This window comes from Nocardia sp. GP40, from assembly GCF_050434125.1.
Lineage (GTDB): Bacteria > Actinomycetota > Actinomycetes > Mycobacteriales > Mycobacteriaceae > Nocardia > Nocardia albiluteola.
In genome coordinates, this window is the sequence record NZ_JBNPVW010000013.1 from 229416 (window position 1) to 285666 (window position 56251).

The window sequence follows — 56251 nt, forward strand, 5'->3', positions numbered from 1 at the left end:
CAGTTCGACCAGCAGACCTTCGGCCGCCCGGACCGCGTCACGCACACGGTGCTGCCCGACGGCGGCGGCGTGCGCACCACCGGCCCGGACGGCTCGACGACCACCGTGAAGCCGGACGGCACAACGGAATTCAAGTCCCCGTCCGGCCACACCACCACGCACGACCCGGAGGGCGGGAAGGTCGATTTCGGGCCGGGCGAGCCCACGAAGGTAACCCATCCGGACGGCTCGAGCCACGAGGTGCCCTCGGACAAGGGTTCGTGGGACAAGGATTCCGGCGGCGACATCCGCACCAGCTCGCCCGACGGCACGACGCACCTGATCAAGTCCGACGGCGGCCCGATCGCGGTGGGCCGCGGCGCCGACGACCCGCACCGGTTCATCGTGCACCGGCCCAGCGAGTCCGAGGGGTCCGGGCATTCGCCCGGGACGATCGGATCGATCAAGGGCAAGTTCTCGGACACGTTCGGCTCCGGCAACTTCAGCGAGCACGCCGTCGAGTTCTTCGGCCCCGACGGCAAATCCGTCAAGGTGCAGGTGAGCTCCAACGGGTCGGTCAAGGCCACCGGTTCGGACGGCTCCACCATCACGGTGAAGAAGAACGGCTCCGCGGAGTTCGTCTCCGGCGACGGCGAGAAGACCGGATTCGGCTCGGGCGGAAAGGAATCCGGCTCCAAGGAGAACTGGGTCGGCAACGACGCCACGTGGAGCAAGCAGGGCGACGACGTGCACATGACCGCGCCCGACGGCACCAAGATCACCGTCGACGGCGAGGGCAACATCCACTTCTCGCATCCCGGCGACGCGGACCACATGGTCACGGTCACCAAGGATCACGAGATCACGTTCGGCAGGCCGGACGGCACCGGCCACACCGTGCACCCCGACGGTTCCGTGCGCACCAAGAGCCCCGACGGCACCGAAACCACCGTCAAGCACGACGGCACAACGACATTCGAGGAAAACAACGGCAACACCACGCTGGCGAAGCCGAACGGCACCGTCGTGCAGCACAGCCCCGACGGCCCAACGGTGGTGTCCGGCCACGACGGCACCGAGCAGACCATGGAGCCGCACGGCGCGGTGACCGTGAAGGAGCCCGACGGCACCGTCCACACCATCAACGATGCGGCAAATCCACTGGGCGGGCGCACGACCAAGTACCCGGACGGCTCCACCACGACGGTGGAGAAGGGCCCGGAGACCCCGGGCCTGAAGGACCAGCTCTTCGGCGACCACAAGCCTCCCTCCGTCGGCCTCAACCGCCCCGACGGCACCGAGCTCTCGGTGAACGACAAGGGCACGGTCAAGGTCACCGACCCGAACGGCACCACCTATGAGAAGGATTCGAAGGGCAACGTCACCGTCACCCGGCCCGGCGAGGAGGGCGGCACGGGTGGCGAGGACAAGCTGCCGATCGAGACCAAGGGCGGCACGGTCAAACTCTCCAACGGCTCGACGCTGGAGAACACCTCCGACGGTTTCAAGGTCTTCCACGACGACTCGGTCTCCGAGGTCGGCAAGGGCGGGGTGAAATTCACCGACCAGCAAGGCAATACGCGCACCACCCGCCCGGACGGCATGATCAGCTCCACGAAACCCGATGGCAGCAGCCGGGATACGCGCTCGGATGGCGCGGTCCGCGACACCCATCCGGACGGCACCGAGGAGGGCAGCCGCCCCGACGGCACCACCTGGACGGTCGACGAGAACGGCAAGGTGCACGTCAACGAGCCCGACGGCACCCAGCGCCCACCCGTCGACCGCCTCAGCGAACACCTGACCGGCGGCCAGATCGTCCCGGTCAAGTCCAACTGGTCGCGCTACGAGGCGCCCGCGCAGACGCCCGATCCCTTCGCATACCAGGCGCCCGAGGCGCCGATCGCCGAGGAGTGGCTCGCGCAGGACCCGCAGTTCCAGAACGGCCCGCCGAACATCAACATGCCGCCCCCGCCGAATTGGCCCGGCGGCAACTGGCCGGGCGGCAACTGGCCCGGTGGTAACTGGCCGGGTGGTAACTGGCCGGGCGGCAACTGGCCCCCGCCCTGGTCCCACAACTGGGATCACTTCCCCGGGGTGCACACGGCCGGGGGCGGCGGCTCGCACCACATGCCCGACCTGTCGGCGCTGCACAACATGGCCAACCAGGCGGCCGCGGGCCTGCACGGCGGCCCGCCGGGCATGTCGATGCCGAATCTGTCGCCCTCACAGCTGTCCGGTCTGTCGAACATGGCGAATATGCCGGGCCTGTCGAGCCTTCGTGGACTGAACGGGCTTTCGCCCCAGGCGCTCTCGGGTCTGTCGAATGTGCCCGGGCTGTCGGGCCTGTCGCCGTCGCAGCTGGGCGGGCTCTCGCAGTTCTCGCCGCAGCAGCTCTCGGCGCTCTCGCCCGCGCAGCAGCAGACGCTGGCGGGCCTGTCGCCCGGCCGGCAGCAGGCGCTGGCGGGGCTGTCCCCGCAGCAGCTCGCCGGTATGTCGCCGGCGCAGCTGGCGGGCCTGACCGGTCTGACTCCGGCGCAGCAGTCGGCGCTGTCGCCGTCGCAACTCGGTGCGCTCTCGGGACTTTCGCCGCAGCAGCAGTCGGCGTTGTCGGGCATGCCTGCCTCGGAGCTGGCGGGGTTGTCGCCCTCGCAACTGTCCGAACTGCGGAACATGACCCCGCAGCAGTTGGCGCAGCTCTCGCATCTGTCCCCGCAGCAATTGGCGAACGCGCTGAATGCCGCTCAGGCGCAACAGGGTCCGCCCGGACTCGGCAACCTGGCGGGCCTGCAGCAGGGCCTCAACGGACTGACCGGGACGAACGGCCTGTCGGGCCTGAACGACCTGTCCAGCCTGGCGAATTCGGCCAACCCGGCGCTGACCAACGCACTCTCGGGACAGAATTCGATGCCCTCGCTCGGCGCGCAGGACCTGGTGAATTCGCTGGGGCACGACGGATCCGGAACGGCCGGCGGCCACGGTGGCGGCGGATCCGCCGATTCGGCCGGCGGACAACAGGACCCGGCCGCGGAGTACGGCCCCGACGCGGCCAAGGACATGGCCGCGGTCACGAGCGGCGGCGGTGGCACGTCCGCCGCGGGCGGCCCCGGGGCCGGACATGCCGCCCCGGATGCGTTGCAGCACAACCCGGCAGCCCAGGACCAGACCCCGGCCGCCCCGTCCCAGGGCGGTGGCGGATCACCAGGATCCGCGGGCGGCGCCCAGAAGCCCGAGGGCGAGGGCGAGGGCGGCGGAAAGCCGGCCCGCAAGGGCGCCAAGAAGAAGACGCCCCCGAAGAAGCGTGCGATACCCAAGTCGGTGCTGATGATGTCGCCGGACGAGGAGATCGCGCCGGAGGAGCCGGAGGAGCCGGAGGCCGACGTGGACGTCAAGTTCACGATGGGCGGTTCCGCAGGCGCACAGGCACGTTCGGGGAACAAGGTGACTCCGGAGGTGGTCACCGGGGGGCCCACCACAGGTGATCCACCCGCGGACTGAGCGTGGCGGCAGGCCGAGCGGACGTTAATGAACTTTATGAGGGAGATGGCAGAGCATGGTTGCGGCAAGCGGTAGCGGCGGTAGTAACGGAGGGAGTTTCGGCACATCCACCGGCGGTCCCAACGACACGTCCGGCTTCGACCTGACCGACTGGAAAAACCTCGACAACGGCGCCAAGAACGGTTCCCTGGGTATCAACACCCAGATCAAGGCCGCCGACGAGGTGTTCAAGAAGAGCGCGCAGGCCGTCAATGAGCTGATCCAGCAGATGGGTGTGTACTCCAAGTACATCACCGACAACCAGATGAACGCCATCCCGCCCATCACGAACGAGCTGGGTGGCACCGAGCTCACGAACATCTACAACCAAAAGGGCGGCACCATTCTCGACGGGATCTCGGGCCTGACCCAGATCCTGACGAACATGGAGAACACGTTCCTCGACGCGCTCAAGGCCTACCGCAAGGCGGAGGGCCAGTCCACGGACGATCTCAACGGCATCGCCGGGGCGGCCCTGAACAACAATCCGAACAACCGGAACCCGCCGGGCGCTTCGGATTTCAGCGTGAGCGAGGACAACAACACGCCCACGACCCCGCAGAATCACGACACCAATCAGACGGTGTCGATCTCGGATGCGAGCTCGTGGACGTTCGACGACTTCTACAACTTCGGTCGCAAGATGATCGGCAGCGACTGGAACACGGACATCGCGGGCACCCGATACGCCTGGATGGCCAACCAGATGGCCCAGGACATCAACACGCTGACAACACAATTGGCGAACATCAAGGCCGATATGTGGACCGGTATCGGCGCGGACGACGCTATGAAGGCCATCGGGCGGTTCGAAAAGGGCGCGCATGCCTTCAGCGACAGCATCAATGAGCTCTCCACGGTCCTGAAGTACACCTCGGGCTGGCTGAAGTCCACGTTCGACAACATGCCCGACAACACCTGGGAGGCCTGGCACAAATGGCGAGCCAGCTGCACCCTCAAGAAGTGGCGTGACGGGTACCTGAACACTTACAACAACACCTATGTGCCCGGCATCAAGGGCGCGCTCGGCGGCCTACCGCTGATTACCGTCCTCGGTCAGGGCACCGGTAACGCCAGCTCGAGCGGGTCCAACAGCGGCAGCGGCACGGGCAGCGGCAGCGGTACCGGCAGTGGCACCGGAAGCGGCACCGGCTCGGGCAGTGGCACCGGTTCCGGCAGTGGCACCGGTTCGGGCAGCGGGACCGGTTCGGGCAGCGGTACCGGTGGCGGCAACGGCTCCGGCGGCGGCAACGGCTCCGGCAACAGCAGCATGGGCGGGTACAGCGCCGGTTACTCGGCCGGTTACTCCGCGGGCTTCCAGGCCGGTGAGAACGCCGCGCACAACGGCGGAGGCGGCGGCAACCAGGGCGGCGGCGGTGGCGGCTCGTACGGCGGCGGCAGCGGCAGCGGCCAGGGCGGTGGCGGCCAGGGCGGCGGCGGCAGCCAGGGCGGTGGCGGCACCGGCGGTGGCACCGGCACCGGCGGCGGTGGCGGTGGCAGCTACGGCGGTGGCAGCTCGGGCAGCACCTACGGCGCGGGCGGCGGCCCTGGCACCGGCGGCGGTACGGGCGGCGGCACCGGCGGCGGCGCCGGAACCTTCGGCGGCCAAGCGGGTTACAACTCGAGCTCGGCCGGGTCGACCAACGGCAGCCAGACCTCCGCGCTCAACCCCGCCTCGGCCTACGCCGCGGCGTACTCCGCGGCAATGGCCTCGCTGGCGAGCCAATACGGCGGATCCTACGGCGGCGGTAGCGGTTCCGGCTTCGGCCTGCTGTCGGGTTCCGGCTTCGGTCTGCTGTCCGGTTCCGGGTTCGGTCTGCTGTCCGGTTCCGGTTACGCCTTCGGCAGCGGTTCCGGTTACGCCTTCGGCAGCGGCTCCGGAGCCTACGGCAGTGGCTCGTTCGGCTTCGGCAGCGGTTCCGGATACGGCAGCTACGGCGCATCCGGTTATGCCGCAGGCTATTCGGCCGGGTTCCTGGCCGGAGAACAGGCCGCGGGCATGTCGGGCGCGGGCCTGGGCAGCCTGTTCGGCGGCGGTTCCGGACTGGGCAGCCTGGGCAGCGACCTGGGCGGCCTGCTGTCCGGCATCCTGCCCGGGATCATCAACGCGGTCGCCTCGGGCGCGGGCCAGCTGCCCGGCATGCTCGGAAATGCGTTGAGCAGCATCGGCGCCGGGCTCGCCGATGCCGGTCACCAGCTGCAGGACGTCGGGAACCAGATCGATGCGGCCGGTCAGCACGTCGCCGCGACCCTCGATGCCCCTGCCGATGTGTCGAAGCTGTTCCCGCGGGCCCAGATCGGGGATGTGCAGAGTCCGGTCGATCCCGGCCAGCAGGGCAACCAGCAGATGGGCGGCGGGATGCCGCCGATGGGCGGCATGGGCGCCGGCGGCGGCCAGCAGGGCGGCGGGTCCAAGGAACACAAGAGAGCCAAATATCTGGACGGCGCATCGAATCTCGACGATGTGCTCGATCCGGTTGACAAGGTGAGGCCGGTGATCGAACCGTGAGTGAGCAGTGGAATTTCACCGGACTCGAATTCCAGGTGATCTGCGACAGGTATCGCAGCGGGTCGATGCCCGACCCGTTGTACTACACCCTCGACGAGCCGATGACGATCGACGAGGCCGGTCGCCTGAAGGAGAAGACCTGGGAGGAGTTGCAGGCCAGGTGGGATCCGATCTGGGACTCGATGGTCGATGTGCTGTGCGCACCCGAGCTGTACATTCGGGTGCACGGCTGGGACGAGATCGACCAGGACAACGGCGCGAAGAACATGTACATGCACTTCGCCCGCAGTGGCGCGCAGGCGTTCAGCTTCGTGCAGAAGCCCGGTAAATCCATGTGGCACACAGACGGTTTCCTCGTGACCGAATGTGACCCGAATGCCCTGGCCAACGAGGTCGTCAACGCGCTGCCGATGGTTTCGGCGGGCCGGCTGCCCAACACCCCGATGATCATCGATCCCGCCGAGCATGTGGGCAACCGCGGGTCGAGCTTCTTCCGCGACGATGACGACGACGAGCCGCCCGCCCAGATCTCGGCGCGGTTCTGGCAGACCCGCGCCAGGCTGACCGGCACGGTCGTGATCGTGCAGGGCCGCTCGATGTACGGGCCGCGCGGCATCCGCGAGGAAAAGATCATGTGGCGTGACGTGATCGGGGACGGCCGCTACGTCATGACGATGGACGACCATCCCATCGCGGTGGGCGCCGGCCCGGAGGCCTTCGTCCGCCGCATCCAGCGGGACATCGACAATCTCATGGATCGCGTCGAAACCCAGTGGGAGGCAGGCTATGAGGATCGCTACTGACACGAAATCACGGCCGAGGTAAGGAGATCGAGATGGCTGGCGAGAAGAAGGTCAGGGTCAACACCCACGAGCTGCGCGTGGCCGCCGGCACGATGAACGATGCCGGGGGCCGGGTGAAGAACGTGTTCGACACGCTCCGGAACCACCTGCACTCCAAGGGCAACCCGTTCGGCAACGACGACTACGGTCACAAGTTCACCGAGGGCGAAAAGGGGTACGACACCTCGAGTAAGAACCTGCTCTCTGGCGGCGACAATATGACCGACTCGCTCGACAAGTTCGGCAGCGGAATGACCGACGCTGCAAAGAAAATGGACGATATGGATCACTAGGATCGGCCTGCCTGCAGGAGCCCGGAGCGATAGGCCGGGCTCCATGCGAGCCGGTCGTTGATGTCGGTGTCCATCGCGGCCAGCGATGCGGCATCGGTGGTGATGATCCGTGCCGAGTCGAGTGCTGTTCCGATGAGCGCGATTTCGTCGTGGCCACGACCGTCCGCCCAGCAGCCGCCCCACTCGCGCGAGCTGGTCGTCTTCGGTGGTGGGGGCGAATTCGGTGGCCATCGCACCGACCCGGCGGCGGGCGGCGGCCGGCGCCGGTTCCGCCATCGGAGCAGCACTACGGCCCGAGGTTACGTCGAGGCCGCAGCACTGCTGCTACGCATGCCGATTCTCGGAGGAAGCGTCGCCCGCGGTGAGATCGACTATGCCAACCTTCGCATGACCACCACCGTATTCGGCGACGATGCGAGCCCGCGCACCCTCAGTCTATTGGAAGAGCAAGTTGCATGTGCCGCAGCGGAATTCACGCCGTCGGCCTTGCGTGCGCAACTGTGGAAACTATGGTTGGCGGCAGATCCGGACGAGGCCGCCGAGGCGCGCCGTCGCCGGGCGAGCACCGACCGGCGAGCGTACATTCGCCGGGGCGGGCACGGATTATCCTGGCTCATCGCCTGTGTGACCGATGCCGAGGGTAGTCAGGCCGACGCGCTACTGTGCGAGATCACCGCCACCGTGTGCTCGAACGATCCCCGCAGCAAAAGCGCGCTGCGCGCCGACGGGTTGATGGCACTGCTGCATGGCGAGGCGGCCCTGGTCTGCGGTTGTGGACAAGCCGACTGCCCGAAGGGGACCCAGCCCGCGCCCTCGCGGCGCAAGCCGCTGGTCGAGGTCGTTGTCGATGCGGAAACCCTACTCGGCCTGGCTGACAACCCCGCCACCCTGCCCGACGGTACACCCGTCGACGCGGAGGTTGCCCGCGTTCTCGCGCAGGATGCCACGTGGCGGGCGATCATCACCGACACCCGTGATGCCTTGGCGCGCAGCACTATCGCGGGCCAGGGCGTAGACGAAACTGCGAGCAATGCGGCATCTTCCGGCGTCGGCAATGCAGATCCCAAACGGGTCTCCTGCCCTGCCCGCAATGGTCGCCATGGAGCTTGCGGCGGCTCAGGGATCGGAAATCTGCTGTGCAACAACTGGAATTGACGCACGATCAGCCGCGCCTGTGGAGCGAGAGGCCACTGGCGATTCCGTCGACCGGGAGCCGTTACCGTCGCCGCCCAGTCGGAATATTCTCGCCCGGGGAAGCGTACGCCGGTCCGGTGCGATACCGGCGCGCGCGTGCGGGCGGGCGCGGAGTAGGGCGGTACGAGCTCGATCATGTCGTCGCCTTCGACCATGATGATCCTGTTCGCGGCGGCTGGACTATTCCCGCGAACCTGCAGCCGCTCTGTAAACGGCATCATGACATTAAATCTCACCGATACTGGACCTGCTCCACGCTTCGGGGCGGCGCCCATCACTGGCGGCACCATAGCGGACTCGAGCGTATTACTGTGCCCTGCAATGGATTTGCCGTAGGTGCAACCCAGCAGCCGCAATCGGCCCTGGCCCTGGCCCCGTCGTACAGCGATGTACTCACCCCGGCGGAGTCACTCGACCTGCTGTACGAACCGACTTGGTGGGAGCGGAATATGGGCAGCTGCGAACATCCGGGCAACGATCGTTACCTGGTCGCCCACTATCGCGAGCACCAGGCCATTGTGCATCGCCGCATGGCCCTGCAACCTGCGCCGTTCTGAGCGATTATCACGGTCGACATGGGGTTCGCTGCGGTCGTTACGGGCTCGGATCCAGCTGCGTCGCTAGTGCCCCGGTCAGTCGTGCCGGTCTTGGGCGCCTTGGCTCGACGAGGCGCCGGATGCGCGGGCTCGTGAGTGCTCCGACTCCCGAGCAGCGCACTGCTCCCGGTCAGTCCAGCTTCTTTTCGAACCAGTGATCTGCCAGCGGGTCGTCGCCGTATGGCGGAATCTCCGCGTATCCGTGCTTCGCGTAGAGGGCGCGGGCCTCCACGAGATCGTTGCGCGTAGTGAGGCGGATCGCGTGTGCGCCAAGTTCGCGGGCGGCGAGCTCCGCCGACGCCAGCAGTTCGGCGGCGCCGCCGTCGCCCCGTGCATCGGGGCGGATGAACATGCGTTTCAGCTCGAGTGTCCGCGCATCGAGGCGGCGCAGGCCGACGCAGCCGACGGCCGTGCCGGTTCGGCGCGCGAGCAACAGCAGGCCGGTCGGCGGGGTCAGGTCGTCGCTATCGTAACCATCGGCGAGGTGCCGGTCGATCTCCGCGTCATCGGTGGGACGGCCGTAGTAGCGGCTGATCATCTCGGCCAGATAGAGCCGGAGGATGGCGGCCGCCTCGGGCGAACGCGGTTCGGCGGGCTCGACCGTCCATGGGGCAGAACCGTTCCCTGTCACGGGATCATTCTCTCCCGCTCGTCAATGCCGGATTTTGGAGTCGACGGCGAAGTCGCGCTTGGGTTCAGCGTGCTGATCCCATACTGGTCCAACGTCATTCAGCGGGACCCGATGATGATTCCCCGCGAGTAGTGGCCCTGCTCAGGCGGCGGTGTTGACCGCGGCGAGCGAGCGGTCGCTCAGATCAGCCGGCACTGGGCCGCAGCGCCGTCCGGCACGTTCCCGTCCCGATCTTCGGGGATCTGGCCGCTGACGAACAGCAGACGCCGTGCCCCGATCACCTCCAGCCCGTTGGTATAACCACCGACCGCCGCCGGAACCGAATCAGCATCGTGCGCAACCATCTCCATGATCCGCCAGCCTAAGCGAGGGGGGTCCGCAGTCCTATGGTGCTCGGGCCGACGGGAATTCGGGATGGCACAGTGGGAAGATGGCCGTCACTTCGTGTCGCCGGCCGCGCTGGTCCACGCTTCCGGACTGCGATAGTGGTTGCGGTGTCCGGCTCGAAGGACCGCGCACAGCGTGTCGAAGTGTTCGACGTCGGGTGGAAGGCGTGCCAGCAGGCGCAGAGCGGGTTCGGGCTCGAGGTTTCCGTACACGTCGTGGTAGCTGGTGAGCAGCCCCTTGAAGAGGGCACGCTGGAGTTCGGGCACCTCGACTGCCGTCAGGTAGACGGGCTCCTTCAGTCTCCACGGCACCGGGCCGGAGATCTCGAGCACCCGACGGGCTCGACGGAGCAGCGCGGCGTCGCCGGAGTGCAATTTCCCGGTATCGTCGCCGAGCACCTGAGCGAATGCTGTTGCGACCGTGGTGCGATCCTCGAACCAGTCGACCCAGAGCGAATAGGTGATCGCCTCGGCGTCCCCCGGCGCCTTGAGTCGCGAGCGGTACTCTCGCCAGAGTGCTTGGTGGACAAGCTGATCCGTGGTGCCAGCGATCATGACGCCGATCTCCCAGGTAACCTGGTAGTCGCCGAGCAGGTCCAGCAGACCGAAACCCAGTCGCAGCCGACCGGACTCGTCGAGGTCGGGATCATTCACCATATCTGCGGCCCACTCGTGAGCCACGTCGTTGGTTGACACTTGTCGACCTTCGGAGAGCCATAGGTCGTCGCCGACCCGGAGGACGCCCTCCGCGGCAAGCCAGCGGCGCGCCTCTTCCATGGCGATCATCGTTCGGCTCCTTGATGATTGGTTCCCAGGGGTTGGTGCGTGGCCGGTTTCACCGCGGTGGCGCAGTCGGAGTTTACGATCTGCGGGGAGTGGGGCGGTTGGGTAGGGTTGGGCTTGCCTGGGTCGGACAGACTGCTTCGGCGTACGCGACCAAGGGGGTGAGACCGCACTAACTTCATGTCATGGAACCCCATCTTTGTCGGGGGTAGGCATGAGACCATGCCTACTCGTACCACCCCCTTTCGCGCGCCGTCCCGTTGTCGTGTCGCACAATGACTTCAGTAGACCGTGGGCCACTCGTGTGGGGTTGCCACGCCTGAGGAAGCTTGCCGCGCCGCCTCGCGATGGAATGACGAGGTGGAGTCGATGCGAAAGTCAGCCTCCTCCGAACCGACTCGGGCAGAATAGAATTCGGACGGGGCGGTTCGGGGGACGCTGTTCGGTTTCGGAGTGTAGGGTCTCGAAAGTCGTGGCGGGCAGCCAGTTGACTGGTCTGGCCGTTTCTGGTTTGTCTCACGCCGTGGCGGGTGTTGCCCCGTCTCGAGTCGATGGCATTTCCTCACATATCGCCCATCACTACAACCGTCGGGGGCTACGACCGACCGATTCCCTTGTGGACGGCTGGTTCCGGCGGCCGAGAATTGCGTGCGCTGAGACCTGCCGTCCGTTCGACCAACTGGATAAGCGGCAGTTCTGGATATTTCACATGATGGGCCGGGCTAGGTTTCCGACGGCGGGGCAGTTCCCGAAACAAGGGCGCCTCGGGGCCTCGAGCTATCGGCAAGGCTTGCTGGGTCGATGCGGAATACCGGGCAGCGGTGTGCCGCGTCGCCGAAGCTGTCCGGCGAGGCGGAGCCGACCAAGCGGTTTCTGATGAAAGCTTTTGTTCCCCTGGGATTCTGGATGGGGAACTCACGCAGAATGGGGCGGCGCTGCTCCTCGGGAATCTCGATCAGATTCACGGCCTGGACGTTCCGACCGCGGATCAGTATGCCGCGCCCGGCCGCACGAGCGTTCTTGACCCAGTCGGAGTTCGGGTAGGCCTGCACGAGGTAGCGGGTGCCGTCGACGAGTACCGGCGCCACTGGTGTGGTCCGGGGTCGTCCGCTTGAGCGTCCAGGGACGGTGAGCAGATACATGGGACCGAACGGAAGGCCGATCCGGTGGAGGAACATGACCACCCGGTTACGGATCTTGTGCTTCGTGGACAGCGTCGTCACCGGGTCCCCCCGCGGTGTGCTGCGGGGACGTCGCCCGCGGGTTCGTTGTCGGCAGAACGGGATCGCGGAGAGTCGTCGGTCGGGGTGGATCCGACGACCACGGCAATCACCAGGATGAATGCGACAAGCGCGCAACCGGTCCGGGTGAAATGAAACAGTTCCCAGCGCCGCAGGATGTCTGCATAATCGCTGGGCGGCGTCCCCACGGCCCAGCGCTTGATCTGCTGATTGATCGGCACGTTCCCGAAGCGGGTCACCAGGAACGAGAGAAATGTCAGCGCCGAGGCGCCCGCCGCGACCCACTGTGGCCATGCCTTCGACCGCACCGCCAGGACCAGCGTGCTCAGCACGGCCAAACCCATCAGCGACTGCATCACCGGGCCGTTGACCCGCATCAGTGCCGTATGAAAGGTGAATCGAACATCAAGGGGCACTTCGCGAAACGCGTACAGCACGTTCACCGCGCCGTATCCGAATGCCCCGGCCAGCAGGCCGGGGAACAACAGCGCCGCGGCTCGGACGGATTTCGACAACATCGGGAACTCCCATCTCAGCATCGCAACACCAAGTTGCGATAGAGTAAGCATGCCCGCCTCTCGTCGATATCGCAACAAGGAGTTGCAATGGGTTCAGCCACACCCCTCGGGCGAGGACCGAAAGTCCGCGCCGCTGTGCTCGCTGCGGCCGTCGACGAGCTGAGCGAACACGGATATGCGGCGTTCACAGTCGACAACGTCGCCCAGCGCGCCGGAGTACACAAGACCACCATCTATCGGCGGTGGCCCGACCGTGACGCCCTGATCGCCGATGCGCTGACCGACAGCGTTGCCGCAGAAATCCCCATTCCCGATACCGGTTCGATCGAGGGCGATCTGAATGTGCTGGCGCGCAGTCTGGTCACGTGGATCAGCAACCCATCCGGCCGGGCAGTCCTCGCGGTCATGCTGGCCAACGCCGCCGGACAGCCATCGCCACCCGCCCCCACTCGCCATGCCTTCCGCGACCGCATCCGCAGAGCGCTGCCGGTGGTGACGCGCGCGGTCGAACGCGGCGAACTGCCCTCGGGCACGGATCCCGCCGAGCTGATCAAAACGCTTGTGGCGCCGATCTATTTACGGGTGCTGATCACCGGCGAGGCGGTGGACGATCAAACCGCCGACGCGGCCGCAACTGTGGCTGTGACAGCGGCCCGCGCCGGTCTGTTCGGCTGAGCTTGGCCATCAAGCGACGACCTCATCGCCTGGAGAGACGAAGCTGACTGCAGCCTGCACCAGTCGGCACCGGGTTGCCTCGATCAGCGCACGAACTGAGCGCTCGAGGATGCGGTTTGCGCCGCTTCGCCGAATCTTCCTGCCCTGGAACGTAACTGGCGATGATCATCCGACAACCAGCCGGCAGAAGAAGCGGAATCTCAAAATCGCGGCGGATCCGCCACGTCACCGTCAAACATTCCGAGACTCCGCCACGACTTTTGAGACCCGACACGGAGGTATTTCGGCTATGCGGGGCGGTCGAAGGTGCCGGAGGTGAGGACGGCGGTGAAGGCGTCCCATTCGGCGGGGGTGAAGGTGAGGGCGGGGGCGGTGGGGTTTTTCGAGTCGCGGACGCCGATGGTGTTGGGGGTGAGGAAGGCGACTTCGACGCATTCGCCGCCCGTTTGGCTGTAGCTGCTCTTGAACCAGTTGTGGTGGGAGATGCTCACTGGGGGAGCTCCTTTGCGACCTTGGACAGATAGGTGCGGGTCTTCGTCTCGCTCAGTGCGGACTTTTCGATGTCGGCCCACGAACGACGATACCGGGCAACCTGTTCCGGCTTCTGCAGATACAGATTGCCGCTGCTTGCTCCAGTTTCGATGAACACGACCGGGGGCTCAGAGGTGGGATCGTCCGGTCTGCCGAAGTCGAGTACGAGGAAGGGGGTCATGTCGGTGCCTCGATAGATTCCCGCATCGAGTGGAACGATACGGATGCTGACGCTGGAAAGGGTCGAGAGCTCCATGATGTGAGCCAGGTGCCTCATGGCAAGCGGCTTGTGACTGAGCGTTCGATGGATCACACATTCGTCTACGATCGCGTTCAGTTGGAGGCCGGGCTTGGACAAGATGGCTTGTCGGCGCATCCGAACCTGAGCATGTCGTTCGATCTCCTCGGGCGAAAGTTCGTGGTTGGTTTCGAGCAGTGCCCGGGCATAGTCCTCGGTCTGCAACAAACCTGGGAGGCGTTCGTTCTGGTAGATGGTAAGCGTGGTGGCAAGACGTTCGAGGTTGATGTAGACGTCCAGCTTGTGGGGAGACAGTACATCGTTGAAGTCGTACCACCAGTCTGTAGCTGACTCTGACTCTGCAGCAAGAGCTTTCAGGCTTGCTCTGGTCTGGGCGTCTACCCGGTAGACGTCACAGATCTTGTCGACGTAGATCGGTTTCAGGTTGCAAGGTTGCCCCTTGAGCATCTTCGCCACCGTGGTGTGGTGGACGTTGATCTGCTCCGCAACGTCCTTGATGTAGAGCCCGGAGTCCTTGTGGAGCATCATCAGGATGCGGGCGAGCTGGCTTCGGGGGATCGAGAAGGTCTTCGGCTGAGCTGGCATCGAGCTTCCTCCTTGTCGTTACCTGCGGGATTGCCTCTCCATGGCCGCAGCTGCGTTATTTCGAAGCCGACCATTTTCTTGAAAAACTTGCCTGCACACCGAATTAGGTGTGACATGGGTGCTGCGCTCGGACGGTGGCCCTCGAACCCCACCGATGACGAGCAATCGAAGGTGAAATGTTGACCGGCACACCCGAATAGTTCCGGGGGACTCCATGATTACCACCCAAATCGCCGACACGCCAGAGAAGATCGTATTCGATCTACCGAAAGCCGTTGGCGTCGTTCGGTATGACCTCTCCGAGTCGAATGCCGACAGGCACACTGTCGCCATTCGACGACACGCGGAAACGCTCGGCTACGCGTATCTGTACACGGTCCATCCGCCCGCCGATGCGGTCGACCCTGTCGCGTATGCGCTGGTACTGGCCGCGACACTGGGTGCGGATGCCATCGTCGTCTACGACCTCGGGCACGTGAACAATCAGCCGGCGCTGGTCTGCGACGAGGGATTCGACCTGGAAACGGTGTGTCCGCAGTGGGCCTGGTTGCGGTGCGGATCGACGAATGCCGGCCGTTGGAGGGGTGCGGCTTGATGAGATTCATGCAACTCCCGTCCAGGTTCCTGCTGGCGCAGGCGTGTGCCGGGACGGTCCGACAGAAACATCCATTGTTGATTGCCGGATCTGAATTAGCCGGTCTGCACGAGTCGAAATTGGAACGTTCCATCTCGGATATTCCAGAAATTGATTGCGCCCGGGCGCGAGTGGTACACAAGGTCGACCGCTGGGTGTCCGCGCACGCACCCGAACCGGCGGGCGCGGCATTTCTTCACACCGAGACGATGGGAATGGTGATCGATCGCATGGCGGAATACTCCGTGGCGGCACGCGTCGCGCTGGAACGGGGAGCGGGCGAGCCACGCAGCCACTATCTGTGGCAGCGGGTCTCGGAGATCGCGCTTGGCTACGCCGACCTCGTGTTCGAGGTCAGCATCGGCCGCCGCCGCCTGCCCGATCTCGCCGATCCATGGACGGCACGGGAAGATCCGTCCCGGGCAGAAGCGCGATGAGCGAGCAAGCCGAGAAACTGCCGAACGGCCTCCCTGCCGATCCCTGCTCAGCACAGCAAGATTCGCGCTGGGCGGGTGCGAGGTGAGCGAGCAGGCTGAGACGCTCCGGGGCCTATTTTCGCGTCGATCTGTGGTCAGCGCAGCAAGGTTCGCGCTGGGTGGTTGCGAAGTGAGCGAGCAGGCCGAGACACTGCGGGCCTATTTTCGCGGCGATCTCTGGTCGGCACAGCAAGGTTCGCGCCGGGTGGTTGCACGATGAGCAGCAGACACTCCGGAGCCTATTTTCGCGCCGATCTCTGGACAGCACAGCAAGATTCATGGCGGGTGGGTGCGCGATGAGCGAGCAGACCGAGAAGCTGCGGGACGATCTACGCACTCGTCTCCGGGTGGCGCAGGACGAGTCGTGCTGGGCGGGTGCGCGATGAGCGATCAAGTCGAGACACTGAGGGAGGATCTGTGTGCCGATCTCTAGGCGGTAAGGGAAGATTTGCGTTGGGTGGTCGCGCGCTGAGGGAGCAAGCCGCGACACTGCGGGACGATCTCCGTACTGATCTCTGGGTAGCGCGGGAAGAGTCGTGCTGGGCGGTTGCACGATGAGCGAGCAAGCCGAGACAGTGCGAGATGATCTTCGTCGTGTGGCCTGGTGTGAGTTCGCGGCCATCGATGCGGCGGCGAAGCTGCTGGATGACCGCGAAATCGTCATCCTCGCAGGAAGATTGGATGCGATCGCAACGCACCTGTCCTCTCGTGCGGGTGACGGGCATCCGGTCCCGCCGCAGGGAGCCGTGCCCGGTACCGGGCCCGACCGGATCGATCTGACCGTGCAGTGGGATTCGGTGACGGTCGCGGGCTGGTTCGTCCGCAACACACTCACCCGCTGGCTGTGGGCCGATGTGCTGTTCAACGCCGAACTGGTCACTTACGAGTTGACCAAGGCCTTCGTCGGCACGGTCCAAGACTGCGAGCCCGCCGACCCGACCGCGATGACGATCCGCCTGCGGGCGATCTCGGCGAACCGGCTCGTGGTCGAGGTCCACGATTCCCCCGGCAATGCCGCTGTCCTCGGCGAGGCCGAGGAACTGATCAGCGAGTGCGTCCAGGATGTTAGTGTCCGGTCCGGCGTATTTCGCCGCCACGGTCGCACGACCGTGTGGTGCGAGCTCGCGCGCCCCGAGGGCGACCGCTGGATCTGACCAGCGGCAAGAGTTGCGCTTGCAGCGGAAAAACGGGGCCTGTAGGTTCGATTGGAGCCGTTGAGGGGGCGGAATATTCCGATCCGGCCTCCTCGATATCGCGGCACCGGCGCTGAGAGGACGAGATGACTGTCTGGGGACGTGGAATCCGTTGTGCAGCAGCGGTTGCCGGAGCGACCGCGCTACTGGCCGGGTGCGGGCCCAGCGGGGGAGGCACGGCGGCCTCGTCGTCGGCGGCGCCCTCAACCTCGGCAGTCGCTCAGACCGTGCCGACCGCGATCAACGGTTGCGACCTGCCGCAGTCGTTCATCACAGCGGAGCATCTGGATTCGAACCCTGATAAGTCTGACACTCAGAGCGGTAATGCTATCTGGCGTGGATGTGTCTGGAGCACGTACGACGGGGACGGGTACGGTCTCGACGTCAGCACGACCAACCTGACTATTCCGATGTTGCAGGCCAACGCCAAGTACAAGGTCGCTGAGCAGTTGACGATTGGCGGCCGCCAAGCCATCACATACCACCTGGCCAGCGATATTGACCTGCGTGCCGCCTGTCTTATCCATGTCGAGATGAAGGGGGGAGGACTCGAATTCTCGATCACCAACCCCGCATCGCACAAGGCTACCGGGACCCAGGATTCCTGCGAGATTGCCAAGAAACTGGCCGAGGACATCGTTCCCTCGATCCCAGCATCTGCATAAACTCGAAGTTCGCCGTCCGTTGATCTCGGTCGGATCCAGTAGGGGGAGGAGACCCACACCATGGCCGATGGAAGTAGCCCCGCACCGACAGGGCCGCTCGCGAGCCTGATCACCGAGGCTCAGAACGGTGCCTTGAGCGTCAGCTTCGGCAACGGACTGAAGAAGGATTTCGCCCTCAACGCCGATGAGTTCGCCTACATCGAGCGTGACTGTAAGGCATTCAAGGCGGAGATCAACAAACTTCAGGCGACTGCGAGAGATATCGCCGCTCGAACAGACTGGGGTCTTGGCGAATCGAATCCCAGCTTGCCCTCCGCTGCAGTCGTGGTGTCGCGGTTCCGCAGTAAAGCCGGGAAGGCGGGCCTGTCCACGGACTCGGACGACAATCTCGTGGACATTCTCGACCAGCACTACCAAATCGTCGACGACATCCAAACCCTCCACCACACTATCGCCCAGCAGTTCTGCCAGCAGGACGCCGATTTCGCCGCCGAGTACAACAAGAAGATGGCGAACCTCGAACCCAGCCCGATCGGCACCCCCATGCAGGTCGGCGTAACCACCAATCCCGGACTGGGGCAGTCGAAGTAATGGCCGTCTCGAACGAACCCCCGAAGATCACCAGTGGTGGCGAAAACCCGGACAACATGTCGCACTGGGATATCTACAACGCCTTCGATCCGCTGAGCCCCGGGACGGCGCAAACCCCGGAACAGCAGTACGGCGATATCGCTTCCAAATGGTCCGAGGCCGCCTCCTTCTTCGCCTCACGTATTCGCCAGTCGAGTTCGGCCGCATGGGACGGCAAGGCTGCCGAGGCCTCCCGGACCGCGATCTCCAACTATGCCAGCCGCTCCGAGGAGCTGACCGACGCGTTGAATGCCCTGGCCAGTCAGGTCGGCTCCGCCAAGGATGGCGTAACGAACACCAAAAATGGTGTGGACAAGCCGATTGAGCATGTAAGTATCTGGCATCCCCTGGATGGAGATTTCTTCGGGCATCACGGTAAGAGGTCCCTGTCGAAGATCAACAGCGAACGCGACAAGGCCCGCGAGGCGATGAAGAACAACTACGTCGCCAACATGATCTCCGCGGACAAGTCGATCCCGGTGACCCCCAAGCCGACCAGCCCCACCAACCCGCTGTACACGTACACCCCGGCCAGCGGCAACCCGAACTCCGGTCCCAGCAACAGCAATAGCAACAGCGGCAACCAGAACAGCGGAAACAGCACCAGCAGTACGAGTTACAGCGGATCGGGCAGCGATTCGGGCAGCCAGTCCGGCACCTCGTCCTCGGACTCCACCTCGCCCTCGAGCTATCAGTCCTCGAACGCCTCGACCTCGCTGAGCACGCTCCCCAGCAGCTTCTACAGCGGCCTGTCCTCGAGCCTGTCGACCACGCCCAGCAGCTTCACCAGCGGCACCGGCACGGGTTCGGGCTCGGGTGGTTACGACGGCGGTACAACCACGAATTCCGGTGGCGGCCTGGGCAAGAGCGTGATCGGTACCGGTAATACGACCACCGGTACCACGGCCGCGGCAGCCGCCACCAAGGCGGGCACCTCCAGCACGGGTATGGCCGGTATGGGCGGCATGGGTGGCGCCAACAAGGGCAAGGGCGAAGACGACGCCGATCACAGCCTGCCCGAATGGCTCCGGAACATGGAGAACACCGAGGAACTCCTGGGCCCCCAACCGAAGACCATCCCCGGCGGCGTCATCGGCGGCGACTACGAGGACCCACATGCTGGCGCCTGACCGCACTCGCCAGGACTCTCCGGCACGCGGAATGACCGGCGAGCCAGTGTCTTGATCGACCCGGAGTGAGCGGCGAGCCGGAAGTGCAACCGGGGGACAGTCTTGTTTGAAGTAGAGGGTGAATGATGGCCGAATGGCGTTGGGAACCGGACGATTTCGCGGCGCTGTGGCTGGGTGACGCGCGCGATCGGCTGCCGAGCCCGATGGGGTACACCAGCCGGTTTCCATCCCTGGACGAGGTGCACTACCACCGCCAGGCGGTGTACGCCCGCTACGACCGCGACGAGCGCGAGCAGATCGAGCTGGCTTTCCAGACCCTGACCACCGCCGAGTTGCGCATCGAAATCGAGGGCTGGTCCATAACTCTCGGTAACGGAACGCCGAAGGAGTATCGAATCCTGGGCGGGCGCACCGCCTACGACGCGGTCATGCTCACCCAGACCGCCGATCCCGACGCGCGCGACACCTCCGAGGGTCCGATCCGCTGTCGCATGTTCCGCTCCGAGCAGCTGCCCGCGCGCCTAGCCGCCGTCGTGCCGTCTTTCCCTGCGGGACAAGGCAGGCCGGACACCTTCCACCTTCAGGACCTGCGCGGCCGCCCCGCCGACAGCTACGCTCGCAATACCCCACGCGACCGCTACGACCGCATGTACCGACAGCCCATCGACGGTGGCGGCACGGCCGCCCTGCTCACCGGCTCCCTGTTCCACCACCCCGCCCCCTGGCATCTCACCCGCTGGGCCGACATCGCCCGCGACGGCCGCTACCTCCTGCAGCAGACCCGCGAGCACCTCACCGTCCGCCCCGCCACCCCCAACGACCTCACCACCTGCTTCGCTACCTGGATCGAACGTGCCCAGCAACGCCTCCGCGAGGACCAGCCCGACACCTGGTAGCGCCGCTCGACGTGCTCGCCGGCGGATACCTCGCCCGTCGTGCTCGCGAACATCGCACTCGCAGGACCTATTCGCGCTCGGCAGTGCGGGCCGCCCCATCGGCCGCCGGCACCGCCGTGCCTCGCGTAAGCGATCATTGGTGCCGCTGACTCTGATTCGCGATCGGCAGGCTAGGTCCGCCCGGCCCGGACCGGTGCCGTCCGCCAGCGCACTCGCGATTATTGGTGCCGGTGACCCTGATTCGCGATCGGCAGGCTCGGTCGACCCGGCCTGGACCGGTGCCGTCTTCCAGCGCGCTCGCGATCATAGGTCTGGTTGGTTCATTCGCGGCCGGTGAGGTTGCCGACCCATTCGTGGCCGGAAGCATCCACTGACGCGCTCGTGGCCGTGCCCGCGCGGTCCGTCGCAGCCGCGCGTCGCCTACATCCCACCCGGGCACATCCAGCGCGGATTTCATGACGCGACAAGCATCAAACGCAGCGTGAACATACAATGTCCCTAGCCGCGGATTGCCCACGCCTGCACTGCTTTCGGTCTCCACGCGGCGTGTGAACGCTAACCAACATCGTGACCAGCGCAGAGCCAGTGATGATATCGGCAGACTGGTCGGCGACCTGCGTCCGCCTGCCCCTATTTATTGGGTGGTTGTCATGTCGCGTTTGGTGTTACCGTTGACCAGCAGGGTGTCTGTGCCATCTCCGGAATCGGAACCAATAACCAAGCCCCGCAGTACAACCAGCCACCCAACGGTGTCGTACCACCGAACGGTGCTCCGCGCCAAGGCCTCCCGGGATACAACTCCCCGCAGTACAGCCCCGCACCGAACGGCCGCAACTGGAACCAGGGCGGCGACAGCTCGTGGCTGGGCACCCAACATGCCCCGAATAATCCACCATCACAACAGGATCCGGGAGCATCTGCGGCGTAGCAGGGCATGCCCCAATCCCCGGGAGTGTCCGCCCATGCCCGTGCAACAGGCACGGCCCGCCGCCCAGCACGCCCAGGGTCGCCGATGCTACGCACCGGAGCAACCACAAGCTCCCGCACCGGTTTTCCTGCAGTCGTTCGAGGGCGCGGGCGGCACCGCGATGCTGGACCCGGCGACCGGCGCGGTCCTGACACCGCGCGGACCCATCGGCCCGACAAGCGGGTTCTACGGGACCGTAGGCGATTTGCCGGTGGCGTGTTACCGGGACCGGGGCAGGCTGGTGCTGCGCGGCCGGGACCGGCTGTTCGATCTGGACGGCGGCTCGGCCGGAATCTATTGGGGTAACACGGATGTGGGTCACGTCAGATTCCAGGTCGGCTGGAATGGAGTCTGCACATTCGAGACCAGTTATTGTCGACTGCCCGCCGAAACCGATTTCGGGCTGTGGTTGCGTGATCTGCTCGCCGATGAACGGCGCCGGGCCGGAATCTTCCGCTGATGGAGACTGTCAATGAGACAACGACACCCAGTTACTTCCGCGTCGACGCCGAGAAGCGATACCGTTGTATGGCGTGACGGCGGCGCACGCGGCAAGATTGCCGTTGCCGGCGATGAGGCAGACCGTTGCGGCAACAAGGAGGACGTGACCATATGACCGATCCGCAGCAGGATCCCGCCGAGGGCGGCGAGGCTCCGGACGTCAACTTCAGCCTGAGTGGCCTCGGCGGTGCGCCGTCCGCGCCGCCGCCCGCCGCGCAGGCCCCCGCCGCCGGTGAATCCGCCGAGCCCGCAGCGGAGAAGTCGCTAGTCGACGCTGACTCCGAGGCGCCGCAGGAACCGGCCGCGTCCTCGGTCGAGGAGCAGGCGACCCAGCTGGCCCACAGCATCGCGCGGGAGCTGGCCGTCGCGGGCCCGGAGGGCTGGCGGCGGCTCGAGGCGATCTTCGCGCTCACGGTCGCCGGCGGGGTGAGCTACACCCTCTACTACGACGACGCCGACCGCGTCGCGCGGCTCGAACCCTCCACCGAGATCCTCGAACTCGTCGGCATGCAGCGCGAGCTGTCCGCGCAGCTGGGCGACGGCCCGTGGTGGCGGATGGTGGTGCAGCTCGACGTCACCGGTCAGGTCGAGGTCGATTACGACTACGGCGACGAGCCCTTCCCCGACGATCAGCTGCTGATCCCGGACGCGTATCTGGCCGATCTGCAGGCCTTCCCGCGCGACCGGGTGCCGGTTTGGCTCGCGGCCTACATCGGCCACGATAACCGCCAGTGGCGCACGCCGCAGCAGGCCGCCGCGCAGACGCGCAACGACCAGGAGGCGGGCATCACCGCCGTGGCCTCGTCCGACGACTTCCCGGTGCTGCCGGTGTTGTGGGCGCGCTGGGCGACGATCGCGGCGGCCTTCGTGGCCATCGGCTCGGAGTGGGGTCCGCGAATCCTGCCCGCGCTGGGCGTCTTCGAGGGTTCCGCGCGCAGCGGCTCCACGCTGTACGTGCTGCCCGGCGGGCGCGCGGTGCTCTCCGGCGGCGTGTGGGATGCCCCCGAACTGGACGCGGCCTACAACGACGGCGAGCCGATGCCGGACGTGTATGCCGGCGCCCCGGAGTGGGTGGCGAACCAGGTGCTCAACCCGCGCGCCGCGCGCGGCATGCTCTCGTTCTGCTACTGGTGGGACCGCGGCAGCTGGTACCGCGGCGAGTCCCCGACCTCCGACCGGATCAGCGCGGCCGTGCCCGGGGTGTGGTCGGCGCAGACCGTCGCCGATGTGGTGTGCGGCGTCGTCAGCGCGGATCCCACCGAGGAGCAGCGCACGGCGGCGGCGAACCTGGTGGCGGCCGCGGAAGCCGGTGTGGTGACCCGCAATACGCTCGCCGCGCTGTTCGACGACCCGTCCGACGATGTCGACGGCGCGTTGTATCAGCTGTCGCTGGCGGGCCTGGTCACCGCGGTGCCGGTCGCGCTGGCGCAGGACCGCGCGATCATCCTGGTCCGCGAGCACATTCAGGGCCTGGGGATCGACACCTCGCGATATCCGTTGGACGAGTTGGTCGCCGAGCGCCTGAATGTGGGCTGGATGGTGTTCGTTCCGGTTCCCGAGGGGGAGATCGCGATCGGCCGCGCCATCTTCTACATCGCCGACGACGGCGTGATCGAGCAGTCGTCCTCGTCGACGGCGCCATCCATCTACATCGAGGGGTTCGAGGAACGCTTCAACCGGCGGCAGACCGGCGCCGCGGCCGACTTCACGCTCTGAGACAACCGATTTCCGGCGCCCCGGGGTCAGCAGCTGCCCCGGGGCGGCGCTCTCTAATCGCTGCGCTCGTGCTTGATCGCGCGGACCACCGTAGCGACCTCGTTGTTGATCAGATCAACCAGCTTCCGGGCATCGACACCCCGCACGATCCGTGGGGAGTCGAAAGTGATTGCGCAACGCCCGTCGTCCACCAGATCACGTAATTCGAGCATGCGGCTCGTGATCCCGCGCGGTCCGAATCGCGATTTCCCCTGGATCACCTTGACCAATGCGATGGTGCCCACAGGGGTGGCGAAGAACCGTTTGGTCCGGTCCATTCCGGACTCTTCGAAGGAGTCGAATACCGCGGACTCGACGTATTCGTAATTCGGTGAATCCCGTTGTTGTGGGTCGGCGCGCAGCGCCAGGTTGGAGATCTTGCTGGGAGATGCGTCGGGCAATTCGCGCACGATCTCGTCGGCCAGGCCTATCGCGCTGCATTCGGTGACGATGAATCCGCTACTGTGCCAGATGGTTTCCCCGGGCAACTGCCGGACCACATAGCCCTGACCGCCCTTGCGCGCACCGTACATCCGGATGCTGTGTTCCGGGTTTTCCGGATTGCGGTTGTCGAGGGCGCGCAGCGTCACCTTGATATCCGGATCGGCGATCGCGTCGAGGGCCTCGCCGAACTCCTGATCGCCCTTCCGGCGCAGTTCCTCGATGGCCACGCGTTTGAGACGCTCGAACTCGCCCCGCCCCGGCGCGACATGCGACAGCGGAATGGGAAGGTAATCGTCCTGCACCGATTCCCACAGGGCGAGGAACTCGAATTCGCTGAACTTCCAGGATCGGTTCATTGCTCGACGATGGGTTTGGCGACGACGGGGGCCTCACCGAGCGCGGCCTCGAGCCATTCCTCGGAATCGAGGAATTCGGCGCGCTTGCGCTCCTTGTCCTGCTGCTGCCCGCCCCGTGCCGCCCCGCCCATTCCGGCCATACCGGGTGAGCCGTAACTCGATGCGCCCGCGGCGATTCCGGCCTTCGCCTCGCCGGCGATGGCATCCTCGAGCTGTGCTGCGCTGGCCGCGCGGGGGAACAGCTTGGACGAGGCCACCGATTCTTTGCTCAGCTGGGACAGCTCATCGCCGAGGGCCTTGCCGCCGCCGCCCAAGCTCTTGCCGAGGCCACCCAGGGAACTCGCCATGCTCGCCAGGCCCGGAACGCTGGACAGGCCGTCTGCGAGGCTGGCGGCGGCGCTCTGCTGGCCGGCCGACAACCCCTGCTGGGCCAGCTGCTGACCGGTCTGCATGAGTTGCTGCAACCCCTGCTGTGCGGTCTGCGCGGCTTGTTGTGTTGCCTGTTGCTCCTGGGATGCCTTCTGCTGGGCGGCTTGCTGTTGCTGCTGTTCTTGTTGCTGCTTCTCCTGTGCCTTCAGAGCTTCCTGCTGCTGGGCCTGCTGCTCCTGCTGCTGCTTTTGCTCTGCGGCTCGCTGTTTGGCGAGGTCCCGCTGTTGCTGTTGCTGCTCGTTCGCCAGGGCGTTCTGGGTCGAACGCTGGCTGGCGGTCGAGAGACTCGGACTCGGACTCGGACTGAGGCTCGGCGAGGAGTACGGTGATGGATTGGGATGGGGGTTCGGATTGGGGTTCGGATTCGGATTGGGGTTGGGGTTCGGATTCGGTTTGGCGGCAAGCGGATTCGCCGGTGCGGGAAGCTGGAACATCGCCGACGAGGCGGTGGTCAACGCGGGTCGGTATCCCTTGTCCATCAGACCGGCGGCGAGGGCGCGAGCTTCGTCGTCGTTGATATGGGCGATGTCGCCGTTCTTGTCGCCGGGCGAGCCCGGGTCGACATCGTTGCACGCCATACCGACCGGGCCCTGCAGATTCATCATCTGACGGCTGAGCCAGCTGAGCGTCGTACCGATCACGTTCATGTAGTCGGTCAACGGCTGGGTCGTCGTGACGTACGACGAGGTGGCCGCGGCGGCCGCCTCCTTACCATTGCCCTCCCAGTTCTTGCTGACCGTCGACATTTGTGAGGTCAGATCATTGAAGGCGCCGGACAGTTCGGTCGATATGCGGCACCAGGCCCACGCCACGAACATGTTGGCGTCCGCGGCCCCGTAGACGGAGTTGACGAAGCCCTGCATCTGGGTCTTCCAGCCGATCTGCATTCCGTACTCGGGAATGACATCTATCGAATCGGGCGTCATGCCGTTTTTGCCATATTGTGCGATCTGGTCCGACGACGGTGGCTGGTCGTCGTACTGTTTGGTACTCGACTCCTGGTCCTGCTCCTGACCGAGGTAGGGATCCATCCAGTTCTTGCCGACGGTGGCATCCAGCAGGCTGCCGTATTGACGCGGGTCACGCGCCTTGATCTGGTACTTGCCCGGATCCGCCTTCTTCGCGATGGCGTCGAACTGCTGGTTGGAATTGGAATCGGCGCCCTGGTAGGTCTTGTCCACCAGGACGAAGGCCTCACCGAGATCGGTCAGCGCCTTTTCCTGATCGCCGAGAATGGTGTCGAGTTCCTTGCCCCGATTCGCGAATTTCTGTGTCAGTAGGACGCTTTCGGGTAGACTGCTGATATCGGTCGGCGCACCGAGTTTGGAATCGGATGCATCTTTGCGTGCGGCGGTCACCAGGGCCAGCACATCCGCTACCACTCCCGCCAGTTGCCGCCCCTGCCCGTCGGGAAGTGTGAGGCGATTGGCACCGTTCTTCGTCGACCCGTACTGACTCAGGGTCTGGCCGAGATCGTTGTCACCCACAGCAGACTCTCCTCACCGACTCGATGTCCGCGGTTACGCCTCGTGTGATCGAGGTAAGCTCACGACAACTCGGGTCCCCGCGAGATCGATCCTGGCACACCCGCGCGGTGGCGGCCAAGACATTAGTCCTGGGGGCGTGCGCGGAGGGGAATTGAGGAGCGGGGGCGTCCCGTTCGACGTACGCTGAGACCATGTTCGCTGGACATGGCCGGTTCGATGAGGTGGGGGTTCCCAGATGAGCACCGAGAGTGCCGGGTTCGACATCGACCGGGTCGTCAGTGATGCGGTGGTCAGCGATGCGATCGTCGGCGAGTCCGGGAGATCGGACGATGGCCCCGATGATGCGGGCGAGCAGGGCGATTCGGGCGTCGATCAGCAGCAGCCCGTACTCACCGAGTGGACCGCGAGCTCGCGGACCGGTTCCATCACGGTGCGTACCACAGAACAGGGCCTGCCGCTGGGTATCTCGGTGGATCCGGCCGAATTGAAGCGCGACCCACGGGCATTGGCGAGCGAGGTGGTGCGGCTGTGCAAACAGGCCGCCAACCGCGCCGCCCTCGCCCGGCGCACCGAGTTCGAGGAGGCCGGGGTCGCACCGGAAATGCTGCGGCTGATGCGTCTTCCCACCACGGAGGAGGTCGCGCAGGCCGAGCTGCGCGAGGAAGACGAGTACGAGACCGAGCCCGAGAGCTGGCTGCGGTCCATCTGACACGGGCCGGCCGGCGACAGGGTTGACGAAGAGTTCAGGGGGGAATGGTATGAGGGAGCAGCATGTACGAGTCGATGGATGAGCTGGAGGCCAGCGTGCGCAAGCGGCTATACCGCATGCGCGATCTCGGCGACGACATGGCCGGGATCCGGGGCCGGGAGACGTCCGAGGACGGCTCGATGACGGTCGAGGTGGACGGCAACGGCGCGTTGCTGGATCTCGAACTGTCCGACGGGATTTCGCACATGACGCCCGAGCAGTTCGAGCAGACCCTCGTGACCACGGCCTATGCCGCGGCGCGTAACGCATTCGCCGAGCGGGCCGATCTGGTTAATACTTTCAACGACGAGGTTGCCAGCTGGTGAATCTTGCAGGGCGAAGTGGCCGAACCCATGTTTTGGGGGCAGCCGAACCTTGGCGAGATGTAGGTCAGTCTGTCTACCATTGTTACAACACGTTTGCCTTACCAGAGCGGGGAATTCGATGGACCGTCTTGCCGCGACACCAGATGCCATTCGAGGATACGGGGACGCCTCGGCAACCATGGCGACCACCATCGCCACGGTTGGGAACGTCGACCAGGCTGCCACGGTAGGCGCCGCGGTCCCGGTCTTCGGCCTGATCGGCCAGGATTTCCTGGCCTCCTTCGCCTATGCGCAGGCCAACCACATCTCCTCGGTGAACGAGCTGGCCGAGGTGCATGCGGGCACCGCGCTGACCGCGTACGACGCCGCGAATCACTATCAGAACACCGACGATTCGTCGGCCGGTCACATCGGTTCGGTCTGAGCCGATGAACGCCCCCATCGACCCGAGCATCTCCAGTCTGCTGCGGGGTAGTTCGCTGGCGCCCATGATGGACCAGCCGGTGAGCCACATCCTGCACGGCATGGGATTGCCGCAGCTGCCGCAGCTTCCCCCGATGCCCCCGCTGCCGGGGCTGCCGCCGCTGCCGCAGATCGACCTGACGGCCATCGTCCGCCCGCTGACGGACATGGCCTCGGCCTTCGGCACCGGACAGTTCGGCGGGGGCGCCACGCATCCGGCGGTCGGTGTGGCCCCGAGCATTCCACCGGCGACCAGCAACGCCCCGGCCGTCTCGCACGCCCCGGCGGCGAGTAACTCCCCGGCGAACCCGCAGAGCAAGCCCGCGACCCCGAATGCGCCCGCGGCGACGAACAATTCGCCGCAGCCCAACAAGCCGGGCGCGCCCGCGGGGTCGAATGCGCCTGGCTCCGGCCAGGCTTCGCATCCGAACACCCCCGATCCGACCCAGGTCCTGCAGGCCATCAGCACCGGCCTGCAGACCGTCCTGCAGCTGGGCAGCACGGCCCTGCCGCTGCTGATGCAGCTGTGGCAGGGCCAGGGTTCGCAGCAGGCGGCCGCGACCGGTGCGAAGGCGGCCTCGTCGGGTACCGAGCTGGCCACCCAGAGTGGCAGCCAGAAGGCGATTCTCGGCGCGGGCGCCGGATCGGTGGCCCTCGGCGGCGCGCAGATGGCGGCGGTCATGGGCAAATACCTGACCACCGCCGCGATCACGGCGCCGTTCCTCGTCGTCCCCGGCGGGCAGGCATTCCTGCTCGAGGCGACGGCGGAGGCGATCGCCGAAGGCCTTGGGGTGACGGCGAATACGCGCGCGCAGATGGCGGTTCACTCGGTGAACATGACCGCGGCAGGCAAGAAGGTGAAGGTCACCGCCGCGCCCACCGGGGTCAAGTCGGTCTCCTCGCTGGCGGACGCGGCGTCGTCCTCGGGCTCCTCGTCGTCGGGCAGCTCGCTGCAGCAGCTCATGCAATTGCTCTCTCCCGCAAGCAGTCTGCTCAGCACCGGCATGCAGTCGGCGCAGCAGCTGGCCAGCGTCGGGCAGTCACTCAACCCGAGCGCCGCGGCCAAATCCATTAACGATTCCGCGGCACTCGGCGATTACAAGAGTGAGTCCGGCGGAAGTTCGCTGGGCGGTGGAGGTTTCGGTCTCGGTGGTGGCGGCGGTGCCGTGGCCGCGGTGCCGGCCACCCCGCTCAGCCCGTGGGCGGGCACAGCGCCCGCGGGTACCGCGACTCCGGCCTCGACCGCAGGCACGGGCGTCGCCGCCGAGCCGGTGGAGGCCTCGTCGGTCGGTGGGTCCTCACCCATGATGCCGATGGGCGGCGGTGCGGCGGCGATGGGCGCGACGAAGAGCACGACGGCCTCGGCCATCGGCGACGCGGCGGGCCACAACCTGGTGACGAGTAACAACGGCGACGCGGTCGTCGGTCCGATGGAGGGTGTGACGATGCCGGTGGTCGGCGCGCTCGCCAGTCCGCAGACCGTCGAGGCGCCACCGGACAAAGAATTGACGTTGTGATGGTGATTGTCGAACCGATTGTGAGGACGTCATGACCGAGAACAAGTCCGACGGAGTCTATTTCGACCCCCAGGCCGCCACCGAGGCAGCCGGTCGCCTGGACGCGCTGGCCCAGCGCCTGCGCGACGACCTGGCCGCCAGCAAGGCCGCGCTCACCGTCCCGCCGGCCGGCGCCGACGAGGTGTCGCTGCGCGCGGCGGGCACCATGAACGATGTCTCGGGCTCGTTCAACACGAGCGCCGACGGCGGTGTCGCCGAACTGCAGAAGCTGGCCGCCTCGCTGCGCGCGCAGGTCAACCACTTCGGTCAGACGGAGAGCGACAACGCCGCCGGGATCGAATCGGCGCGGCAGGTATAGGCGCCATGATCGAACCACCGCAGTCCGGGTTCACCGGCGTGGTCTGGGAGGCGCGCGAGCCCGACCGGCTCGCGCGCGATCTCGGCACCGGTCCCGGCCCCCTGCCGATGGCTGAGGCGGGCGTCGCCTGGTCGCGCCTGGCCGCCAGCTTCGGTGCCGCGGTGGTCGAATACGAGGCCATCCTGGTCTCCCTGCGTGGCGCCTGGCAGTCGGTCTCCAGTGCCGATGTGCACGACCGGCTTTCGAGCCTGCGCGACTGGCTCGGCGGCGCGGCCCAGGCCGCGGCTGCCAATGCCGCCAAGGCCGAGCAGCAGGCCGCGGCCAACGAGCTGGCCCGGCTCACGATGCCGAACATGGCCGAGATCGAGCTGATCGTCCAGGCGCAGCAGATGCTGCAGTCGATGGGCGCCGCCCTCGGCTCGCCCATTCACGCCGTCGCCGCGGTCACCGATACCAATGCCGACGCCGCCAAGGCCGCGGCGTCGCGGGTGATGCGCATCTACGAGGCCGCGACCGAACCGCTGGCCACCCCCTGGTCGCAGGACCATCCGCCGGTGCTGACCTCCGATGCCGCGCTGATCGCCGAGCGGGCCGGGTCGCCGATGTCGCAGTTGCCGTCGATGCCCCAGATCTCCTCCGCGGCACTGCCGCAGGGCTTCGACCCCGCGGCCCTGTCCGCCGCGATGCCCGCGCCGGCGCCGACCGCCTACGTCGCACCGGCGTACGACGACGCGCCCGCGACGCAGGAAGTGGCGCAGGAGGTTCCGGTCGCGGCGACGGCCGACGCCGTCGGCCAGGTGCCCGCCACGCCGTTGCCGGGCCCCATCGCGGCGGGCGCCCCCGCCATGCCCGCATCCCAGGTCGAGGTCGAGCATCGCGCCGGGCTGACGATCGAGGGCGCCGACCATATCGGCGTCGACAGCGGAATCGTCAGCGCCCCGGCGGTTCTCGGCGGTTCGACGTCGGCCCCCGCGGCGCCCACACAGACACAGACGCAGTCCCACGGCAACCCGCAGCCCGGGGCGGCCTGATGACGACGCTGACCAACGACGGCCTGTTCGCGGTCGCCGAGCGGCTCGGGGTGCAGACCCTGCCCGTGGCCTTGGCCGTGGCGCCGCAGCATGATTCGTACGACGAGTGGCGAAACGCCCAGGAGGAGACCGTCGCCGGGCTGACCGCCGCGGGCATCTTCGACTCCTACGGCGAGGTGAGCCCCGAGCTGGCGCAGGCGCTGTTCGCGCTGTCGCAGCCGGAGCGCGAACTGGTGGTGCGTGCCTACCGCACCCCGGAGAATCCCGATGCCCCCACCGTTGTCGTGCGGGCCTGCCTGGCCCTGCGCGGTAACGACCACGCGTTCGCGGTGCGCACCGGCGACGAGTTCGACGTGCAGTCCGTCTGGGCCGACGGTTCGGCGGCCGCTTCGCTGGCCCGCCCGCTGCTGAGCGTGTTGGGCTCCGGCACACCCGCCGAGATCACCGAATTCAGCGCGCACTCAGACGAACTGAGCGAGCGCCTCAACGAGGCCACCACCGCCGCCGACTACGCCGACGCGTGCTTCGCGCTCGGGGTACAGGGCCGCGAGGCCACCCTGCTCGGGCTCGCTTTCGAGTCCTGCCATGCCTATGCCGAGATCGTGGCCTACGACCATGACGAGGGCATCACCACCCGAGCGCCGGGCGCGATCGCGGTCTACGACACCGGCCGCGGCCGGATCGTGGTAACGCCGGGCATCGCACCCGACCAGACCCCGTGGTCGACGGTCACACCGGGCACGGATCAGCGGATCGCGCAGGCGATTTCGGCGCTGATCGAATTGCTGCCCGGGGGAAGGTGGCTGCGGCAATAAGTCCTGAAAGATATGCGAAAGTCCCTTATTCTGAAGGAGATCGGATGCGATCTCCGATAAGTAACCAAGATGAGAGGTTGTGAACAATGGCTGGAGCAGTTGGCGCCAATCTAGACGCCGTCAAGACGCTGGCGTCGAATTTCGAGAATTCCATCAACGCTATCCGTGGCGAGATCTCCAAGATCGACGACGCGGCCCAGCAGGTCAGGTCAGGCTGGAAGGGCGACGCCAATGGCGCGTTCATGAGTGCCTCCAGCAACTGGCACGACACGGCCAAGACGCTGGAAAATGATCTGGACATGCTGACCAACGCCGTGAAGGACGGCCTGAACAAGCTGATCTCTATGGACCAGGGCAACGCCGGACACTAGTAATTCCATACTTCTCGAACGGAGGAATGATCAATGGGTGAGATCTATTACGACCCTGCGGCAATGAACACCCTGTACGACGACCTGCAGCACTCGGGCTCCACGCTGCACACCGAGGCGGAGAACCTCAAGGGTTACGCGGCGCAGTTCCACAACGCCCTCCAGGGTGACAGCGCCAACGAGAACTTCGATGCGGTCTTCAAGAAGTGGGGCACCGATTACGACGACCAGCTGCAGGTGCTGAACCAGCTCCAGCAGTCGGTCGAGGACGCGCTGCACCGCGCGCTGGCGGCGGACTCCGCGGTTGGCCAGGGGTTCAACGTTTTCTGATGCGGTCCCCGAGACCGTGTAGGACGACTACACAGATTCGGCCGGTCGAGCAGATGCTCGATCGGCCGAATTGTTTTCGGTAATTTTTCGGTAATTCTCCCGAATTGTATTGCCAGCGTTCACTTACCGTACAGTGACGAAATATTAACGCGTGGCCAGCGATTCACCGATGTACTGCATTTCGTCGGGCGTCGTGACCATCTGCACCGTCGCCGCATCGGTAGCGGTGCGCACGGTGATCATATTCGGCTGCGAGGGATCCTGGGACAGCGTGACATCGGGGTCGAAGGGGCTTTCCGGCCCGTTCTCGTCGCGCACGTGCAGGATCGTCGCACCGCCGGGCAGGGCGGTGGGCGTGATGCCGTCGAATACCACGACCGTCGTTGTGGGATAGGGACTTCCGGGCTGCACCGCGGGCAGCGGCGGGTGATGGCTGGCGCCCGCGGAGCGCGGCGCCAGCGACAGCGAGCCCGGCGCGCCGACGTTCGTGACCATGGTGTTCCACGCGTCCGGGCGCATCGTGTGCACCACGGTGTGCGCACCCAGCGCGATCGCGCGCAGCACCACCTGCTGGGCCAGGTCGAGCTTGCCGATGACCTCCAGATGCCTGGTGCCCTCGCCGATCAGCGGCACCGCGATGCCGCGGCCGGTCGGGTCGGCGCCGATGAGCTGGCCACAGCCGGCCGTGGGTACGACCAGGCCGTTGAGCGCGTCCAGCGGGCCGCGGTGATCGTCGGGGGTGTCCCCGCGCGGGGTGGCGATGGGCAGGCTGTCCAGCAGCGCCCGCAGCTGCTGGCCGGGCAGCCGGCGCAGGCCCGGCACGGGCGCCTCCGCGGGCTCGCGGATGGTGTCGAAGCGCACCAGCGCGTGCAGGGAGATGGTCGGCTGGGCGTTCTCCTCGCGCCCCGCCCGTGAGGGCATGGGCCGCAGCCGCACGGTGATGGTGGTGGACAGGCTGGGCGCGGCCCACAGGTCAGCGAAACCCGGAGAGGCGATCAGATCGCGCCCGATCGCGTAGCTGGTCAGGTGTAGTCCCTGATATTCCAGCGTATCCGGGGATTCCTTGAACTGGTCCGGGCTGATGCCGTGGGTGAGTTGCCGTACCGCGCTGTTGATTTCGCTCGCCGTCAGCACCGACACCGTAATGTTGCGTGCCGCAAGACGATTCGATACCCGGCGGGTGGCGATGATGGCCGCCCGCAGCGCGCCCGTCCCGCCGCCGCCGCGATTGTCCACCGCCTCGGCGTTGGCCAGCGGGTCCAGCCGCAGCACCAGCCACACCGTGCGGCGGCCGATCGCGGGCAGCGGGCCCAGGATCCGGTCGTAGAGCCAGGCCACCGCGCCGTTGCTGGCGGTGCGCGCCCCGGTGCTGACGATGTCGATCGAATCGAGTGTGATGTCGAATTGCCCCAGGCAGCTGGCGATCTCGCTGAGCTGCAGGTCCTGGCGCGAGCCCAGCGAACCCGGGCGCAGCCAGGTCATCGAGTCCGGCGGCGGCTCGATCCGCAGCATGGTGATCAGCCGGTCGTCGTCCCAGCGCACGCCGTAGCTGCCGCCCTCGGGCAGCGGCACGTCGAACGCCTCCGGCGGCTCCTTGCTCGGATCGTGCTGCCACTTGTTGAGGCGAAAGGCCATGGCGCCCGCGATCATCGCGGCGATCGAGCGCGGGTGCCGGCGGCGTACCGGCGCCAGCGCGATCGGCACGACGACCACGCCGATCGGAACGCAGTAGTACCAGGGCAGTTTGAAGGCCATCGCGATCCAGCCCGCCAGTGCGGCCAGCAGCAGCACCGGGATGACCAGCCGCAGCGGAAAGTTCCGGAAGAACCAGAAATCCTGATCGTGCAGCGCCACCGGGGTGCGGGCGCGGCCGGGGGCACCGGTCGGTGCGCCGGCGTTGGGGGCAGGATTCGGCCCCGTGTAGACGATCGCTTCTTCGGTCATCGTTACCGGGCTTTCCCCACTGTGCTCATGAGAATATGGTGCAAAACCGGCGGCGCCCGTGTGGTGGGATCGGCCGGTTTCCCGGATTACGTTACCTGTTCCGGCTGCGAGTGGCGTGGTACAGGGACAACCACATAGGCTTTGACATGAGGGGCGCACCGTTTTACCGGGTGCGGCGACGACCTAGCGTTTCGAGGGAGATCCAGTGCCGGCTCAGCTCACCACCCGCGCACAGGTCAATGGCTATCGATTCCTGCTGCGCCGGCTCGACCACGCCATGGTCCGCCGCGACGTGCGCATGCTGCACGACCCGATGCGCTCGCAGTCCCGCTCGCTGATCATCGGCGCCATCCTCGGCATCCTCGGGGTGGCCGGCGCCGCGATCCTGGCCCTGATCCATCCGCAGGGCTCGATCGGCAACGCGCGGATCATTCTCGGCAAGACCAGCGGCGCGCTGTACGTCATCGTGAAGGACCAGTCGGGCACCACCGCGCTGCATCCGGCGCTGAATCTGGCCTCCGCCAGGCTGATTGCCGGGAGCGCCGAAACCCCGACGTCGGTGGCGGACGACAAGCTGAGCTCGTACACCCTCGGTCCGCTGGTGGGGATTCCGGGCGCGCCCGCCGCACTGCCGGGGTCCGCGCAGGGCCAGCATTCGGACTGGTCGATGTGCGAGACGGTCACCCTCTCGGCGAACGGCAACGCCTTCGGCAGCTCGACCACCACCTCGACCGTGGTGGCCGGGCCGCCCCAGCTGGGTTCGCAGGCACGCATCGCGACAAACAACGAAGGGGTGCTGGTCAAACACGGCGACAAGGAGTACCTGCTGTATGACGGCAAGCGCTCCGAGATCGATCCCAACGATACGGTCGTCGCGCGCACGCTGAACCTGGCCAACCATCCCGCTCGCCCGACGGGCACGGCCCTGCTCGACGTCGCGAACCCGGAGCCGCCGCTGGCCCCGCCGACCATTCCGCAGGCCGGGGCGCCCGGCCCCGGCAAGTTGTCGAGTGTGCCTGTGGGAGGCGTCATTTCGGTGGCCGCCGCGGACGGCAGCGGTCCGCCGGACATGTACGTGGTGCTCGCCGATGGCGTGCAGAAGATCGGCCCGTTCGCCGCGCAGATGATCCGCAACGCCGACTCGCACGGGATGAGTGAGGTCAAGGCCGTGACACCCGATGTGCTGGGTGGCATCTCGGTGGTCACCTCGCTGCCTATCACGCACTTCCCCAACGCGATCCCGAAACTCATTTCCGCCGAGGACGATCCGGTGGCCTGCGTATCGTGGAACAAGAGCGCCGGGCAGGCGACGCAGGCGGTGACCGACTCCAGCAATCCGGCCGACAAGGCCACCGTGCGGCTGCTGGTCGGCACCCACCTGCCGCTGCCGGGCACCGACCAGCCGGTGAAGCTGTCCAGCCCGACCGGCTCCGCGGACCACGTGGACAACGTCTACGTCAAGCCGATGACGGGGGAGTACGTGCAGACCACCGGGATGGATTCGGGCAGCCTGCGCCGCGACGGACTGTTCTACATCACCGACAACGGAATCCGTTTCGGCATACCGGATCTGGCCACCGGGAAGTTGCTGGGCCTGGGCGGCACCCCGCACCTGGCGCCCTGGTCGATCGTCGGGCAGCTGATCCCGGGCCCGACACTGTCCCAGAAGAACGCCCTGACCAGTTACGACACCCTGCCCACCGGCGACAGCTCCGACGGCTCCCCGGACGCGTCCACGCCGTCGGCCACCCCGACCTCGACGGCCACCCCGGTCGCGCGCCCGCAGCCGATCCCGACTCCCCACGCGGTCCCGGCGGCGAACACGAACTGACGGCACGAAAAGCTGAGCCCCTGTGCGACGTTCGTCGCGCAGGGGCTCAGTTGTTCAGGGCTGCAGGCTATGCGAGGCCGAGCGAGGACAGCACGGTCGACAGGGCCGCGTGCATGTCCGGAGCCTCGATGCGCATCAGCGCCGACTCGTCGATCTGGGTGAGATCGACCGAATCATCGTTGGCGAGGCGGAATTCCCGCTCCTCCTCGGCGGCCTCGATCACGTTGCGGATGAAGCGGCCGTTGCCGGCGAGGTCGACGCCGCGGCGGGGGTTGCCGCTCTGATCGGTGCTCTCCAGGTTGTACAGCCGTTCGCAGACCGTGACCAGGATCTGCTGTGCCTCGAGGGACAATTCGGAGTCACGGGCCTTGGCGACGACGCCGCCGATCTGGCCGAGCTCCTCGGCGTTGTAGGAGGGGAACTGCAGGCGCTTGGAAAAGCGGGACGCCAGACCGTCGTTGGCGGCCAGGAACCGATCGATCTCGCCGTCGTATCCGGCGATGATCACCACGAGCCGGTCGCGGTCGTTCTCCATCCGGGCCAGCAGGGTGTCGACGGCCTCGCGGCCGAACGCGTCACCTCCGGACAGGCCCGTCTGGATCAGCGTGTACGCCTCGTCGATGAACAGCACACCGTCCATGGCGCTGTCGATCACCGCCTCGGTCTTGATCGCGGTGCCACCGAGATTCTGGCTGACGAAGTCGACACGCTTGGCCTCGACGACCTTGTCTGTCTTCAGAATGCCGAGGCCACAATATATCTTGGCGACCACGCGGGCGATGGTGGTCTTACCGGTGCCGGGCGGGCCGGTGAATGCCAGGTGGTTGCCGCGCGCGGCGGCCGCCAGGCCCTTCTCGGCGCGGATCTTGGCCAGCTGCGCGCTCGACTGCAGCCGGGCCACCTGGGTTTTCACCGACTTCAGGCCGATCTGGCGGTTGAGCTGCTCCTGAGCCTGCTCCAGCACCTTCTTCGCGCGGTCCTGGTTCTCGGCCTCCTCCTTCTCCTGCATCGAGGGCGCGGAGGCGGGGTCCCAGCGGTCGGTGCGCGCGGCGATGGTCTCCTTGGAGGTGACCGTGATCCGGTAGGTGCGGTCGCGCATCGCCTCGGTGTTGGCGGCGAAATCGGGCGCCTGCGAGTACACCTTCTCGAACAGCGCCAGCGCCTGCTGCTCCTCGCCCGTCTCCCGCAGGCACAGGCCGCGACAGAACATGGCGGTGGTGCGGGCGGCCGGGATCGGGCCCTCCTCGGCCTTCTCCATGCGGCGGATGGCCTCGCCGAACAGGCCCAGCTGGGCGCAGGCCGAGCCGACCATGACGTGCGCCCCGGCGGCCATGTACGGATCGTCCCACTCGGCGGATCCGGCCAGCACCGTCATGACATCGGGCCAGCGCTGGGAGTTGTAGTGCATGACGCCGCGCAGGTAGGCCGCGAGGCGATTGTCGGCCTCGGTGTCCGGGCCCGGGGCCTGTGCGCGCCGGAAATTGGCGAGCTCATCGAGCACCCGCTCGGCCTCGTCGTACTCCTTGTCGGCGATCAGCTGACCGGCCTGCGCGCACCAGATCTCGGCGTAGTTGGCCAGCGGATAGTCGATGTACAACCCCGTGACGAACCGCCCGGACAGCGCGCGGGACTGCAGCCCGAGCCGGCGTTGCTCCCGATAAAGCGTGGTGCCGCTGGTCTTGTACAGATTCAGCAGCACCTCGCGGGACGTGTCGCCGGCGGCGGCCAGGCCCAGCCAGGCGTCGCACATCGTCGGATCCCACTCGGTGGCACGTTGAAACGCCAGTTTGGCGTAGTCCAGATCGCGCGTCGCCTCTTGCCCATCGATGGTCAGCCCAAGCGACAGGACCCCGGCGTCGAAGGCGCGCTGTGCTTGGCGGTTGCCGGTCATAACAGTCGAACCCCGATGTTTCTTAGAAGTTGGGCCATTCCCGTATCTCTCCTGACCAGCCTACCGATCGCGCCCCGCCCTCCTGTCGGATAGATTAAGGTTCGCTGCCGAAAGGTTGCAACGTGAACGCATTTGACGGGGTGAGAGTGGTTCTGCCAGCACGCAGATCGTCGTGCGGAGCACCGTTGGTCACCGTGGATCGGGGTTGACTGTCTCATGAGCACACCATCACCAGGCGGCCGGACCGCCGCTGAGCCCGAACTGTGCCGCGTGTCGGTCATCGGAGGGAACACCCAGCTCGACGTCGGGCTGCCATCGGCCATACCCGTCGCCAGCTTCATCGGCGAGCTGGTCGAGCTCATCGAATCGCGCAATCCCGATCCCGGTGACACCGAGGAGGACGCCGGATCGCTCGAGACCCAGCACTGGACGCTGGCGCGCCTTGGCCGCGAGCCCATCTCGCCGAACCGCACCCTGACCGAGGCCGAGGTCTTCGACGGCGAGCTGCTGGTCCTGCGGGCGGTCGGCGCGAAGGAAACGCCCGCCCTGTTCGACGATGTCATCGATGCCGTATCGCGGCTGACGGCGGATTCGTTCCGCGGCTGGACTCCCCAGGCCGCCCGGTGGACCGGACTGGTCGCCGCCGTCGTGGCGACGGTGATCGCGATGCTGCTGCTGGCCGGCGGACGGGCCGAGGGCGAGGGGCTGGCGGCGCCGTTCATCGCGCTCGGCGTCGGCCTCGCCGCCATGGTCGCCGCCGCGATCGCGGTGCGCCGCTACGGCGATGCGCTGTCGGCCACCTGGCTCTCACTGGCGGGGCTGGTGCTGATGTTCACTGCCGGGGCGCTGTTCATTCCGGGGTCGTTGGGCAGTCCGCGTGTGCTGCTGGGCTTTTGCGTGACGCTGCTGGTCGCGACCGCGGGCTATCGCGCGACCGGCGTTGCGGCGACGCTGTTCTCGGCGGCCATCACGGTCTCGATATTCGGCGCGATCGCGGCGGCCGTGCATATGATCTGGGATCCGGCGCTGCCCAAGATCGCCTCCGGGCTCCTGGTGGGCGCGCTGGTCGTGGTCTCCTCGGTGCCGCGCCTGTCGGCCGTGCTGGCGCGGCTGCCCGTCCCGCCGGTGCCCACGGCCGGCGGGGCCATCGACCCGGCCGACCACGAGCCGCGCCCCACCATCGAGGGCATCGGCGCGATCGGCGCCACCGCCCTGCCCTCAGCCATCGGCCTGGGGCGACGGGCCAAGGCGGCCAACGAATATCAGACCGGCGTGCTGACCGGATGCACCCTGGCCGGGGTGGTCGGCGCGGTCGGGTCGGCCGATCCGCTCGGCGGCGCGCACTGGCCGGGCATCGCGCTGGCCGCGGTGGCCTCGATCATCCTGGCCCTGCGCGGGCGCTCGTTCGCGGACCTGACCCAGGCCGGGGCGCTGATCGCCGGCGGCGCGGTGACCTTCGTCGCCACCACGGCCGGTGTGGCGCTGGGCGATTCGAGCGCCCGGCTGCTCGCGGTGGGGCTGCTGCTGCTGTTCGCCGCGGCGGTGGTGGTTTTCGGCATCATCGGCCCGCACCTCGAGATCACCCCGGTCATGCGGCGGCTCAGCGAGCTGTTCGAGTACGCCCTGATCATCGCGGTGATTCCGTTGGTGCTGTGGATCATGGGCGTATACGGGATGGCCCGCGGCATATGAGTGGGGCGCGATACGCCGGCGGCGTCCGGCGCGGTGGCCTGCGGATTGCCTGCGCGGCAACGATTCTCGGCGCGGCCGTCTTCGGGGTGCCGGGGCCCGCGACGGCGGTCTCCCCGCCGACAGTGAATCCCGGCGCGCTCGGCCCCGCCCTGGACCTGAGCGGCCGGCCCGGGCCGCTGGAGCCGACCAAGCAGAAGACCGTCTGCGCCACGCCGATGCTGTCGGGCTCGCCCCCGGCGGACGCGCCGATCGCGCAGCGGGTGCTGGATCTTCCGACGGCGTGGAAGTTCTCGAAGGGCGACGGGCAGAAGGTCGCGGTCATCGATACCGGCGTGAATCCGCATCCGCGGCTGCCCCCGGTGCAGCCCGGCGGCGACTACGTCGTCGCGGGCGGCGACGGCCTCACCGACTGCGACGGCCACGGCACCATCGTCGCGGGCATCATCGCCGCGCGGCCCAGCACGACCGACGGATTCGCCGGTGTCGCACCGAATGCCGCCATCATGTCCATCCGTCAGCTGAGCCTGGCCTACGAGGCCGCGAACTCGTCGTCGTCCTCGGCGCCCGGCGCCATCGCCAATGCCGGCTACGGCAATGTGCTCACCCTCGCCGCCGCCGTCGTCCGGGCAACCAATATGGGCGCCACCGTGATCAACGTGTCCGAGGTGGCCTGCACCCAGGCCGGCGGGAACACTGCCGACGGAACCCTCGGCGCGGCAGTGCAATACGCCTACAACCACAATGTGGTGGTCGTCGCAGCGGCCGGCAACATGCAGTCGGACGGGCCGTGCAAGACCCAGAACTCGGATTCCGGTTGGGAAAACGTGCAGACGATACCGAGTCCGGCGTGGTTCGATAAATACGTGTTGTCGGTCGGTTCGGTGGATCCCAGCGGAGCGGTCTCGGATCTGACGCTGCAGGGCCCGTGGATGGGTGCTGCCGCGATCGGGCGCCAGATCGTGTCCCTGGACAGCAAGCCCGGCGGGACCGGACTGGTCGACAGCGTGAACGGCACAGACGGCGTGCGGCCCATCGAGGGGACGAGTTTCGCCACGCCCTTCGTCTCGGGCCTGGCCGCGCTGGTGCGGTCGCGCTTTCCGAATCTGACTGCCGGACAGGTCATCGACCGCATCGAGCGCACCGCCCACGCACCCGGCCGGGGGCGCGACGACAAGGTCGGGCACGGTCTTATCGATCCGGTGGCCGCGCTCACGGAGGTGCTGCCGGACGAGCCCGTCGGTACCGGCGCCCAGAAGGCCCACGCGTTGCCCACGCCGTACTTCCCGTCGCCGCCGGATCCGCGCCCGCGCGAATACGCGATCATCGGCTCGATCACTTGCCTGTCGGTGCTGGGGATCGGTGTACTGCTGGCGATTCCGCTGCGCCGCAAGCGTTCCGGTGATTCTCCAGATAGCGAGCTGTAGGGAAACATGATTACCGAAGGTTTTGTGCGCCGTCCCCGCATCGCTCCGCCGCGGGCGCCGGGCGGCGAGGTGACGCTCAGCCCGCCGCCGGAGGTCACCAGGCCGGTGCCCGGCCCGCTGATCGCCCGGATCATGCCGGTCGTCATGATCGTGGCCGTCGTCGGCATGATGGCGATGTTTGCGACGCAGGGGAAGTCGCTGCTGGGCAACCCGATGATGATGATGTTCCCGATGATGATGATGATGTCGATGGTCGGCATGGTCATGGGCTTCAGCCGCGGCGGCGGCAACAAGTCCGCCGGTGAGCTGAACGAGGAACGCAAGGACTATTTCCGCTATCTCGACCAGATCCGCCGGGACGTCCGGCGCACGGGGCTCAAGCAGCTGGAATCGCTGACCTGGAGCCATCCCGAACCGGTCGACCTGGAATCGATGGTCGGCAGCCGCCGGATGTGGGAGCGCCGCCCCAACGACCCGGACTTCGGGCACGTGCGCGTCGGAGTCGGAAGCCATCGGCTGGCAACGAAACTCGCCCGTCCGGAGACCGGTCCGATCGAGGACCTGGAGCCGGTGTCGACGGTCGCGCTGCGCCGGTTCGTGCGCACCCATTCGGTGGTGCACCAGCTGCCGACCGCGGTGTCGCTGCGCGCCTTCCCCGCGATCAACATCGAGGGCCCGGACGAGGACTCGCGCATGCTGGTGCGCGCGATGCTGATGGAGTTCACCGCATTTCACGGTCCCGATCACGTCGCGGTCGCGATCGTCTGCGCGGATCCGGACGGCCCGGCGTGGTCGTGGGCGAAATGGCTACCGCACCTGCAGCATCCGAGCGCGCGCGACGGCATGGGCTCGATGCGCATGATGTACGGCTCGCTGGGCGAGCTGGAGACCTCGCTGTCGGCGGAGCTGATGGAGCGCGGGCGGTTCATGCGCAATCCGCAACCGACACAGGGCCGCACGCATCTGCTCGTGGTCATCGACGACGGCTACGTGAACGGGACCGAGCGACTGGTCAGCGAGTCCGGCCTAGACTCGGTGACGGTGCTGGACCTGACCGCCCCCGAGAACGGCCTGGCCGCGCGGCGCGGCCTGCAGCTGGTCGTCGGCGACGGCGCGGTCAGCGCGCGCAGCGTGGCCGGGGTGGAGCGCTTCGCCACCGTGGATGAGATTGGATTGCCCGAGGCCGAGACCTTCGCCCGCTCGCTGGCCCGATACCGGATCGCGACCGCGGCGCAGATCGTCAGCCTCGGCGACGAGACCCGCGCCGATCCGGGCCTGATGGCACTGCTGAAGATCCCGGACGCCGCGCAGATCGAGCCGGCCAAGGTGTGGCGCCCGCGCACCCCGCGCGAGCGGCTGCGGGTACCGATCGGCATCACGCCCGACGGCACGCCGGTCGACCTGGACATCAAGGAGTCCGCCGAGAACGGCATGGGCCCGCACGGATTGTGCATCGGCGCAACCGGTTCGGGTAAGTCGGAGTTCCTGCGCACGCTGGTGCTGTCGATGGTGGCCTCGCACTCCCCGGACGCGCTCAACCTGATTCTGGTCGACTTCAAGGGTGGCGCAACGTTTCTCGGGTTGGACCCGCTCCCGCACGTCGCGGCGGTCATCACCAACCTCGAGGCCGAGCTGTCCATGGTCGACCGTATGAAGGACGCCCTGGCCGGCGAGATGAATCGCCGTCAGGAGCTGCTGCGCTCGGCGGGCAACTTCGCCAACGTCACCGAGTACGAGAAGGCCCGCGCCGCGGGCACGCCGCTGGACCCGCTGCCCGCGCTGTTCGTGGTCGTCGACGAGTTCTCCGAACTGCTCTCGCAGAAGCCCGATTTCGCGGATCTGTTCGTGATGATCGGCCGGCTGGGCCGGTCGCTGCACGTGCATCTGCTGCTGGCCTCGCAGCGCCTGGAGGAGAACAAGCTGCGCGGCCTGGACTCACACCTGTCCTATCGCATCGGCCTGCGTACCTTCTCCGCCAACGAATCCCGCGCGGTGCTGGGTATCACCGACGCCTACCACCTGCCCAGCGTGCCGGGTGCCGGCTACCTGAAGACCGACGCCGCGGATCCGTTGCGGTTCAACGCAACCTACGTCTCGGGCCCGTACGTGGCGCCGGCCACCTCGGGGCCGGTCGTCGGCCCCGGCGGGCGAATCCACGGCGGGCGGCCCACGGTGTTCACCGCCTCGCCGGTGGAGATCCCGGAACCGCCGGAAGAGCCGGAGCCCGAATTCGATCCGCTCGCACTGCCGGAGCCGCCGACCCCGGAGGCGCTGGCCGAGGAGGGCATTCCGGATTCGCTGCTCACCGTCGTGGTGAAGCGGCTGACCGGGCATGGGCGTCCCGCGCACGAGGTGTGGCTGCCGCCGCTGGAGGAGTCGCCCTCGGTGGACATGCTGCTGCCCGACCCGGATTGGCGCTCGCCCGCCAACCGGCACGGCCAGCTGTGGATGCCGATCGGCATCATCGACAAGCCGTACGAGCAGCGTCGTGACGTGCTGACCATCCAATTGTCCGGCGCCCGAGGGCATGTCGCGGTGGTGGGCGGTCCGCAGTCGGGCAAGTCGACCGCGCTGCGCACCATCATCATGGCCGCCGCGGCCACCCACACGCCCGAGCAGGTGCAGTTCTACTGCCTGGACTTCGGTGGCGGCAGCATGGCGGGCCTGGTCGGCATGCCGCACGTCGGCTCCGTCGCGGGCCGCCTCGACGTGGACCGGGTCCGGCGCACGCTCGCGGAGCTGACCACCATCATGCGCCAGCGCGAGGAGCGGTTCAGCGAACTCGGCATCGAATCCATGACCGAGTTCCGGCGCCGCAAGTTCTCCCAGATCCGCACCGACGGCACCATGCCGCCCGGAAATCCGCTGGAGCACGACAGGTTCGGCGACATCTTCCTGGTCATCGACGGCTGGGCGACGATCCGCGAGGAGTTCGAGACGCTCGAGCCGGCGATCCACGCGATCGCCGGGCAGGGCCTGTCCTTCGGTATCCACCTGATGCTCGCCGCGTCGCGCTGGGGCGAGATCCGCGCGGTGGTCAAGGACCAGATCGGCACGCGGCTCGAGCTGCGCCTGGGCGATCCGTCGGATTCGGAGATGGGCCGCCGGACCGCGGCGCTGGTCCCGGTCGGGCGTCCCGGCCGCGGTCTGACGCCCGAGGAACTGCACATGCTGATGGCGCTGCCGCGCCTGGACTCCCGCACCGATCCCGCCACCGTGTCCGAGGGCGTCGCGCTCTCCAAGCAGGGCATGGAACAGCTGTGGGGCACCCGCCGCGCGCCCGAGGTGCGCATGCTGCCGCAGCAGTTCTCCCGCGAGCAGCTGTTGCAGCTGGCAGCGGCGCGCGGTATCGAGCAGGGCTCGACCAAGATCGTGGTCGGCCTCGGCGAGAACGAATTGGAGCCGCTGGTCCTGGATTTCGGGGCCGAGCCGCACCTGATGGCCTTCGCCGACGTGGAGTGCGGCAAGACCACGCTGCTGCGCAACATCGCCATGGGCATCACCGAGAGCTGCACGCCCGAACAGGCGCGCATCATCATGGTCGACTACCGCCGCACCATGCTCGGCGTGGTCGAGGGCGAGCAGCTGGCCGGCTACTCCACCTCCTCGCAGACCTGTGGCGCGATGATCAAGGACGTCGTCGGCTTCCTGGCCGAGCGGATTCCGGGCGCGGACATCACCCCGCAGCAACTGCGCGAGCGCAGCTGGTGGAGCGGCCCGGAGATCTACATCCTGGTCGACGACTACGACATGGTCGTGCAGGGCTCGAACAACCCGCTGCTGCCGCTCAACGAATACCTGCCGCAGGCAAGGGATATCGGCGTGCACCTGATCGTCACCCGCCGCACCGGCGGTGTGTCCCGGGCGCTGTTCGATCCCGTGCTGGGCGGCATGAAGAACATGTCGGTGGCCGCGCTGATCATGAGCGGTCCGCGCGACGAGGGCAAGATCATCGGCGACGTGCGGCCCACCAAGCTGCCCCCCGGGCGCGGCGTGCTGGTCTCGCGTACCGCGGGCCAGGAGATGGTGCAGATCGCCTATCTGCCGCCGTTGTAAGCGGAGACGCTTCGCCGCTGAACTGGGCCGCCACGGGGCATTTCGCACCGGCGACCACACCTGCCCGGCGCGCATGCGGCTCTGCTGGGCACGTCGGTGGGCGTGGCAGTGAGGCACCGCGCGACCTGGCCGGCTGTTAGGGTTCGGCGGGGAGGTGGACTCGATCGTGAAGCGCTGTGTGGTGACTGCCGTGGCCGCGCTGCTGCTGACGGGCGCGGCGGCGTGCGGGTCCCCGACCGGCGGCGGGGATCCGGAGCCCGCCGTGGATCTCGCGCGGCTGGATCCGGGACCCTATGCGTCCCAGCCGAAGCCGTTTCACACCAACGATCCCAGGTTCGTGGCGGGCCTGTTCGAAGCCGAGCGGATGGCGAGTTGAAGACGGTACGGGTACTGGCGGTTTCGGCGCTGGCCGCGATCGCCCTGGCTGGCTGCGGCATGTCGGTGCCCGGCAGTCCCGTGGCCGGTGAGCTCGATGTCCGCGCACTCGACATCGGCGCGTACTCGGACCAGCCGCTCGAGTTCCGTTCGGAGTTCCGTCACAGCCTGGACGCCGGGACGGAATTGGCGATCATCCGGCTGGCCGGGCACGTGGCGCTCGGGTCCGAGATCAAGGTGCCGGTGCAGGTCGGCGCCGGCGTTTCCATTCCGGTCCCGCTTGTCGGCGGCGGGATGAGCGTGCTGCGCGAGCCCGGCGACTACGAGTCCTCGGTGGCGCAGGACCAATTTCGGGCGGTGCTCCAGCGGGACGGCATGTTGTTCGGATTCGGCGCGGACAGCGCCGACCGCTCCGAACCGAACGCGCACGCCGTGGCGGGGGATACCGCGTTGTCGCTCACCGTATTCCAATTCCCCGACGACGCCTCCGCGGCTGCGGCGGCCGGGGATCTCGAGGCGGTCGACTTCGCCGCGGCGCCCGGCAATGTCCCCGTGCAGCTGGCGAAATACCCTGCGGCCAAGGCGCATTGGCGGCCGGATATCCGGACGATGGGCGCCCGCATCGCCCACGGCTCCTATGTGGTCGACCTGTTCGCCCGGACCCCGCAGCCCGACCTGGCCGCACTGACGGCGCTGAGCGCAACGGCGCTCGATGTCCAGCTGCCGCTGCTGGACTCGCTGAAGCCGTTGTCGCGCAGGGATGTGCTGCACCTGGACTACGACCCGGACGGGCTGATGCGGCGCACGCTGAAGGTATCGCCCGATCCGAATCCCGATTTCGACCCGAAAACGACCGTCCCCGAGGGCGATATGGACCCGCGCGCACTGCTGCACCGGCTCCCCGAGCCCGCCGCGACCAAAGCCTTGCTGGCCGCCGACGGTGTCGACCGGGTCGCCCTGTCCGGTAGCACGGTGCTGATGCGCGCGCGCGACGAGGCGGCCGCGGCGTCGCTGTGGAAATCGCTGAATGCCACCGCCCCCAAGGACGTTCAGACCCCGCCCGGACTCTCGTCCGCGGGCTGCGGCGAGAACACCGACGCCGGGCCGACCGGCAAACGCTACACCTGCCGCGTGCGCTACCGCCGGTACGTGGCCACGGTATCGAGCGATCAGCTCGGCGACGTGCAGCAACGCGCCAGTGCGCAGTACGCGCTGCTTGCCAACGCGCAGTAGCGAATACCCTCGTCGATCAGCCTTCGGTCGCGAACTGGGCGGGGGCGGTGAGCGCCGGGGTGGGCAGGTGCCAGCTGTCGGCGCGGCGCTCGAACAGGGCCGTCGAGGGCCCCGATGCGTCGGGCCCCGCGACGCGGGCCAGCTGGAATCCGGAGCGCCGATAGTAGTCGTGCAGGCCGGTGTTGGTCGTCCAGGCATCCAGCCGCACCCAGGTGCGGCGCCGCCGCCGGGCCAGGGCGGCCGCATGCGCCAGCAGTGCCGAGCCCACCCGGTTGCCCGCGAAGCGCAGGTCCACGATCATGTAGTGCACGATCACCGCGTCCGCGAGCTCGCCGGGGGACCAGAGACCTTCGTCCGCACGATCATTCACGGTGATGGTGCCTGCGGGTTCGCCGTCGATCTCGGCGATCCAGGTCTCGCGCGCGTCTACCGCGCGGCCCACCGCGCGGGCAAATATCTCGATGGGGAGCCCCCGCCCCTGCCGTGTCCACTGATCCGAGCCTCGGGCCGCAAGCCAGGCCGTGCGCTGGAGCCGTAGTCGGCAGATGGTGCCGAGATCGGACGGCTCAGCCTGGCGAATGCGGACGGTCATGGCGGCCCCGGCACCAGCGAGTTACCGAAGGAATGAGAATTGCCCGGGGGCTGCGGCGTCCCGAGGGTCTTGCGGATGAGCTCGGTGCCGGCATCGTCGCCGAGTTCGTAGGCCAGGCGGTTGCGGGCGGCGATGGAGCGATGGCGGGTCACGCGGGTGACGCGGTCGGCGTTGGCGCCGATGCGTAGGTGATCCAGCAGCATGGTGCCGACACCGACACCGAGCACCGCGGCCTCCTCGGCACTCGCCGGCCGCGCGACAATGGTGTCGCGGTGCGCGGATTCGGGGTGGCCGCGCTGGGCCAGGCGGCGCGTGGTGCCCTCGGGAATGTCGTGGGGGGAGTCGACGCCGGTGGCCTCTGCCAAGTCCCGTGGATAGAAACTGACTTCCCACGACCAGGGTTCGTTGTCGAGGTACTGCACGACCGTGCGGGCCACCACCCAGGAGTCCTCCGGAACGCCCAGCCACATCGCCACATCCGGGCCGGCCGGTTCCATACGCGCGCTGAACTGCTTGGACGGCTCGCGGCCGACGGCGCGGGCGAGCTCGGAGAAGATGTCCTGGGTGGACTTGGGGCGGTCGGGGCGGATCGAGCTGGTGACAATGTATTCCAGCACCTCTTGACTTCGCACGATGGTGCCGCGCGAAGTTGCTGTGTAGAGCAGATTTTCGGCTACCAGAACCTGAATTGCGTTGCGAGCGGTTGTAATTGATACCTGCATCTGATCGGCCAGCTCGTTGTGGCTCGGTAGCCGATCTCCGGGCTTCCATGTGCCGTTGCGGATCTCCTCGCGGAGGAGGTCTGCGATCCGCTGGTACCTCGGACCGTCCGCCATCTCGCTCCTACGGGTTGTTACTTCAAGGAAAGGAAGTCTACCCTGCTGCTCCCGGTGGCGTGTGACCCTTGACACTCACTTTCAGAGGTTTATTGTAATGAACGTCCTGAACGAGGGTTGTACGGCGATGACGGCGAGGCAACGTGGCGGGTTCGGAGACAACTCATACGATGGTCATGGCAGTTCCCGATGTGCCGCAGGGTGCGACTGTGGTGGAAGCCCTTATGAACGGCATTCTGCCGGGCTCCGACCTACTCCTGCGTGCCTGCCGCGGTCACCGCGTCATCGGCGGTCCCCTGCTGTGGTTCTCCCGTGATCTCGCGGTCCTGCACGAGCGCCGCCTCATCGGCTACGGCGGTTCCGAACCGGACTCCAGTCCGGCCACGCTGATCGAGATCGACCGCCGCCGTACCGAATTGGTGATGGCGATCGACGACTGGATCTCCCGTTCGATACCGCAGCATCGCCTAGGCGCCACCCTGCACACCGAAACCATCGGCTCGGTCATCGACCGCATCGCCGAGGCCTCCGTCCGCGCCCACCACGCCCTGATGACCCTCGACGCGAACGACGAGATCCTGCACGTCGCCTGGCATCACCTGGCCGAGCTCGCCGATGCCTACGACGACCTCGTCGCCGACGTCCTGGCCGGCCGGCGCCGCCTTCCCGCCTGGTAGGCGGCGCCGATCGCGCAGGCGTCACAACGATTTCCGCGTTCAGGCTCTCGTAAATCCGCTCGCCTGTGCGGAATTCGCCGTTGGTTTTCGCTCAGCGAATGTTCTTGTAGACGTCGACCAGTGCGGCCGCGGTCCGCTTCAGCGAGTCGCAGCTGCCGTGGCCGGACATTTCGACCTCGTCGACCCACTGGTCGTTGCCGCGGGAGATCGGGTGGGACTGGTCCAGGAACAGGTCGATCCGGCAGCCGCCTGCGCTCCCGGAGTCGGTCACCGCGCCGGGTACGCCGTTGATGTCGGTGACCTTGCCGAGCCGGCGCTCGCCCGCGAGGACGCTGAGGGGCTTCTGATTCTCGGTAAGTTCCTGGCGGGTCGCGTCGTGGTTCGAGTCGAGGTAGAAATCGCAGTTGTAGGGGGTGGTGTTGGTGATCACCTGCAGGCGTGGGCGGTCCTTGCCGATGACCGACAGGACGGCGCAGGGGTCCAGGCGAGTCAGCGGGGTGTTCAGGCTGACCCTGCTGTTCATGCGCAGCGGCGGGGTCTTGGGCAGGGGCAGGGCCGCGCGGGCGAAGGTGATCGCGGCGTCGCAGGCGTTGGTGTTGTTGTGACTGGTCACCGCGTAGTTGAACGAATGCGGCAGGTACGGCACGGTGATGCTGCAGGTATTGCTCCCACTGGGCGTCACCCCGAGCTTGATGTCGCCGAGATCGATTGTCCGGATGGGGGATTCGTCCCACTGCCCCAGGGTGACATCGACGGTGTAGGTGCCCCTCGGGTAGTCGATCGAGCACACCTCGAAATTCTGCGCCGGGCCGATGGACACCGGCTTGCCCAGCGAGGCCAGGGCAGTGGCGTCGGCGAACCCGCACGGGTCCAGTAGCCGCTCCTGATCCCGGGCGGACAGCTCCTGCTGATCGTCTGCGCTCAACTGCGCACGATACGAGGCCAGCGGCTGGTCCGACACCATGGGTATCGCGGTCCCGCTCATGCCACACCCGGCCAGCGCCGCGACCAGCGCCGCGAGCGCGAGAACCCCCACCCCGAAACGTCTGTTGAGCACGCAGCGCAACCTATCGCGGCGGAACGGCATTCAGCAAGGATGATGGTGTGGTACCGCCGTGAATATTCGAGGAGCCCACCGCATGACGACACAGCCCGACCCAGCCATCGAACTGCGCCCGATCGGCAGCGTGCGCTCGATTCTGACCGCTCGCGGCCAAGGCCCCCGGCAGGCCGATGAGGGCGCGCCGCCCGCGGATCTGCTGATCGATCCCGAATTCGCCACCGCCGCAGCCGATTTGCGTCCGGGCCTGCGCATCGTGATCCTCACCTGGTTGGACCGCACCGATCGCACGGTGCAGCAGGTGCACCCCCGCGGTGAGGGCGACCGCCCCGCAACCGGGGTCTTCGCCACCCGCTCGCCCGACCGCCCCAACCCGATCGGTCTGCACGAGGTGACGGTTACCGCCGTCGCGGGCACGACGGTGACAGTCGACGGACTCGAGGCGCTGGACGGTACGCCGATTATCGACATCAAGCCCGTTCTGGAGCCGATCGCCGAACGGTGAGGGGCGGAACGACGCGGCATGGCGCGGGCTAGATCCTCGGTCGAGCCCGCGCGACAGCGCCGACCGGCTATCGAGCGGCGGAAGGTACAGCTTCGCACCGCAATCGGCACAGCACCCGGCAACGCGGACCGCGTGTTGGCTGCAACTGCCCGGCGGCACACGGCCGCTCGCGACTGCGCGGTGATACGCACACGTCGGCCGCAACTGCGCGGCAATACATGCGATCCGGCCGCAGGCGCGGAGCGCCGCCCGGCGGTTCAGTAGGTGAACCGCCGGTGTTCGGTGGCGAAATCGTCGGCGACGGTGGCGGCGAGCTCGACCAGGGCGCGCTTGGTGTTCTTGTGCAGGCGAGCCAGTTCGATCTCGGCGCCCTCGGACAGGTGCGGGTCGTAGGGGATGATGTGCACCGCGCGGCAGCGCGAGAGGAAGTACTCGCGCAGCTGCTGGATGCCCACGTTCGGTGAGCCGGGCCGGGGCAGGTTGATCACCACGACCGCGTTGCGCACCAGGTGATCGTGCCCGTGCAGCGAGAGCCAGTCCAGGGTGGCCGCGGCGCTGCGGGCGCCGTCGATCGCCGAGGAGGAGATCAGCACCAGCGAATGCGCCAGCTCCAGCACGCCCGCCATCGCCGAGTGCATCAGGCCGGTGCCGCAGTCGGTGAGGATGATGTTGTAGAACCGCTGCAGGATCCGCGCCACCTGCCGGTATTCGTCCTCGCTGAAGGACTCCGAGGCGGCCGGATCCCGTTCGCTGGCAAGCACTTCCAGTCGGCTGGTGCCCTGTGAGGTGTGCCGGCGCACGTCGCCGTACGAGTTGATCGCCGGATCCAGCAGCAGATCCCGCACCGTGGAGCGGGTCTGCAGCTGCACGCGCTGGGACAGCGTGCCGAAGTCCGGGTTGGCGTCCACCGCGATGACCCGGTCGCCGCGGATCGAGGCGAAGATCGAGCCGATGCCCATGGTCGTGGTGGTCTTGCCGACGCCGCCCTTGAGCGAGAGCACCGCGATGCGGTAATCGCCCTGGACCGGCTGCCGGATGCGGGCCACCAGCTCCTGCAGGCGGCGCTCCTCGGCCGACATGCCGGGATTGATCGCGCCGCCGGTGACGTGGTGCACCGTGCGCCGCCAGCCTGTGCCGGGCGCCTTCTTCGCCCGGCGCACCGGGACGTCGTCCAGCGACGGCTGCGGGCCGCCCTGGGGGCCGCGGAACTGCTGATGCGGTGGTGGCTGCTGCTGATAGGGGTGCTGCCCCTGGTACTGCGCCGGCTGGCCCGGCGGGGACTGCCACTGCTGCCCGGGCGGCGGGCCCGGTGGCGCGAACCGCGGGTCGGCCGGGGTGATGGGGCCCGGGGCCGTGGGGCTCGGGCCGAATCCCTGTGGCGGCGAACCGAATCCCTGGGGCGGCTGTTGCTGGCCCGGCGGCCCGGGCTGGGGCTGCCCGGCGTAGCCGTTGGGCGGACCCTGCGGGAAGTTCTGCGGCCCCGGCGGATACGGCGCGGGCGCGTTCTGATCGACCTGGCGGCCCATCATGACGGTCTGGTCGGCCTCGGGGCCCGGGTGCGTCGGCGCGGGGGTATCGAATGCCCGATGCCGCCCGTCGCCGTCGCCCTGGGCAATGGGCCAGTTGCCGCTGTCCGGGCGCGCGGCCGTATCCGGCTGCGGCGCGGCGGGTTTCGGATCCTGCGGAACGGGGGCCGGAGCGACCTGTGCCGCAGCAGATTCCGGACTCTCCAGCCACGGGGGGGCCTCGTCGGCGACGGGCTCCACGAACGGCTGCGGCGGGGCCGTGTGCGGCCGGGCCGCGGCCTCGGGCGGTGCGAGCTCGCCCGGGCCCGGCGGCTCGGGCAGCGGTGGCCGCTGGGGCGCCTCGGGCGGCGGCGGCAGATCGGGACGGCCGCCGACCTTCACCGTCATCTCACCCGCGTCGCCGGACTCCGGGGGTGCGGCAGGGAACTGACCCGAGAACGCCTGCGGCGCCTCGGAAATCGGCGGCCGGTTGGCCGGGGGCACCTGCGGCATCGGCCCCGACTGCCGGGGCCCCTGCGGCAGCATTCCCGGCGGCGGTTGCTGCGCGGGGAACTCGCCCTGCGGGCCCGGGCCATACTGTTCCTGCCCGGGGAAACCCTGCGCGAGGTGCTGCTGGTCGGGGCCCGGAGGCGGGAAGCCCTGGGGGAGTTGCTGTCCGTTGGGCGCGAACCCGCCACCATCCCCGTTCGGGTGCGGCGCATTCGGCGGGCGCAGCTGCGGATCCAGCTGCGGCGCAGCGCCGTCCGGCTGCGCGCTCCAGGTCTGCGTGGCGCCCTCGGAAAAGTTCTGTGCCGCCTCGGATTGCGGCTGGCCCCATTCCTGCTGCGGCTCGCCCCAGGGGCGCTGCTCGGGCGCCTCCTCGGACTTGCCCTTCTTCTTTTTCTTGCCGCTGTTCTTGAGCGACTCGGGCTCGGACTTCTCGGCATCGGCCTTGCGGCCGAACCGCCGCCGCGGCGCCTTCTCCGCGATGAGGCTCTGCTGCGGCAGATTCTGTACCGGCGCTTCGTAACCCGACTGCGAGGCCTCGCCCTCCGAGAGCCACGGCGGCAGCATGGGAAGTTCGTTACTCACAGCTGCACCTCGCTGGCGATCTCGATGGTGCCGACCATAGCTGCGTGCGCTGCGCCTGGAACTGACTCGCTGCGCTCGCTCACTGGTGTCCCCCTGGGATCTGCTGGGCCGTTGTCTGGACAGTGCGCAGTTTACCCGGGCCCCGGCAACTGGGAGGGATCTGCCGTCCGGCCGAGTTCGCCCGGAGTGCACCCGTGCCCCGTGTAGTCTGGCTCACGCTCTGGCGCGTGCGATTGCCGGGCAGTTGCGAGATCGGAGGGGCGCGATGGCTACGTCGGTGGAAAACGGAGACGGGCTGCGTCTGGACGAACTGCCGATCCGGCCGGTCCACCGCAAACTCGTCGCCCTCGTCGGCATGGGCCTGTTCTTCGATCTCTACGAGCTGTTCCTGGCTGGGACGATCACCGGCGTCTTCAAGCAGCAGATGCACCTGTCGACCACCGAGCTCAGCGGCATTCTCGCCTCGGCCTTCGCGGGGCAGTTCTTGGGCGCGCTGGTGCTGGGACGGCTCTCGGACGTCTTCGGCCGCCGCCGGATGTTCATGATCAACATCGGGGTGTACGCGGGCTTCACGCTGCTGGGTGCCTTCAGCCCGAACGTGTGGTTCCTGATGGCGACCCGGGCGCTGGCGGGCCTGGGCATCGGCGCGGAGACGACGCTGTCGGACACCTATCTCTCGGAGGTCATGCCGCCGCAGGTGCGCGGCCGGATGATCTCGATCGCGTACACGCTGGGCTTCTGCGCGGTGCCGGCGGTGGGCTTCCTGGCGCGCTGGCTGGTTCCGCTGCATCCGCTGGGAGTCGCGGGCTGGCGCTGGCTGTTCGTGATCGGCGGCCTGGGTGCCGGGCTGGTGTTCGTCGCGCGGCGGGCGATGCCCGAGTCGCCGCACTGGACCGCGGGCCGGGACCGGGCGCGGGAACGGGTGCCGTTCGCGCGGATTCTGCGCAGGCCGCTGGCCGGGCGCACCGGACTGTTCTCCGCGGTGATGATCCTGCAGGTGTTCGGCTATTACGGCTTCGGCACGCTGGCGGTGCTGGTGCTGCAGCACAAGGGCTTCACCGTGGTGAATTCGCTGGGCTACCTGGCGATCACGTATCTGGGCTATCCGATCGGCTCGCTGCTGGCGATCCCGCTGATCGAGCGGATGGAGCGCAAGTACCTGGTGCTCGCCTCGACCGCGGCGATGGCGATCTTCGGCCTGATCTTCGGCTTCGCCACCAGCGTGCCGCTGATCCTGCTCTCGGGCGGGCTGTTCACGCTGGCCAGCAACGTCTTCTCCGACGCGCTGCACACCTACCTACCCGAATCGTTCCCGACCAGCGTGCGCGGCACCGCCTCGGGCGCGACCTACTCGCTGTCCAAGCTCAGCACCGCGATCCTGCCGTTCGTGCTGTTGCCCATGCTGGACCGGCACGGGCCCGGCGCGGTGTTCACCGTCATCACCGCGGCGCTGGTGATCATGCTCGCGCTGATCGTGGTGTGGGGCCCGCGGATCGGACGCGGCCCCCTCGAGCCCTGAGCGCGGCCGTCCGCGCAGGGCGAAATCGGGGCATTTGGCCAGATGATGGGGGCACGGGTAAGCTTGGTCGGCGGTGCACCTACACGCCGGTCACTCATCTCTGCATGGGGTCTGTCCGGTGAGTATGGCATCAGGGCGGCGGGAGTGCACGAAAATTGCCGCTCGTGGATGAAAACGGCAGTGACAGTTAGCCGATCAGCTGCAACCAATCAGGGTTTCAGCACAAACGGGATCGCGGAGGATATGGCGAAGAAGGAAGGGGCCATCGAGGTCGAGGGCCGTGTAATCGAGCCGTTGCCCAACGCGATGTTCCGCATCGAGCTGGAGAACGGTCACAAGGTACTCGCCCACATCAGTGGCAAGATGCGGCAGCACTACATCCGCATCCTCCCCGAGGATCGCGTGGTCGTGGAGCTTTCGCCCTACGACCTGACCCGCGGTCGCATCGTCTACCGCTACAAGTGACGGCTCGCCGTCACGACGAATGAAACTTCCCCAGCCACCTGGCTGGGGAACACGTGTGTTCACACCCAGTGAACCCGGAAACAGATTGGATCTGACGTGAAGGTCAACCCGAGCGTCAAGAAGATCTGCGAGAAGTGCAAGGTGATCCGCCGTCACGGCCGGGTCATGGTGATCTGCGAAAACCTGCGTCACAAGCAGCGTCAGGGTTAATTCCCCGGCGGTTCGCTCACCGGCCAAGCACCGAACGCGGTTCGGATTGGCAGAGAAGAAGAACTCCCAGCGCCAGTCGGCATCGGCGAGCTCGCAGTGTCCGTGAGGACATGCGGGCGGATGCCAGACCTACCCCCGGTACGGAGGCCGGGGCCCCACACGAGGGGACGGACAGGGAGCAGACCTCCGCAACATGAAGGAAATGCCACATGGCACGTCTGATGGGCGTCGACCTCCCGCGCGAAAAGCGCATGGAGATCGCGCTGACCTACATTTTCGGTATCGGTCGTACCCGCTCCAAGGAGATCCTCGCGGCCACGGGCGTCAGCCCCGACCTGCGTTCGAAGGATCTCTCCGACGACGACGTCACCCGGTTGCGCGATTACATCGAGGCGTCGGACCTCAAGGTCGAGGGCGACCTGCGCCGTGAGGTGCAGGCCGACATCCGCCGCAAGATCGAGATCCAGTGCTACCAGGGCATCCGCCACCGTCGCCACCTGCCGGTGCGCGGCCAGCGGACCAAGACCAATGCGCGCACGCGCAAGGGTCCGAAGAAGACCGTCGCCGGCAAGAAGAAGTAGGGATAGCGAATGCCTCCTAAGAGTCGGGCCTCCGGCCCCAAGAAGTCGCCCAAGGCGCGTCGCAGGGACAAGAAGAACGTCCCGCACGGCCACGCGCACATCAAGTCCACGTTCAACAACACCATCGTGTCGATCACCGACCCTGAGGGCAACGTCATCTCGTGGGCGTCCTCGGGCCACGTCGGTTTCAAGGGTTCGCGTAAGTCGACCCCGTTCGCCGCGCAGCTCGCCGCCGAGAACGCTGCCCGCAAGGCGCAGGAGAACGGCGTCAAGAAGGTCGACGTGTTCGTCAAGGGCCCGGGTTCGGGCCGTGAGACCGCGATCCGTTCGCTGCAGGCCGCCGGCCTCGAGGTGGGCACGATCTCCGACGTCACCCCGCAGCCCCACAACGGCTGCCGTCCGCCCAAGCGGCGTCGCGTCTAGCGGGAAAGGATTTAGCGAAAAATGGCTCGTTATACAGGCCCCATCACCCGCAAGTCGCGTCGTCTGCGTGTCGACCTCGTCGGAGGCGACCAGGCGTTCGAGCGTCGTCCTTACCCGCCCGGCCAGCACGGCCGCGCGCGGATCAAGGAGTCCGAGTACCTGATGCAGCTGCAGGAGAAGCAGAAGGCTCGCTTCTCCTACGGCGTCATGGAGAAGCAGTTCCGCCGGTACTACGAGGAGGCGAACCGCCAGAAGGGCAA

Annotated in this window: 55 protein-coding genes (2 of these 55 only partly in view); 39 read left to right on the plus strand and 16 right to left on the minus strand. The window is 67.3% G+C overall.

Annotation, left to right across the window (positions count from 1 at the left end; all coding sequences use genetic code 11):
- The 4 genes in view from ABH933_RS33460 to ABH933_RS33475 are tightly spaced (at most 55 nt apart) and all read left to right on the plus strand, a layout consistent with a single transcriptional unit that may run on beyond the window.
- Positions 1–3477: the 3' portion of a hypothetical protein gene (locus ABH933_RS33460; RefSeq protein ID WP_429421739.1), read on the plus strand. 2898 nt of this gene lie to the left of the window's left edge; only the last 3477 of its 6375 coding nucleotides appear in the window; its start codon lies off the left edge, out of view; the stop codon is at positions 3475–3477.
- Positions 3478–3532: 55 nt separating this feature from the next.
- A complete protein-coding gene (locus ABH933_RS33465) occupies positions 3533–6025 on the plus strand; it encodes a hypothetical protein (RefSeq protein ID WP_429421741.1) in 2493 nt (830 codons plus the stop codon).
- Positions 6022–6828 (plus strand): ESX secretion-associated protein EspG, encoded by an 807-nt coding sequence (locus ABH933_RS33470; protein WP_429421743.1) that lies wholly within the window; start codon positions 6022–6024, stop codon positions 6826–6828. Before ABH933_RS33465 ends, ABH933_RS33470 begins: the two co-directional genes overlap by 4 nt.
- A gap of 32 nt (positions 6829–6860) precedes the next feature.
- On the plus strand, positions 6861–7160 hold the full coding sequence (locus tag ABH933_RS33475; RefSeq protein WP_429421745.1) for a WXG100 family type VII secretion target: 300 nt from the start codon (positions 6861–6863) through the stop codon (positions 7158–7160).
- On the opposite strand, the gene ABH933_RS33480 is transcribed toward ABH933_RS33475, so the two are convergent.
- Positions 7157–7396 (minus strand): hypothetical protein, encoded by a 240-nt coding sequence (locus ABH933_RS33480; protein ID WP_429421981.1) that lies wholly within the window; start codon positions 7394–7396, stop codon positions 7157–7159. The two genes, ABH933_RS33475 and ABH933_RS33480, sit on opposite strands and share 4 nt — an antisense overlap.
- Here ABH933_RS33480 and ABH933_RS33485 point away from each other — a divergent pair.
- Both ABH933_RS33485 and ABH933_RS33490 read left to right on the plus strand, forming a co-directional pair.
- Positions 7293–8315 carry a DUF222 domain-containing protein gene (locus ABH933_RS33485; RefSeq protein ID WP_429421961.1) on the plus strand — a complete coding sequence of 341 codons (1023 nt, stop codon included), beginning with the start codon at positions 7293–7295 and terminating at the stop codon, positions 8313–8315. The two genes, ABH933_RS33480 and ABH933_RS33485, sit on opposite strands and share 104 nt — an antisense overlap.
- 350 nt (positions 8316–8665) lie before the next feature.
- A complete protein-coding gene (locus ABH933_RS33490) occupies positions 8666–8911 on the plus strand; it encodes a hypothetical protein (RefSeq protein ID WP_429421747.1) in 246 nt (81 codons plus the stop codon).
- A gap of 169 nt (positions 8912–9080) precedes the next feature.
- On the opposite strand, the gene ABH933_RS33495 is transcribed toward ABH933_RS33490, so the two are convergent.
- From ABH933_RS33495 to ABH933_RS33515, 5 genes are all read right to left on the minus strand, one after another.
- The gene (locus ABH933_RS33495) at positions 9081–9581 is read right to left on the minus strand and encodes a GNAT family N-acetyltransferase (RefSeq protein ID WP_429421749.1); all 501 of its coding nucleotides are present in this window, start codon (positions 9579–9581) and stop codon (positions 9081–9083) included.
- A 179-nt stretch (positions 9582–9760) separates the two neighbouring features.
- Positions 9761–9931, minus strand: coding sequence for a hypothetical protein (locus ABH933_RS33500; RefSeq protein ID WP_429421751.1), 171 nt, complete (start codon positions 9929–9931; stop codon positions 9761–9763).
- Between the two features lie 87 nt (positions 9932–10018).
- Positions 10019–10753: a hypothetical protein gene (locus tag ABH933_RS33505; protein WP_429421753.1), complete on the minus strand. Its 735-nt coding sequence runs from the start codon at positions 10751–10753 to the stop codon at positions 10019–10021.
- Positions 10754–11472: 719 nt separating this feature from the next.
- Complete coding sequence (locus tag ABH933_RS33510) at positions 11473–11973, minus strand: nitroreductase/quinone reductase family protein (protein ID WP_429421755.1); 501 nt, start codon at positions 11971–11973, stop codon at positions 11473–11475.
- Positions 11970–12509: an anthrone oxygenase family protein gene (locus ABH933_RS33515; RefSeq protein WP_429421757.1), complete on the minus strand. Its 540-nt coding sequence runs from the start codon at positions 12507–12509 to the stop codon at positions 11970–11972. The genes ABH933_RS33510 and ABH933_RS33515 overlap by 4 nt, the downstream gene beginning before the upstream one ends.
- 87 nt (positions 12510–12596) lie before the next feature.
- On the opposite strand from ABH933_RS33515, the gene ABH933_RS33520 reads away from it, so the two are divergent.
- Positions 12597–13184 (plus strand): TetR/AcrR family transcriptional regulator, encoded by a 588-nt coding sequence (locus ABH933_RS33520; RefSeq protein ID WP_429421759.1) that lies wholly within the window; start codon positions 12597–12599, stop codon positions 13182–13184.
- 287 nt (positions 13185–13471) lie between these two features.
- On the opposite strand, the gene ABH933_RS33525 is transcribed toward ABH933_RS33520, so the two are convergent.
- Both ABH933_RS33525 and ABH933_RS33530 read right to left on the minus strand, forming a co-directional pair.
- The gene (locus ABH933_RS33525; RefSeq protein WP_429421761.1) at positions 13472–13675 is read right to left on the minus strand and encodes a DUF397 domain-containing protein; all 204 of its coding nucleotides are present in this window, start codon (positions 13673–13675) and stop codon (positions 13472–13474) included.
- Positions 13672–14559 carry a helix-turn-helix domain-containing protein gene (locus ABH933_RS33530; protein WP_429421763.1) on the minus strand — a complete coding sequence of 296 codons (888 nt, stop codon included), beginning with the start codon at positions 14557–14559 and terminating at the stop codon, positions 13672–13674. Before ABH933_RS33530 ends, ABH933_RS33525 begins: the two co-directional genes overlap by 4 nt.
- Positions 14560–14773: 214 nt before the next feature.
- Between ABH933_RS33530 and ABH933_RS33535 the strand changes: the two genes are divergently transcribed.
- The 9 genes from ABH933_RS33535 to ABH933_RS33575 all read left to right on the plus strand — a co-directional run bounded on the left by ABH933_RS33535 (position 14774) and on the right by ABH933_RS33575 (position 23367).
- Positions 14774–15154 carry a hypothetical protein gene (locus tag ABH933_RS33535; RefSeq protein ID WP_429421765.1) on the plus strand — a complete coding sequence of 127 codons (381 nt, stop codon included), beginning with the start codon at positions 14774–14776 and terminating at the stop codon, positions 15152–15154.
- Positions 15155–15228: 74 nt separating this feature from the next.
- The gene (locus ABH933_RS33540) at positions 15229–15630 is read left to right on the plus strand and encodes a DUF4254 domain-containing protein (protein ID WP_429421767.1); all 402 of its coding nucleotides are present in this window, start codon (positions 15229–15231) and stop codon (positions 15628–15630) included.
- Between the two features lie 593 nt (positions 15631–16223).
- Positions 16224–16823, plus strand: a complete 600-nt coding sequence (locus ABH933_RS33545) for a hypothetical protein (protein WP_429421769.1) — start codon at positions 16224–16226, stop codon at positions 16821–16823.
- A 125-nt stretch (positions 16824–16948) separates the two neighbouring features.
- Complete coding sequence (locus ABH933_RS33550) at positions 16949–17527, plus strand: DUF3558 domain-containing protein (RefSeq protein ID WP_429421771.1); 579 nt, start codon at positions 16949–16951, stop codon at positions 17525–17527.
- A gap of 60 nt (positions 17528–17587) precedes the next feature.
- Positions 17588–18118 carry a hypothetical protein gene (locus tag ABH933_RS33555; RefSeq protein WP_429421773.1) on the plus strand — a complete coding sequence of 177 codons (531 nt, stop codon included), beginning with the start codon at positions 17588–17590 and terminating at the stop codon, positions 18116–18118.
- On the plus strand, positions 18118–19287 hold the full coding sequence (locus tag ABH933_RS33560) for a hypothetical protein (RefSeq protein WP_429421775.1): 1170 nt from the start codon (positions 18118–18120) through the stop codon (positions 19285–19287). The genes ABH933_RS33555 and ABH933_RS33560 overlap by 1 nt, the downstream gene beginning before the upstream one ends.
- A gap of 125 nt (positions 19288–19412) precedes the next feature.
- On the plus strand, positions 19413–20183 hold the full coding sequence (locus ABH933_RS33565; RefSeq protein ID WP_429421777.1) for an ESX secretion-associated protein EspG: 771 nt from the start codon (positions 19413–19415) through the stop codon (positions 20181–20183).
- A 962-nt stretch (positions 20184–21145) separates the two neighbouring features.
- Positions 21146–21610 (plus strand): hypothetical protein, encoded by a 465-nt coding sequence (locus ABH933_RS33570; RefSeq protein WP_429421778.1) that lies wholly within the window; start codon positions 21146–21148, stop codon positions 21608–21610.
- Between the two features lie 152 nt (positions 21611–21762).
- Positions 21763–23367 carry a hypothetical protein gene (locus ABH933_RS33575; protein ID WP_429421780.1) on the plus strand — a complete coding sequence of 535 codons (1605 nt, stop codon included), beginning with the start codon at positions 21763–21765 and terminating at the stop codon, positions 23365–23367.
- 53 nt (positions 23368–23420) lie between these two features.
- On the opposite strand, the gene ABH933_RS33580 is transcribed toward ABH933_RS33575, so the two are convergent.
- Both ABH933_RS33580 and ABH933_RS33585 read right to left on the minus strand, forming a co-directional pair.
- Complete coding sequence (locus tag ABH933_RS33580; RefSeq protein ID WP_429421782.1) at positions 23421–24206, minus strand: ESX secretion-associated protein EspG; 786 nt, start codon at positions 24204–24206, stop codon at positions 23421–23423.
- Positions 24203–26122 carry a hypothetical protein gene (locus tag ABH933_RS33585; RefSeq protein ID WP_429421784.1) on the minus strand — a complete coding sequence of 640 codons (1920 nt, stop codon included), beginning with the start codon at positions 26120–26122 and terminating at the stop codon, positions 24203–24205. Before ABH933_RS33585 ends, ABH933_RS33580 begins: the two co-directional genes overlap by 4 nt.
- 235 nt (positions 26123–26357) lie before the next feature.
- Between ABH933_RS33585 and ABH933_RS33590 the strand changes: the two genes are divergently transcribed.
- The 9 genes from ABH933_RS33590 (at position 26358) to ABH933_RS33630 (ending at position 32080) form a co-directional block, all read left to right on the plus strand.
- On the plus strand, positions 26358–26831 hold the full coding sequence (locus ABH933_RS33590) for a hypothetical protein (protein WP_429421785.1): 474 nt from the start codon (positions 26358–26360) through the stop codon (positions 26829–26831).
- A gap of 62 nt (positions 26832–26893) precedes the next feature.
- The gene (locus ABH933_RS33595; protein WP_429421787.1) at positions 26894–27196 is read left to right on the plus strand and encodes a YbaB/EbfC family nucleoid-associated protein; all 303 of its coding nucleotides are present in this window, start codon (positions 26894–26896) and stop codon (positions 27194–27196) included.
- A 118-nt stretch (positions 27197–27314) separates the two neighbouring features.
- The gene (locus ABH933_RS33600; RefSeq protein ID WP_215924078.1) at positions 27315–27620 is read left to right on the plus strand and encodes a type VII secretion target; all 306 of its coding nucleotides are present in this window, start codon (positions 27315–27317) and stop codon (positions 27618–27620) included.
- Between the two features lie 4 nt (positions 27621–27624).
- Positions 27625–29175 (plus strand): hypothetical protein, encoded by a 1551-nt coding sequence (locus ABH933_RS33605; protein WP_429421790.1) that lies wholly within the window; start codon positions 27625–27627, stop codon positions 29173–29175.
- A 31-nt stretch (positions 29176–29206) separates the two neighbouring features.
- Positions 29207–29533 (plus strand): PE family protein, encoded by a 327-nt coding sequence (locus tag ABH933_RS33610; protein WP_429421792.1) that lies wholly within the window; start codon positions 29207–29209, stop codon positions 29531–29533.
- Between the two features lie 5 nt (positions 29534–29538).
- Positions 29539–30564: a PPE domain-containing protein gene (locus ABH933_RS33615; RefSeq protein ID WP_429421794.1), complete on the plus strand. Its 1026-nt coding sequence runs from the start codon at positions 29539–29541 to the stop codon at positions 30562–30564.
- On the plus strand, positions 30564–31379 hold the full coding sequence (locus ABH933_RS33620) for an ESX secretion-associated protein EspG (RefSeq protein ID WP_429421796.1): 816 nt from the start codon (positions 30564–30566) through the stop codon (positions 31377–31379). Before ABH933_RS33615 ends, ABH933_RS33620 begins: the two co-directional genes overlap by 1 nt.
- An 86-nt stretch (positions 31380–31465) precedes the next feature.
- Positions 31466–31750, plus strand: a complete 285-nt coding sequence (locus tag ABH933_RS33625; RefSeq protein WP_429421798.1) for a WXG100 family type VII secretion target — start codon at positions 31466–31468, stop codon at positions 31748–31750.
- Positions 31751–31783: 33 nt separating this feature from the next.
- On the plus strand, positions 31784–32080 hold the full coding sequence (locus ABH933_RS33630) for a WXG100 family type VII secretion target (RefSeq protein ID WP_429421800.1): 297 nt from the start codon (positions 31784–31786) through the stop codon (positions 32078–32080).
- Positions 32081–32224: 144 nt separating this feature from the next.
- Here the strand turns inward: ABH933_RS33630 and eccE are convergent, their stop codons facing one another.
- Positions 32225–34024: a type VII secretion protein EccE gene (gene eccE, locus ABH933_RS33635; protein ID WP_429421802.1), complete on the minus strand. Its 1800-nt coding sequence runs from the start codon at positions 34022–34024 to the stop codon at positions 32225–32227.
- Between the two features lie 205 nt (positions 34025–34229).
- On the opposite strand from eccE, the gene eccB reads away from it, so the two are divergent.
- Positions 34230–35855, plus strand: a complete 1626-nt coding sequence (gene eccB, locus ABH933_RS33640; protein WP_429421804.1) for a type VII secretion protein EccB — start codon at positions 34230–34232, stop codon at positions 35853–35855.
- 67 nt (positions 35856–35922) lie between these two features.
- Here eccB and eccA read toward each other — a convergent pair whose 3' ends face one another.
- A complete protein-coding gene (eccA, locus tag ABH933_RS33645) occupies positions 35923–37746 on the minus strand; it encodes a type VII secretion AAA-ATPase EccA (protein WP_429421806.1) in 1824 nt (607 codons plus the stop codon).
- A gap of 216 nt (positions 37747–37962) precedes the next feature.
- Here eccA and eccD point away from each other — a divergent pair, with 216 nt between their 5' ends.
- From eccD to ABH933_RS33670, 5 genes are all read left to right on the plus strand, one after another.
- Positions 37963–39438, plus strand: a complete 1476-nt coding sequence (gene eccD / locus ABH933_RS33650) for a type VII secretion integral membrane protein EccD (RefSeq protein WP_429455199.1) — start codon at positions 37963–37965, stop codon at positions 39436–39438.
- Positions 39435–40862, plus strand: a complete 1428-nt coding sequence (gene mycP / locus ABH933_RS33655) for a type VII secretion-associated serine protease mycosin (RefSeq protein WP_429421808.1) — start codon at positions 39435–39437, stop codon at positions 40860–40862. Before eccD ends, mycP begins: the two co-directional genes overlap by 4 nt.
- A 6-nt stretch (positions 40863–40868) precedes the next feature.
- Positions 40869–44918 (plus strand): type VII secretion protein EccCa, encoded by a 4050-nt coding sequence (eccCa, locus tag ABH933_RS33660; RefSeq protein ID WP_429421810.1) that lies wholly within the window; start codon positions 40869–40871, stop codon positions 44916–44918.
- Between the two features lie 154 nt (positions 44919–45072).
- Positions 45073–45294, plus strand: coding sequence for a hypothetical protein (locus ABH933_RS33665; RefSeq protein ID WP_429421812.1), 222 nt, complete (start codon positions 45073–45075; stop codon positions 45292–45294).
- Complete coding sequence (locus ABH933_RS33670) at positions 45291–46526, plus strand: DUF7373 family lipoprotein (RefSeq protein WP_429421814.1); 1236 nt, start codon at positions 45291–45293, stop codon at positions 46524–46526. The genes ABH933_RS33665 and ABH933_RS33670 overlap by 4 nt, the downstream gene beginning before the upstream one ends.
- A gap of 16 nt (positions 46527–46542) precedes the next feature.
- Here ABH933_RS33670 and ABH933_RS33675 read toward each other — a convergent pair whose 3' ends face one another.
- Both ABH933_RS33675 and ABH933_RS33680 read right to left on the minus strand, forming a co-directional pair.
- Entirely contained in the window at positions 46543–47118 is a 576-nt protein-coding gene (locus tag ABH933_RS33675; RefSeq protein WP_429421816.1) for a GNAT family N-acetyltransferase, read from the minus strand.
- Positions 47115–47954, minus strand: coding sequence for a GntR family transcriptional regulator (locus ABH933_RS33680; RefSeq protein WP_429421818.1), 840 nt, complete (start codon positions 47952–47954; stop codon positions 47115–47117). The genes ABH933_RS33675 and ABH933_RS33680 overlap by 4 nt, the downstream gene beginning before the upstream one ends.
- Positions 47955–48130: 176 nt before the next feature.
- On the opposite strand from ABH933_RS33680, the gene ABH933_RS33685 reads away from it, so the two are divergent.
- Positions 48131–48631, plus strand: a complete 501-nt coding sequence (locus ABH933_RS33685; RefSeq protein ID WP_429421820.1) for a DUF4254 domain-containing protein — start codon at positions 48131–48133, stop codon at positions 48629–48631.
- A gap of 91 nt (positions 48632–48722) precedes the next feature.
- On the opposite strand, the gene ABH933_RS33690 is transcribed toward ABH933_RS33685, so the two are convergent.
- Positions 48723–49688, minus strand: a complete 966-nt coding sequence (locus ABH933_RS33690; RefSeq protein WP_429421821.1) for a hypothetical protein — start codon at positions 49686–49688, stop codon at positions 48723–48725.
- Between the two features lie 82 nt (positions 49689–49770).
- Here ABH933_RS33690 and tsaA point away from each other — a divergent pair, with 82 nt between their 5' ends.
- Positions 49771–50196 carry a tRNA (N6-threonylcarbamoyladenosine(37)-N6)-methyltransferase TrmO gene (gene tsaA, locus ABH933_RS33695; RefSeq protein WP_429421823.1) on the plus strand — a complete coding sequence of 142 codons (426 nt, stop codon included), beginning with the start codon at positions 49771–49773 and terminating at the stop codon, positions 50194–50196.
- A 257-nt stretch (positions 50197–50453) separates the two neighbouring features.
- Here the strand turns inward: tsaA and ABH933_RS33700 are convergent, their stop codons facing one another.
- Positions 50454–52109 (minus strand): AAA family ATPase, encoded by a 1656-nt coding sequence (locus tag ABH933_RS33700; protein WP_429421963.1) that lies wholly within the window; start codon positions 52107–52109, stop codon positions 50454–50456.
- Between the two features lie 949 nt (positions 52110–53058).
- Here ABH933_RS33700 and ABH933_RS33705 point away from each other — a divergent pair.
- From ABH933_RS33705 to rpsD, 6 genes are all read left to right on the plus strand, one after another.
- The gene (locus tag ABH933_RS33705) at positions 53059–54312 is read left to right on the plus strand and encodes an MFS transporter (RefSeq protein WP_429421824.1); all 1254 of its coding nucleotides are present in this window, start codon (positions 53059–53061) and stop codon (positions 54310–54312) included.
- A 243-nt stretch (positions 54313–54555) separates the two neighbouring features.
- Entirely contained in the window at positions 54556–54777 is a 222-nt protein-coding gene (gene infA, locus ABH933_RS33710) for a translation initiation factor IF-1 (RefSeq protein ID WP_040804562.1), read from the plus strand.
- A gap of 96 nt (positions 54778–54873) precedes the next feature.
- Positions 54874–54987, plus strand: a complete 114-nt coding sequence (gene rpmJ / locus ABH933_RS33715; protein ID WP_429421827.1) for a 50S ribosomal protein L36 — start codon at positions 54874–54876, stop codon at positions 54985–54987.
- A gap of 209 nt (positions 54988–55196) precedes the next feature.
- Complete coding sequence (rpsM, locus tag ABH933_RS33720; RefSeq protein WP_215924057.1) at positions 55197–55568, plus strand: 30S ribosomal protein S13; 372 nt, start codon at positions 55197–55199, stop codon at positions 55566–55568.
- 9 nt (positions 55569–55577) lie between these two features.
- The gene (gene rpsK / locus ABH933_RS33725) at positions 55578–55991 is read left to right on the plus strand and encodes a 30S ribosomal protein S11 (RefSeq protein ID WP_215924056.1); all 414 of its coding nucleotides are present in this window, start codon (positions 55578–55580) and stop codon (positions 55989–55991) included.
- A 21-nt stretch (positions 55992–56012) separates the two neighbouring features.
- Positions 56013–56251 carry the beginning of a 30S ribosomal protein S4 gene (gene rpsD / locus ABH933_RS33730; protein ID WP_215924055.1) on the plus strand. Its footprint extends 367 nt past the window's final position, so 239 of the gene's 606 nt are visible here — the first part of the coding sequence; the start codon lies at positions 56013–56015; the stop codon falls past the right edge of the window.

What these genes read in the sequence shown, in the direction of transcription:
- ABH933_RS33465 (WP_429421741.1), top strand. Translation starts at nt 3,533, where the DNA reads ATGGTTGCGGCAAGCGGTAGCGGCGGTAGTAACGGAGGGAGTTTCGGC.
- ABH933_RS33475 (WP_429421745.1), top strand. Translation starts at nt 6,861, where the DNA reads ATGGCTGGCGAGAAGAAGGTCAGGGTCAACACCCACGAGCTGCGCGTG.
- ABH933_RS33485 (WP_429421961.1), top strand. Translation starts at nt 7,293, where the DNA reads ATGAGCGCGATTTCGTCGTGGCCACGACCGTCCGCCCAGCAGCCGCCC.
- ABH933_RS33500 (WP_429421751.1), bottom strand. Translation starts at nt 9,931, where the DNA reads ATGGAGATGGTTGCGCACGATGCTGATTCGGTTCCGGCGGCGGTCGGT.
- ABH933_RS33505 (WP_429421753.1), bottom strand. Translation starts at nt 10,753, where the DNA reads ATGATCGCCATGGAAGAGGCGCGCCGCTGGCTTGCCGCGGAGGGCGTC.
- ABH933_RS33515 (WP_429421757.1), bottom strand. Translation starts at nt 12,509, where the DNA reads ATGTTGTCGAAATCCGTCCGAGCCGCGGCGCTGTTGTTCCCCGGCCTG.
- ABH933_RS33520 (WP_429421759.1), top strand. Translation starts at nt 12,597, where the DNA reads ATGGGTTCAGCCACACCCCTCGGGCGAGGACCGAAAGTCCGCGCCGCT.
- ABH933_RS33530 (WP_429421763.1), bottom strand. Translation starts at nt 14,559, where the DNA reads ATGCCAGCTCAGCCGAAGACCTTCTCGATCCCCCGAAGCCAGCTCGCC.
- ABH933_RS33535 (WP_429421765.1), top strand. Translation starts at nt 14,774, where the DNA reads ATGATTACCACCCAAATCGCCGACACGCCAGAGAAGATCGTATTCGAT.
- ABH933_RS33545 (WP_429421769.1), top strand. Translation starts at nt 16,224, where the DNA reads ATGAGCGAGCAAGCCGAGACAGTGCGAGATGATCTTCGTCGTGTGGCC.
- ABH933_RS33550 (WP_429421771.1), top strand. Translation starts at nt 16,949, where the DNA reads ATGACTGTCTGGGGACGTGGAATCCGTTGTGCAGCAGCGGTTGCCGGA.
- ABH933_RS33555 (WP_429421773.1), top strand. Translation starts at nt 17,588, where the DNA reads ATGGCCGATGGAAGTAGCCCCGCACCGACAGGGCCGCTCGCGAGCCTG.
- ABH933_RS33560 (WP_429421775.1), top strand. Translation starts at nt 18,118, where the DNA reads ATGGCCGTCTCGAACGAACCCCCGAAGATCACCAGTGGTGGCGAAAAC.
- ABH933_RS33565 (WP_429421777.1), top strand. Translation starts at nt 19,413, where the DNA reads ATGGCCGAATGGCGTTGGGAACCGGACGATTTCGCGGCGCTGTGGCTG.
- ABH933_RS33570 (WP_429421778.1), top strand. Translation starts at nt 21,146, where the DNA reads ATGCCCGTGCAACAGGCACGGCCCGCCGCCCAGCACGCCCAGGGTCGC.
- ABH933_RS33575 (WP_429421780.1), top strand. Translation starts at nt 21,763, where the DNA reads ATGACCGATCCGCAGCAGGATCCCGCCGAGGGCGGCGAGGCTCCGGAC.
- ABH933_RS33580 (WP_429421782.1), bottom strand. Translation starts at nt 24,206, where the DNA reads ATGAACCGATCCTGGAAGTTCAGCGAATTCGAGTTCCTCGCCCTGTGG.
- ABH933_RS33590 (WP_429421785.1), top strand. Translation starts at nt 26,358, where the DNA reads ATGAGCACCGAGAGTGCCGGGTTCGACATCGACCGGGTCGTCAGTGAT.
- ABH933_RS33595 (WP_429421787.1), top strand. Translation starts at nt 26,894, where the DNA reads ATGTACGAGTCGATGGATGAGCTGGAGGCCAGCGTGCGCAAGCGGCTA.
- ABH933_RS33600 (WP_215924078.1), top strand. Translation starts at nt 27,315, where the DNA reads ATGGACCGTCTTGCCGCGACACCAGATGCCATTCGAGGATACGGGGAC.
- ABH933_RS33605 (WP_429421790.1), top strand. Translation starts at nt 27,625, where the DNA reads ATGAACGCCCCCATCGACCCGAGCATCTCCAGTCTGCTGCGGGGTAGT.
- ABH933_RS33610 (WP_429421792.1), top strand. Translation starts at nt 29,207, where the DNA reads ATGACCGAGAACAAGTCCGACGGAGTCTATTTCGACCCCCAGGCCGCC.
- ABH933_RS33615 (WP_429421794.1), top strand. Translation starts at nt 29,539, where the DNA reads ATGATCGAACCACCGCAGTCCGGGTTCACCGGCGTGGTCTGGGAGGCG.
- ABH933_RS33620 (WP_429421796.1), top strand. Translation starts at nt 30,564, where the DNA reads ATGACGACGCTGACCAACGACGGCCTGTTCGCGGTCGCCGAGCGGCTC.
- ABH933_RS33625 (WP_429421798.1), top strand. Translation starts at nt 31,466, where the DNA reads ATGGCTGGAGCAGTTGGCGCCAATCTAGACGCCGTCAAGACGCTGGCG.
- ABH933_RS33630 (WP_429421800.1), top strand. Translation starts at nt 31,784, where the DNA reads ATGGGTGAGATCTATTACGACCCTGCGGCAATGAACACCCTGTACGAC.
- eccE (WP_429421802.1), bottom strand. Translation starts at nt 34,024, where the DNA reads ATGACCGAAGAAGCGATCGTCTACACGGGGCCGAATCCTGCCCCCAAC.
- eccA (WP_429421806.1), bottom strand. Translation starts at nt 37,746, where the DNA reads ATGACCGGCAACCGCCAAGCACAGCGCGCCTTCGACGCCGGGGTCCTG.
- eccD (WP_429455199.1), top strand. Translation starts at nt 37,963, where the DNA reads ATGAGCACACCATCACCAGGCGGCCGGACCGCCGCTGAGCCCGAACTG.
- mycP (WP_429421808.1), top strand. Translation starts at nt 39,435, where the DNA reads ATGAGTGGGGCGCGATACGCCGGCGGCGTCCGGCGCGGTGGCCTGCGG.
- eccCa (WP_429421810.1), top strand. Translation starts at nt 40,869, where the DNA reads ATGATTACCGAAGGTTTTGTGCGCCGTCCCCGCATCGCTCCGCCGCGG.
- ABH933_RS33675 (WP_429421816.1), bottom strand. Translation starts at nt 47,118, where the DNA reads ATGACCGTCCGCATTCGCCAGGCTGAGCCGTCCGATCTCGGCACCATC.
- ABH933_RS33680 (WP_429421818.1), bottom strand. Translation starts at nt 47,954, where the DNA reads ATGGCGGACGGTCCGAGGTACCAGCGGATCGCAGACCTCCTCCGCGAG.
- ABH933_RS33685 (WP_429421820.1), top strand. Translation starts at nt 48,131, where the DNA reads ATGGCAGTTCCCGATGTGCCGCAGGGTGCGACTGTGGTGGAAGCCCTT.
- tsaA (WP_429421823.1), top strand. Translation starts at nt 49,771, where the DNA reads ATGACGACACAGCCCGACCCAGCCATCGAACTGCGCCCGATCGGCAGC.
- ABH933_RS33700 (WP_429421963.1), bottom strand. Translation starts at nt 52,109, where the DNA reads ATGACGGTGAAGGTCGGCGGCCGTCCCGATCTGCCGCCGCCGCCCGAG.
- ABH933_RS33705 (WP_429421824.1), top strand. Translation starts at nt 53,059, where the DNA reads ATGGCTACGTCGGTGGAAAACGGAGACGGGCTGCGTCTGGACGAACTG.
- infA (WP_040804562.1), top strand. Translation starts at nt 54,556, where the DNA reads ATGGCGAAGAAGGAAGGGGCCATCGAGGTCGAGGGCCGTGTAATCGAG.
- rpsM (WP_215924057.1), top strand. Translation starts at nt 55,197, where the DNA reads ATGGCACGTCTGATGGGCGTCGACCTCCCGCGCGAAAAGCGCATGGAG.
- rpsK (WP_215924056.1), top strand. Translation starts at nt 55,578, where the DNA reads ATGCCTCCTAAGAGTCGGGCCTCCGGCCCCAAGAAGTCGCCCAAGGCG.